Genomic DNA, 57,671 nt, shown 5'->3' on the forward strand with positions numbered 1-57,671 from the left:
GTACCTCCGCCAACCCAAATCGCTGCAATCTGCCCAAGCGCTGTCAAAGTGCTAATACCAGTGCCAATCGCGTGGGCAAATAAGCCGGCAATGGAACCTGCAAGGGAAATGCCTGAGAAGCCGGAGCCGTCCAGACCTGTGATGACACCTACTGCTGTTAAAGTAATGGCGCCTATTTCTTTTGTAAGTGGAACGGTTGAGGCTAATGCGACACCAAGGTCATTGACGAGTCCTAGTGAGGAATCGGGAAGATGGTCGCCGACGATTGAAGTGAACCCAGAGTCGCCGAGATAGAAAAATGCGGCGATTGGAATAACAGGACCAAACACTTTAAAGCCAAACTGGAACCCTTCAATTAAGTAGCTTGTTGTTTTTTCAAGTCCTTTGTTTTTATAGCTGACAAGGGTAATAAGAACAAGGATAAAAATAGACGTTCCACCTACCAAGGCTGTAGCATCACCGCCTTGGAGATTGAGTATATACATTGCAACAACATCAAGCACAAAGAGAATGGGAATTAGAATGGAGAAAAAACGTTTTTGTGTTTTGGACAGTAAATAGCTCTCTTTTTTTGGAAGGATTGTTGTCTCAGAGCTGGTAACGCCTGTTTTATGTGTAAGCTTGCCGCTTTTTATATCTCTTTTTATTAAGAAAAATGCAGTGAGTGTTGTCACAAGCCCCATGACTATGACAAGGGGAATGCTTGCTTGCATGACAGATTCGACAGAAATGCCTGCTGCGTCTGCTGTCAGCTTTGGTGCTGCTTGAATGACATAGTCACCGGATAAGGCAATGCCATGACCGAACAGGTTCATTGCCATTGCAACTGGTATAGCCATCAAAGAGTCCTTTTAGTTAAGCTTGAAGTGTTTAATAATGATAGAGGGAGTTTTGCCGGGAGCTCTGCGGTAGTTGGCAGGCACATCTATTGTTATCGTTTGGAACAGGTCATTTATAAAGCTTTTCTTTTCAAAATCACTTGCTGTCACCCACATTTGAGGGAGGTTACTAAATAGAGATAGAACAGAGTGATAATCTAATGGAGCATATTCCTCCACCATGCTGTTAAGTTCTTCAGAAAGTAATGCTTCTTTCTTCGTATCCTCTTGAGTCATTTCTAGATACTCTTCTTGCGAAATAACGTTATTGCCTAATGCCATCAACCAGTTTTTTTTGCGAGTCCTTATGGCAGCCAGGTCTTTTTTAAATGTATCTATCATTTGTGATTGGTCGTGTGGTTGTTCAATAGGGTAATTTTTTAAATCTTCTTGTGAAAATTGTAGATAACGTTCTGAATCATCTGCTGACAGGTTGTGGAATAACTCAGTTGTTAGTACTTTTTCTGTAATCATTGGGAGATTGCAATTGCCGCCGTTCTTTTTAGTAATACATATATAATGCTTGCTACCACGGGATTTTTTTGTGTATCCAGATAAGGAACTGCCACATCTTGCACATCGTAACACTCCAGAGAAATGAAAGGGAGAAGTAGCTTTTTTTCCTTCTTTTGCTCTTTGCTGCCTGTACCGTTGAGCAAGATTGAATGTAGTCTCATCAATAATGGCTGGATGCTTAACATCATCAGAAATAATCACATCTAAATCGGAATTATTTCCCCATCTAAGCTTACCCATGTACACAGGGTTATCTATCATTTTTCCTATTGTTCGTATGTCCTTTTTAATCCCTAAGTGCTGGAGATATAAGGAGATGTTACGCATGCCATTACCACTATTATAAAGTCTGAAAATATCCTTTACGAAGCAAGCTTCTTCCTCGTTAATAACAAGCTCTCCATTTTGATAGCTATATCCAAAAGGGGCTTTCCCGCCATTACGTTCGCCTAATAAAGCTTTTTTGGTCATATTAACAACTACACGTTCTGATATTGTTTCACGTTCCCACTGTGCGATGGCAGCCACTAATGTTATTAAGAAGCGGCCAATTGCTGTGGTTGTGTCGAACGGTTCTGTTACCGACCTAATCGCAATATTATTCTCATCAAAAAGTTGAAGAAGATCATCTAAATCTCTAACAGATCGGACAAGACGGTCAAGCTTGTAAAAGACGACCACATTAAATTTATGCTCCTTTGCATCTGAAATTAATCGCTGAATTTCCGGGCGGTTTAAGTTCTTTGCACTAACACCTTCTTCTACAAAAATATCGTATAATTCCCATCTTTGTGACTTGATAAAGTTAATACCATGATCCTTCTGTGATGCAATACTGTAGCCGTCTCGAAATTGCTCGTCTTTGGATACTCGAGTGTACAATGCTGCTTTCATTGGTGATTTCCTCCTTCTTTTCAGCGTATTTTTTCACTTGAAAAGATAAAAAACATGCTTATCATTAATTTAATATATGATGGCAGCTTATTTAGTATGGCTGGTGCTGTAAATGGTTTAGGGAATATCACCGTAAAATAAAAATAGCACCTGGAAGCTAAATCGTCCCAGGTGCGTTATTACTTTCTGCTTTACGCTCTTTCGCAAGTTTTACAATCATTTTAAAGTGTTCTTCCACTATTTTTACATCTTGCGGAGATAGAATTTTCCATTGTTCTATGTCAAAAAGTCTCATTTGCTCAAAGCCATATTGTTTTATTAATTTGTTTATTTCATTTATAGAATAATTATTTTCAGCTGTAAAACTTTTTGTATTATCGGATCTGCCATGAAGATAATCGGTAGATACTTCGTAAAAGTCAGCTAATTTAGTTAGTGTTTCTGAGTCAGGTTCCCGATTACCTGATTCATATCCGGACAGAGTATTATTTTTCACGCCAATTTTTTCAGCAACAAACTTTTGTGATAAACCACTCTTTTCTCTTAGCAAACGCAATCTTTTTCCCATTATCTCACCCATGGCCAACCCTCCTTTAGTATCAATATTAGACTAATTTTTTAAAAACGTAGTGAAAATTCACAAAAAGAGAAATATAATATTTATATTCGCAAAGTGAGAAAAATATAGGGTGTATTAAGTTTGCATAACGCGAAGAGGAGGTATGGAAGACTATCACAAAAGAGCTAGAATAGTAAGAATGAACAATATATAAGTTATGAAAGCAGAGAAGTTTCGAATGGAAGAACCCAATGAAATTTACCATTATGGAAAAGGGAACGAAAATTCTATAATAATTTTGTATTGTCCCTGAGTATTTCAGTGGTGAAGTTCGCGAAATGAGAAAAGTCAATAATTATTAAAGCTCTATTATTTTGTCCAATAATACGAACTTTATTACTAAGATTGCTTCCTAACATAATAGACAGCCTGTTGCTCATAAAATGTAAGCGGAGGCGATCTTATGATAAAAGTTCCGGCAGAAAAATTAGCAGCCGCAGTAAATAAACATCTGCTGCCAGGCGTCATTCGAAGTCTTTCGAAAAAACAAAGTATGAAGAAGGATGATGGCCAAAAAGGTTCGTAAAATGGAGGCACATGCATGAGTAAAGATAGATTATGTTTAAACGAAGGATGTAAAAAGAAACCTGACCTTTATGGATACTTTTGCAGCATCGAGTGTGAAATAGAGTATACAGACCAGCTCAATAAACGAAATAGTGAAGAGCCGCCAAAAAAAGAGGTTACATAACCTCTTTTTTACAGTGCTAAGATATATTAATTGTAAGCAAACATAAATATAAACGGTTAGGCATCCTTTTAAGGGTGCTTTTTGGTGTGAATTTTAATGTTTGATGGATTATTAGGTCTTTAGAAGGGTATGTGAATTATTAGTTTGTAATGGAGCAATAGGAAATAACGAGTTAATAAGTCTATCTAAAGAAAATCTGCAATTATATGTGAGAATAATTCTTTACTTTAAAAAACTTTACTCATCATGAAAGGATGATGTACTAGCCGTGAGTTATAATAAATGATTTAATATAAATCCCGTGGTAATTAAATAACTAATAATATTAGGGAGCAGTAAATGGATATTTTTGAATATAATAATGATTTGAAAATTTTTAAGAATTTTGATGAGGCAGCTTCTACTATTCTTAAAATGATGAGTAAATTTATAGATATTAATACACTATTTATCGCAAAAAATGATAATCAATCAAACGAAATTGTGAAAGTTTTAAACAAAGATAATATTTTATTGGAAGAAGGGGAAACCACCCCTTTTAATGAAACTTTTTGCAAGTTAAGTGTAGATTATGGTCGTAAAATTCTTGTGATTAGAGATATTACGAAAAGTGATGTAACTAAATCATTAGCGGTTACAAAAAAATTAGGAAGCGGCTGTTTTATTGGTATTCCAATTTATACAGGAGATGGAGAAAATTACGGAACAATATGTGGGTTAGATACTAAAAACTTTAAATTTGAAAATGAACATATCGAGCTGTTTGAGACAATGGCATCGTTGTTATCCTATGTGCTTGATTTGGATAATGCAAACAAGCAAATACAACAATTATCTGCACCATTTGTCCCTTTAACGAAAGGTGTAGCCATACTGCCGATTATTGGCTTAATACGGGAAGAAACAGCAGAAAATATCATTTTGTTAGCTTTAACGAAAAGTCAGCAGCTTTCGTTGGAATATTTAATAATAGATTTATCAGGTATTAGTCAAATTAATAATTTGGAAAGCAGCTATTTACTAAAAATTGTGGATCTTTTAGGGCTGATTGGTGTCAACCCAATACTAACTGGTTTGAGTCCTGATATAGCTTTAAAAGCAACGAAAACAAATATCAACTTCCAAAATATACCGATTGAAGCTAATCTTGAGCGAGCATTAAAGAAAATAGGCTTCACATTAAAAAAAATGGAAGGTTAGCTATATATATAAACTTAAACACTAGACAGCCTTTAAGTTGTTAGATGTCAAATCTAATGATTTAGGGGTGTTTTTTTATATAAAATCCGCTGCTTTAAGCACCTTTTGTTGGCCATCGCAACTGCAATCGCAGGAAGACCTACTCTGACAGCAACAGGAAGAAGAACAGCCCCAATCAGTGCGACTGCAGGTGACGGCCAGAAGAAAAAGGAAATAATCATCATAAGTAAGCCGATGACCCAGTAGGCTAAACTGGGGGTTCGTATCCATTTTGCAAACGGTGAAATCATCACATCATTTATTCCGGTTTTGGTGAGGATTTTACTCATAGCGACAATGATGGAGATGACGGCTATGGTTGGTAGCAATTCTGTTATGGCATAAATGAAACTATTAAATATCGTGCTGATAGAGCCGCTTAAAGAACCTGTAGCAGTAAGTGCCAATAAAAAAATTCCGACAATGCACACGATTGTAGTGTCTCTTCTCATTATCATGAAGCCTATAATGAATAGAATAAATAAAACGTAAATCCAATGAAGTGCCGTTAATTCTATACCCATTGACGAAGACTCCCTTCTAATCCGACATGAAGCTTAGGCAAATGACTAAGACCGGATTTAATTACAGATTATGAAGGAGGATAGGATTGGGTGATTAGAGAATCATTTTCTTTTATAGGAAGTAAATGGTATCTCTAAAATCTCCTTCTCTAGTTGGAGAAAAAAACGCCGCAGGATTGAACAATTAAAGAGAGATTAGTAGTACAATAATGCTATTGACTGGAAAAATTTCTTAAAAACTAGCAGTTATTTGCTAGTTTCAATATAGAAGGTAGGGTACATATGGGGAAATCTTTAGCACAAATCATGTTTTCATTCTGCTTGCTTGTTGTCGGCATAGTCCTTCTTCTTGTTAACCTTGGTGTCATTTCCTTGGAAATAAAACAGCTTTTTGTCGTATTATACCCATTTCTGCTGCTTGTTTACGGAGTTGTATTGTTAATCAGCGGTATAAGAAAAAGAGCGACTAATACTTTTCTGGCCATTTTCATCCTTGTTTTTGCCGGGTTATTATGCCTTGACCGGCTGCACTTATTTACATTTGCTTTTATGGACTTTTGGAAGCTGTGGCCGCTTATAATGATCATTGCTGCTTTAAGTATGATGTTTAAGAAGTCAAAATTTCTTGTTGTCACTAATGTAAATTGGGCGAAAGAGGATAAGGTTTTCGGAAAACCATCAATCCATATCAAGCAAAAGCCGGAAGGAAAGAAAAAAAGAGCTTTTTCTCTAGTAGGAGACGTCAAAATCAATACAGAAAATTGGCCTGCTGAGCCGATGACAATGCATAATACAATCGGTAATTACTTTATTGATTTCAGCAAGGCATATATACCAGATAAAGAAACACATATAGAAATCAGCGGATGGATAGGCGATGTTAAGATTATTATTCCTGATAATCTGCCAGTGCGGATTGAAGGGGAAGTGAAAATCGGTGACTTACAAATCTTGGAGCAAAGCAAGGATGGCTTAGGAAATAAACTAGTCTACAAGTCTCCTGATTATGATGAGGCTGTTAGAAAACTCAGCTTGCATATTTATTTAAATATCGGCGATGTAACAGTAAAGAAAGTGTAGAGGTGCTAATCTGATGTGGAGAGAAAGAAAAGGTTTTCTGTACGGGCAGTTTTACAGCTATTTTATGACTAGTGTTATTAGTTCTTTGCTGCTGTTTATTGGTATGCAGCTCTATTTATTTTTAAACCCGCAAGCTCCGTTTTCTACGACCGTTATACTGCTTATATTCGCGTGCAGTTTCACCTTTACTACTGCAGTCGGCATTTATTTCTCTATTAAAGCAAACAGCATCATTAATAAAGAGTGTGCAAATATCCTACTGTTTGTGTCAGCATTAAGCAGAGGAAAGTATACGGAAAGGATAGCGGCTGAAGAAAACGGTATGCCAGAAGATATAAGGGGTGAACTTAACCGATTGGCAGTTCATATGAGTGAACAAGCAAATTCTCTGCAACGCCTTGCTGATGAAAAAATAAACTTGGCACAGACTGCTCATACTGCTGCCGTCATGGAGGAAAGACAGCGGTTAGCAAGGGATCTTCATGATGTAGTCAGCCAGCAGTTGTTTGCACTAAACATGATGTCATCAGCTGCCTTCAAAGTTTTTGATTCTAATCCGGCGCTTGCTAAGAAACAGCTGGAGGAAATCATCGGAATTGCGGGCAAGGCACAAGGGGAGATGCGGGCATTATTGCTGCACTTACGGCCGATTGAACTTAGCAATGACAGCTTATGTGACGGTATTATAAAGCTGATACAAGAGCTGAAGGGAAAAACGAGCTTACAGTTTGCAGCAAGCATTGATGAAATAGATGATTTGTCGACTGCCGGGCAGGAGCATCTCTTTCGCATAGTGCAGGAGGCGCTGTCAAATGTGCTGCGCCATTCCCATGCAAGCAAGGTGCAAATTATCTTGGAAGACAAAAGCAACTACGCTTACTTACATATTAGTGATAATGGACATGGCTTTGATCTTTCTGTAGAAAAAATCACTTCCTATGGTTTGAAAACTATGCGTGAAAGATGTGAAGAAATCGGCGGTGTCATGGAAATACGATCTAAAGTTGGGAGCGGGACATATATTGACATTCGTGTTCCTTTAAAAGGGGGAAAAGCATGATTAAGGTAGCTGTAGTAGATGATCATGATATGGTAAGAAAAGGTTTGATTTCGTATTTGCAGACAGAAAAGGAAATAGAGCTTGTCTTTGAAGCGACTGGCGGACAGGAAGCAGTCAAGCTTGCAGTGATGAAAAAGCCGGATGTCGTTTTGATGGATTTATTAATGGAAAAAGGAAATGGAATTGAAGCGACAAAAGGGATACTGAAGGAATATCCTGGCTGCAAAATAATCATTATTACAAGCTATTATGATGAGGCACAAGTTATTCCAGCCATTGAAGCAGGGGCGTTCAGTTATCTTTTAAAAACAGCAAGTGCTCATGAGATTGTCCAGGCAATTCGTAAAGCAGTTGCCGGAGAAACAGTTATTGAACCGAAAGTAGCAAGTGTTATGCTGAAAAAGCTGCGGCCGAGTGAAAAGAAACGGCATGATGATTTAACAGAGCGGGAGCTTGAGGTGCTGATGTGTCTTGGAGAAGGAATGACAAACCAAGAAATCAGTGAGGAGCTTTACATTGGGGTTAAAACCGTGAAAACACATGTAAGCAATATTCTTGCAAAACTAAATGTATCCGACAGAACACAGGCAGCTGTTTATGCTAACAGGAATGGAGTTATCAAAAAAAGGAGCTAAACTGCTCCTTTTTCGGCAATCGTAAGCTCGAGCAAATAGGCCTTGCCGTTGAACATAGTATGCTGGAGGATTCCGCCGTTTGTCGGATCGCCTGTGATAGGTGAATCAGGATTCTGATGTTTCTGCTTCCAGACGATAAAGTCACGTCTTTCTGCCCAAAGTGACAGGATGATATAGGTATCTCCTTTTACAGGGCGCAGCAACCGGTATGCACTTATTTGCTGTCCCATTTGTTCTAATGACCGCTTCATATTCTGCTCAAATAATGGCTTATGCTCATCTGTGACAGGAATATGATTCATAACGGCAAATCTTTTCCCGGAAAAATCTCCGTTGCTTCCTGCTGTCTCATATTTTCTCGGGGCAGCAAAGATAGACGATGACAAAGTTTCATGCACTAATAAAGCGCTGTCACTGCCTAGTACCTGCATCGCAATCAGAGATTGCTGATCAATTTTGGCAGCGTATTTCTTTACTAAAAAATCATACGTCCCGCTTGCTAAATAAATATTCATAGCAGCCTCCTTCGTGAGTTTCCTTTTGAAAAGTGCGTTTTCATGCTTCAAGGATACTATAGTTCGCATGTTAAAGAAACAAAAAAGCAAGGGCTGTTTGCTTGTAGTTGCAAACAGCCTTGTCTTCGTATTATTGGTACAGTTGGTTGCTTTGGCCTGCAGTTGGATTTTGGTTCATCATATACCCGTTCATTTGCTGGTCTGTTTCTGGGACAAGCAAGTACATTGATCCCATTTTTTGAACAGCCATTTCATCTGCTGGTTCTAATACATAATAGCCTTTTTTAACCATATACTGCCACATGTCATAGGCATGGGAGCAGCTCATCATGAAAGCTGTCTGGCAAAAAGAGCGTATTTCTGGATTTGCCATTTCCATTGCATTCCAAGCATATTCTCTGCCGGCACGCTTTAAAGTAAGCAGGTAGGCAGTGGCCATTTCTCTGTCATTCATATTCTCTACAAGCGTTCTCGGCTGAACAGGAGGAGCTTGCGGGGCGATCATTTCTGTAAATTGATTCATCTTCGCTTCTTCCTTTAATAAAGGAAGCTCCTTCGTTGCACCTTCTCTTTTATTGAGGAATTCAACCTTCATATTATAATCGCGAATATGAAGCGGGAAATGCCTTTGCAGGATGGATTTAAACTCTGGATCTTGGACATGCTGCAGCATATAGCCCATATTTGTGATGCTGTTGACACAGCTCAATGTTAATTCATTCAATGCATTTGCTTCATGTGCGGCTATTCTCATTTGTAAGCTCCCTTGGAATTTAATTGTATTGGTGTAATACTTTTTTATAATGGCTGACTAAAAAAGAAATATACGCAAAATTTACTTGGTGGCGTTTGGGTCAAAAGCGAAATGGGAATAAGATAGAAGATGTAAATTAGTCTATTTTGTGACAATTTATCAAGTTTTGTATACAACGATAGTGAAAAAGTTATATATTTAATTTATACATCCAAAAGTACTGTAGATTAAAAGGAAATAGTGAGTGTCTGTAAAAAGACATTCTTTTTTATTGCTTTTTTATTTATAAATATTATAATCTAATAATGATTACAGTTAAATTATTTTTGAATTTATGATTTATATATTACAATGGAAAACATAAGCAACGGAAAGGTGGACATATTAAGAATGAGCAAGGAATTGAAAGATACATTCATTAAGGCGGCAAAAGGGGAAAAAACGGACTTCGTACCTGTCTGGTATATGCGTCAAGCTGGGCGTTCCCAACCAGAATACAGAGCGATTAAAGAAAAGTATTCTCTTTTTGAAATAACCCATCAGCCAGAACTTTGTGCATATGTTACAAAGCTGCCTGTCGATCAGTACAATGTCGATGCGGCGGTACTATACAAGGATATTATGACACCTCTTCCTGCAATCGGCGTTGATGTGGAGATTAAATCAGGTATTGGCCCTGTTATTGATAATCCTATTATATCAATGGAAGACGTAGCAAAGCTCGGTGTGTTAAATCCTGAGCAAGATATTAAATATGTGCTGGACACAATTAAATTATTGACAGAAGAGCAGCTGGATGTACCGTTAATCGGCTTTTCAGGAGCGCCATTTACACTAGCCAGCTATATGATTGAAGGCGGACCTTCAAAAAACTATCATAAGACAAAAGCTTTTATGTACTCACAGCCAGAGGCTTGGGCTTTATTGATGGAAAAGCTGGGAAGCATGGTCGTTACATATGCAAAATCCCAGATAAATGCAGGAGCAAGTGCTATTCAAATCTTTGATTCATGGGTAGGTGCACTGAATGTAGCGGATTACCGTACTTTCATTAAGCCAGTCATGGAAAAGATATTTACTGATTTAAGAAGCGAAAACACACCGCTTATTATGCACGGTGTTGGTGCTAGCCATCTTGCCCTTGAATGGAACAGCCTCCCGTTAGATGTTGTAGGGCTTGATTGGCGACTGCCTATTAAAGAAGCGCGGGACTTAGGAGTGACGAAAGCAGTTCAAGGCAATCTTGACCCAGCGGTACTACTGGCACCATGGAATGTCATTGAAGAGAGAGTGAAGGAAATACTGGATCAAGGCATGCAGCAGGACGGATTTATCTTTAATCTCGGTCATGGTGTATTCCCGGAAGTAGACCCGGCTGTCTTGAAAAAACTGACAAGCTTTGTGCATGAGTATTCAGCTGCAAAAAAAGCCTAATAGACAATCAAACTATAGAAATGAGTGATAATAAATGAGCAGAAAAAAAATGGGGCTGTTAGTAATGGCCTACGGAACTCCATATAAAGAAGAAGATATCGAAAGATACTATACACATATTAGACATGGCAGAAGACCAACTGATGAGATGTTGGAAGACTTGAGAAGCCGCTATGAAGCAATAGGTGGAATTTCTCCGCTGGCAAAAATTACGCAGGAGCAGGCTGAACGACTCGAAGCCCATCTTAATTCCATTCAAGAAGATATTGAATTTAAGATGTACATCGGTTTGAAGCATATTGAACCATTTGTCGAAGATGCTGTTAAAAGCATGCATGCTGACGGAATCACGGAAGCGGTAAGTATTGTATTAGCACCACATTTCTCCACATTCAGCATTAAGTCATATAACGGCAGAGCGAAACAAGCAGCCGAAGAGCTTGGCGGGTTAACTATTCACAGTGTTGAAAGCTGGTATGATGAGCCGAAGTTCATCGAGTATTGGTCTAAAAAGGTTCAGGAGACTTTCAGCAAAATGTCAGAAGAAGAAAGAAGCAATGCTGCTTTAATTGTTTCAGCGCACAGCTTGCCTGAAAAGATTCTTCAATACGGTGATCCTTATCCAGATCAATTGAAAGAAACAGCTGATTTGATTGCAAAATCTGCTGGTGTTTCTAATTATTATATCGGCTGGCAAAGTGCTGGTAACACACCAGACCCTTGGCTTGGCCCAGATGTTCAAGATTTAACAAGAGATCTTTATGAAAAACATGGATATAAAGCATTTGTTTATACGCCAGTCGGTTTTGTGGCAGACCACCTTGAAGTGCTATATGATAATGACTATGAATGCCTTGTTGTTACAAAAGATATCGGTGCGTCTTACTACAGACCAGAAATGCCGAATGCACAGCCTGAATTTATTGATGCGCTGGCAACGGTTGTTTTAAACAGCTTGTCTGTTCACTCTAAATAAGTAATTTTTTAGCGGCTGATATTTTTCTTAGAAAAATTCAGCCGCTCTTGTTGCACTAGTTTTTTTGATATGTTATATTCATAACTGTACTAAATGACCAAATTCCTCATTTGGTCATTTTTAGTTTTTAATAGAAATACAGACTTATTTTTCATGACTTGAGGTGAAGCATTTTGGCTATGGATCGGAAGAAGATGATACTGGAAGCTGCTGCGAAGTCCTTTTCTATGTTTGGCTATAAAGCAACAACGATGGACCAAGTGGCGAAAATAGCAAATGTCGGCAAAGGAACTATTTATACGTTTTTCAAAAATAAGGAACAGCTTTTTGATGAGATTATCACAGGGCTTATTTTGGAAATGAAGGCAGAGGCAGACGCCTCCTTTGATCCAGGTTCTAGCTTTATGGACAATGTTCATCGGACACTAATTCGGATGCTTGAATACAGAAAAGAGCATCAGCTTACGATAAAGTTGTTTGAAGAGCAAAAGGAAATGGGAACATTAGAAGTGAAGGAAGTACTTAACCGCCTGGAAAACGCTATTCTTAGCTATATGAAGGGACATGTACAAGAAGCTATCAGCAAAGGAGAAATACAGCCTTGTGACCCTGAGCTGACTTCATTTATTATCTTTAAAATGTATATCTCCTTAATTTTTGATTGGGAAAAGAACCATCCCCCCCTTCAGTCAGAGGAGATCGCCTTAACTGTTGAAAGGTCCTTATTAAAGGGATTGTCTACTAGATAGTCCTCTTTTTTTAGAAATAAAAATGACCAAATGAACAAAACGGTCAGTAAAATGGAGTGGTTTTCATGAAACAAAATTTATTAAAAGCAGAGCTGACCTCAATATTCAAAAATCGGATGAAGCTTATTTCCATCTTGGCCATTATATTTATTCCGATATTATATGCAGGAATATATCTATGGGCGTTTTGGGATCCATATGGACATTTAGAGAAGCTCCCAGTTGCTGTCGTTAATGAGGACAGCGGTGCAGAAATGAATGATGAAAAACTGGAGGTCGGCAAAGATTTAGTCGACAACCTGAAGGACAGCAAGGATTTCGACTTTCAGTTTGTAGATAAAGAGGAAGGTTACAAAGGGTTAGAAAATCAGAAATATTATATGCTGATTGAAATACCAAAGGATTTCTCTGAAAATGCAACGACATTGCTTGATGATAATCCGAAAAAATTGGATTTAAAATATGTCTCTAATCCAGGTTTTAATTTTATCTCCTCCCAAATCGGCAATTCAGCTGTTGAAAAGATAAAGGAGGGTGTCGGCAAGGAAGTAACAGAGACATATGCTGAATCTGTTTTTGAAAATATAAGCAAAATGGCATCAGGGCTTGAAGATGCGAGCACTGGAGCAAAGGACCTTAGTGACGGAACAGATAAGGTCAATAAAGGTACACAGGAAGTTTATAAGAATTTGCAAACACTTGCCGAGAAATCGGTTGAATTTACAGATGGAATCAATACAGCCAATTCTGGAGCAAAGGAGCTTCTGACTGGAGCAGAAAGCCTTTCAGATGGATTAGGTCAGCTGCAAGACGGCCATAAAGAGCTCGCTGATGCAGCAGCTAAGCTGCAAGGCGGAGACCAATCGATTTTAAATGGTATCACTTCAACAAAAGAAGGAGCGGAAAAGCTACAAAGCAGCATCCCTTCGTTAATAGCAGGAACAGATGAGTTGAAAACAGGCGCAAACTCTCTTACTTCAGGACTGCAGGAGTGGAGCAGCAGCTCTGAAAAGTTAGCTGACGGAGCCTTGCAAGTAAATGACGGAGCAAAACAAGTGCAGGAAACAGTAAATTCCATCCTGCCAATGCTTGACGGGTTGCCTGAGGATAAGAAGCAAGAAGTTCAGGTAGCACTTCAAAGTCTTGTAGACGGCAGTGGCCAAATTGCGACAAACACGCAAGCTCTTCAGCAAGGAGCAGATAAATTGGCTCAAGGAGGACAAAGCTTATCTGCCGGCTTGAATCAGTTAAGTGACGGAGAACAGCAGCTTCAAGCTGGAGCTCAGCAGCTTGCAGATGGAACTGCACAGCTGGAGGATGGCTCTAAACAGCAGGTTGCAGGCCAGGAGCAGTTTATTGCAGGCATGAACCAATACTCTACAGAGTTTTCTAAAGCTGCAAGTGGTTCTAATGAACTTGTGACAGGAGTTAATTCATTGCTGACAGGTATGAATCAATTGTCTTCAGGTTCTAGTGCTTTATCTGAAGGGACTAGTAAGCTAGAATCCGGATCGAAGGATCTTGCAGATGGAACTGCTTCCTTATCAACAGGCAGCAAGGAGCTGTCAGATAAGCTGGCAGATGGTGCTGATGATGCAAGCTCTATCCACTCTGATGATAAGACGTATGATATGATGGCAGAACCAGTTACTGTGTCAGATGAAAAAGTTTCAGATGTTCCTAACTACGGAACAGGATTGGCTCCTTATTTCATCTCATTAGGATTATTTGTTGGTGCATTAATGCTTTCTATCGTGTTCTCATTCAATGAGCCGGAAGGAGTTCCTAAAAACGGACTGCGCTGGTTCTTAAGTAAAGCGGTCATACTTGCTGGGGTGGGAATTCTGCAGGCACTTGTAGCTTCATTTGTGCTGCTTAAGGTGCTTGGAATGGAAGTGCAGAGCATCCCATTATTTATTCTGTTTACGGTTATTGCGAGTCTCGTATTCTTTTCTATCATTCAGTTCTTTGTGACAATTTTGGGGAATCCAGGACGTTTCATCGTTGTCCTTCTCTTGATTTTCCAATTGACAACAAGCGGCGGAACATTCCCGTTAGAGCTTATACCTGATTTTATGCAGCATATCCATGCATTGCTGCCAATGTCTTATTCAGTATCAGGCTTAAGGGCGGTCATTTCGACAGGAGACTTCGACTTTATGTGGCATAATGCGAGGATTTTGGCAATGTACCCAATCTTCTTTATTGCTGGTACGCTTCTATACTTCATAGTTGCTCATAAACGCCAGTTTGCAGAGACTGCAGCAGAATAAACCTGTGAGTTAAGGCCGGGCAAGGAGCCCGGCCTTTTCTTTGAGTTAAATAGTAGGTTTTAGATTCCTGACTTTACCACAAGAAAAAAGGATACAAATAAAGTGCTAATTCGACGAATTTTAGTTATAGTATAAAGGGGCTAGTTTATTCTTTTAATAGAAGATATGCTATATTTAATCAGAATAACGGAAAAGAGGGTGTACATATGCTGTTTATTGATAATAAGGGCATTACAGATCCGCGCATTAACTTGGCGATTGAAGAATATGCGCTGAAAAATCTCGATATTAATGAAACATACCTATTATTTTATATAAATGAACCATCTATCATCATCGGCAAAAACCAGAACACAATTGAAGAAATTAACACAGAATATGTCGAGTCAAACGGAATTCACGTAGTCAGAAGGCTTTCTGGCGGCGGGGCTGTTTACCATGATAAAGGTAATTTGAACTTCAGCTTTATCACAAAGGATGACGGTGACAGTTTTCATAATTTCCGCAAATTTACAGAGCCTGTTGTCAAGGCACTGCAAAGCATGGGTGTTGATGCTGAGTTAAGCGGCCGCAATGATTTGCTGGCAGAAGGCAGAAAGATTTCTGGGAATGCCCAATTCTCCACAAAAGGGAGAATGTTCAGTCATGGCACCCTGTTGTTCGATTCAGAAATGGATCATATTGTTTCTGCATTAAAAGTTAGAAAAGATAAAATCGAATCAAAAGGGATTAAATCTGTCAGAAGCCGTGTTGCTAATATTACAGAATTCCTGAGAGAGAAAATGGAAATTGAAGAATTTAAACGCCTTATCTTGGCTTACCTGTTTGAAGGGGAAGAAAATATCCAGGAATACGTTCTAACAGAAAAAGATTGGGAAAACATCCATGCTCTTTCAAAGGAACGTTACCAAAACTGGGATTGGAATTATGGAAAATCACCAAAGTTCAATTTGCAGCATTCCCATCGTTTCCCTGTTGGACAAGTTGATGTCCGCTTTGATGTCGCAAAAGGAATCATTAAAAACTGTAAAATATATGGTGATTTCTTTGGAGTCGGCGATGTTTCTGACATTGAGAACAAGCTGATTGGTTTGCGCTATGACCGCAGTGAACTAGAAAAGGCTCTTGAGGAAACATCAATCAAGCATTATTTCGGCAATATCACGAAGGAAGACTTCCTTCATTTAATATATTAATCCGCTGTACTGGGTTTATTAGCCCAGTGCTTTTTTTGTTTAGCGGTGTTGTTTAGTCCATTTAAAACTTCTTGTTCTAAATGTCGTCTTTTAGTCTTATTAATAGTAACAAGGGTTGTACAAGGCAAGGAGGGGAATAATGGCAAGAAAAATAGGTTTTTACTCAGTATTATTATTCATCATGTACGGCTTATTTTTTTATTGGTATTTGTTTTATTTCGCAGATTCAAAGCTCCCTTTTGAATACCAAGGATCCGCCGCAGATCCATCCGCCTTTCTGAATAGCAGAGAGCTGGGATTAAGTGAGGAATATTCTAAACTAAAGAACTTTTTATTCTTTATTTCCACTCCCTTTGAATGGCTGATCTATCTGTTTATTCTGCTGTTTGGCTTCTCAAAAGCCTTCCGCAAATGGGGAGAGGAGTCAGGAAAATATAAAATCATCCAAAAAGCGATTTATTTGTTTTGGCTCCATTTAATGGCTTATGCAGTTTCCTTTCCTTTAAGCTATTTGGGCTATAAGCTTTCACGAGATTATCATATTTCCACACAAAGCTTTCCTTCGTGGATGAAAGACGAGCTGATAGATTTTTGGGTCAATTATGCAACTGTTTTTGTTATTTTTACCGTCCTGTATTGGCTGATGAGCAAAAGCAAAAAGCGCTGGTGGCTTTATGCGTGGCTGCTGTCTGTCCCATTTACATTGTTTATGACATTTATCCAGCCAGTCATCATTGACCCGCTGTATAACAACTTTACTGCCTTAAGTGATGAGAAGCTGGAGGAGAAAATCCTCGCATTGGCTAAAGAGTCCAACATCCCTGCAGAGCATGTGTTTGAGGTGAATATGTCAGACAAAACCAATGCCTTAAATGCCTATGTAACGGGAATTGGCAGTAATTCGAGAATCGTACTTTGGGATACTACACTTCAGGAACTGAAAGACAATGAGATTCTGTTTGTCATGGCCCATGAAATGGCACATTATGTTGAAAAGCATATTTACTTTGGAATCGGTTTGTCTCTTGTGCTGTCATTTTTCGGCCTTTATCTCATTTACAGGCTGATGAACCTAATTATTAATAGGTGCGGTCCTGCTCTAAAAGTTTCTAAGGTTGAGGATATTCAATCCTTCCCTTTAGTCCTACTGCTTATTTCGATGCTGCTGTTTATTGCAAATCCGTTTGCTAATGTTGTTTCGAGATATGAGGAGAAGAGGGCAGACAATTATGCAGTTGCTTTAACGGAAGATCCTGAAGCAGGAATAACAACCTTTCAAAAGCTTGCAAAAACCGGCCTCAGCGAAGTTAATCCGCCATTGCTTGTTAAAGTATTTCGCTACAGCCATCCAACGATGCTTGAAAGAATATCTGCCTTGGAAGAGAAGAGTATTTTAATCAAGAACAATACTGACTAGGCAAAAAAAACGCTTATCTCTAATGAAGGGATAGCGTTTTTTTTATATGAGTAAAATCACAAAAAAAGGCATCTATCAGGAATGCTTAACAAGTCCTAAATAGATGCCCTACTGCGGAATTTAATTATCGAAGCGCTTACATAAATCCGTATATTGTTTGCTCAGCCGAATAAATTCAGCTTCATTTCGTTCGTCTATGGCGTGATCAATTTGAGTCATTAAACTGGCTTTCTCTAAATTCCATTGAATTTCAGTAAGAAGCATGTCGATGTAAAGTTCTTTCACATAAGTCTCTTTCGCTTTGTGTCTATTCATAGCACTTAACTTAGTTAACTCTGTGTACGACTTTTCATTCATTGGACTCACCCCTGATGCCTTTTTAATATTATATGGCAAAAATAAGAAAATATCAATAAAATAATTTAAAAATTTTGAAAACAAAGCGGATTTTTGAACTATTTAAGACGATTCGCTAACCGCTTACATTTCTAGGAATTGACATGCTATAATGCAACCGATGTAAGTTAATACAGCAGTGCTCTAATTACCAGAAAGGAGAAACAATAATGGCTGAAAAACGGAAAAATATCGACCTGTATGAAGTGAATTATCACACGCTTGCAATCCTGCCTGAATTACAGAAGAATGGCGAAGTTTATTCTAAAATATATGAAGGAGCCAATATTTATATGTGCAAACTAGCGCCAGGTAAAATAATTAAGCGAAGCTGTGAGTATTTCGGATGCACATATGAGGGGAAACGAAAGGGTACGAGGGCATTGATGAATTATCAGCATAAATTGCCGATATCCATTGATTCGAAAAGCACTATTTATGCATTTCCCACTCATTCTCCTTCAAACCATGCATGCATGTGGTTTTTTCTTCATCATATTTCAGACAGAGTAGTAGAGGGAGAAGGTAAAACGACTGTTATATTCCGCAATGACCGAAGACTGTCTATCGATGTATCTTTCCATACCTTCAATAACCAAATATTAAGAACAAATTTGCTGCAAACAAAAATCCGCCACAATCAGGAAGACAGTGAAAATCCGTTGTAAAGTATGTATACCCTGTAATAAGACAAGTTAAACTGCTCTCATCCGGTATGCCGCTTGTACAGATAATATTCCAATAGCTCTTGGACACGATTGCGAAGCCTTGGGTTGAAATAGTTATGATATTCTTCGTAACCATTGTATAGGAATAAATACATCGTGAAGGCTTCATCCCTTTTTACCTCTTCCACCTTCATCTTATGCTTTTGCATATATTCCTTTGTTTCCCGAAGTTCTGTATGAATTGTCTTCATCGTAATTTCCACAAGGTCAATATAAGGCTGCTTTAGTTTAAAACTGCTCTGCTTGATTGTCAGGAGGTCGCGGTTTAGAACGGTTAACAGCATGGGAAGATAAATGGCTTGCTCCATAATATATCTATCCTTCTCCGGTATGCGCGTCATAGTCAATCTTCTCCTTGAAATCTTTATAAGAACAAATGTTCTATTTAGATAGTACAATATTTGCCTGATCCTTTCAAGCTGTGTAAAATAAAAAATCCTGCAGCTCTTTTTTTGGCCTTCGCTTATTTTCTTTCAAAAAAGAAATTAAATGCAATGCTCCTGAAGGAAATTTATTTCTAATGTCGAAATAAGATATAGCTAATAAAGGGAGGAATTGTGACATGGGAGAATCGAGAAAAGTAACGTCTGAGGATTTATACAAATTAAAATCAATTGTTGATCCGCAAGCAAGCCCGGATGGGAAGGGATTTCTATATGTAGTGACAGGCATTTCGGAAGACAAGGATGCTTATTACTCCAATATCTATTATCAGAGCTTAGAGGACAGCAGCAAAAGCTATCAGTGGACGTTTGGAGAGCATCGCAACACATCGCCAAGATGGTCGCCAAACTGCGAGGAAATCGCATTTGTTTCGAATCGAAGCGGAAAAAACCAAATTTACGTGCTGAACAAAAACGGCGGAGAAGCAAAGCAGCTTACATTTGTGCGCAATGGTGCTTCTAACCCTGTTTGGTCTGCTGACGGCAGTGAGATTGCGTTCCAAACGAGCATTGGTAAAAAGGAAAGCCTTCAGGATAAGGAAATTACCGAAAAGACGGAAGAGAAACCACAAGCATTAGAAGTGGATATGATGAAATATAAATCAGACAGTGCAGGCTTTTGGAATGGCAGTTACAGCCATATCGCAATCGTAAATAAAGAAACAGCAGAACTGAAGGAAGTCACTTCAGGAGAAAATGACTATTACTTAGAAAGCTGGTCTCCAGATGGAAAGTATCTTGCTATTACAGCAGATGAAAGTGAGGATAAAGACTTCAGTTTCGAATCGGATGTATATCTGTACGCCTTAGAAACGAAAGAATGGAAGAAAATCACAGAAAGCAATGGCCAATTTGGAAGAGTAACTTGGTCGCCTAACAGCCAAAAAATCGGCATTATTGGCAGCGGTAGAGAATACGAAAATGCTACCTTGTATAAAATCTGGGTTTATGATTTGAACAGGGAAGAGCTCCGCTGCTTAACAGAAGATTGGGATGTGAATGTCGGCGATTTTGCGATTGGAGATTTTCAGCAAGGAGCAGTTACACCAGGAATTCTATGGGGCGAGGATAATAATAGCTTTGTTTTTCTTGCGACAGACCATGGTAATACTATTGTTTATTTTGGCAATGAGGAGGGAGCAATCTATCCAAGTCTGATTGACAATCAGCATGTGTACGGGCTGTCTACTGGCGGAAGCTTAAAGCAGGCGATTGTTGCAATCAGCAAACCGACAGAACCAGGTGATTTATACAGCCTGAACTTAGAAACAGGCGAAACAGTTAAACTGACAGATGTGAATAAGGAATTTACAGAAACACATAGCTTTGCACCAGCAGAACCAATCGAGCTGACATCAAGAGACGGCTGGCAATTACATGGCTGGGTGATGAAGCCTGCTGATTATAAGGAAGGAGAAAAATATCCTCTTGTTCTTGAAATTCATGGCGGTCCGCACGCAATGTATGCTAATTCCTATTTTCATGAGTTTCAAACACTTGCAGCAAATGGTTATGCCGTGCTGTTCATTAATCCGCGCGGAAGCCACGGATATGGTCAGCATTTTGTCGATGCGGTTAGAGGCGATTATGGCGGCAAGGACTATGAGGATGTAATGGATGCTGTTGACTACGCATGTGCAAACTTTGATTTCATAGATAAAACCCGCCTTGGAGTAACAGGAGGAAGCTATGGCGGATTTATGACAAACTGGATTGTCGGCCATACAAATCGCTTTAAGGCTGCAGTTACACAGCGTTCGATTTCCAACTGGATCAGCTTCTATGGTGTTAGTGATATCGGCTATTATTTCTCTGATTGGCAAATTAAAGCAGACTTGAATGATATCGAAACATTATGGAAGCATTCACCGTTAGCATACGCCAATAATATTGAAACTCCGCTGTTAATTTTGCACGGTGAAAAGGACTTCCGTTGTCCAATTGAGCAGGCAGAGCAGTTGTTTATTGCACTTAAAAAGCAGAAAAAGACAACGAAATTTGTCCGCTTCCCAGAATCTAATCATGAATTATCAAGAAGCGGCAAACCAACATTGCGCATTTCCCGTTTGAATTATATTAATAATTGGTTTATTGATTATTTGTAATATAAAGAATCGCTTGCCCTAATAGGCAGGCGATTTTTTTATGCGAAATAAGCTTTGATGAGAAAAGAGTCTTTTAATATTAAAATCATCTTAAGTTCCTTAAATGTAATTAAAAATATGGAAATTAAATGTTTGCATATCTATTTATCTGATATGATAATAGATAATACGTATCCTTTATACGTAAGAGTATTTTATTCTTTTAAGGGTAACAATGGAAAAGAAACTTATGTTTATCATAAAACGTTAGAATAGATAAAAGCTAAGAAAGGAAACAATGGAGGATGGAGCGATCAGAGTATAGACAAACCAGAAAGAAAAAAAGAAAGCTGAGAAAAGGCAGAGTCTTTTTCTTGTTTCTTGTTTTGTTGATAATATTTGCGGCTGTATACATATTTGTTCAATATAATGCCGGGAAAAAAAAGGCACTGGAAAATGGTGCAATAGAAAAGGTTGAATATGAATTTAATGGGGAAAAAGACCAGTATGGCGGGACTAATGTCCTTTTATTAGGTAGTGATGCTAGAGAAGGAGATACAAAATACCGCACAGACACGATTATGGTAGCCCAGTTTCATCCGGACAAGGGCACATATAAACTAATTTCCTTAATGCGTGATATGTATGTTGATATACCTGGAAACGGTCAGGGCAGAATTAACACAGCTTTCACAATTGGCGGACCAGAGCTGTTGCGGCAAACAATCAAGGAGAACTTTGATATAGACCTTCAATATTACGCAATTGTCAATTTCCAAGGATTTGAGGCGCTTATTGATGAGACATTCCCAGATGGGGTGGAGATAGACGTCGAAAAGAGGATGTCAGAGAATATTGGGGTAACATTGGAGCCTGGCCTGCAAAAGCTGAACGGAAAGCAGCTGCTTGGTTATGTGCGCTTTAGACATGATGCTATCTCTGATTTCGGTAGGGTAGAAAGACAGCAAAAAACCCTTGAAGCACTTGCTTCACAAATTTCAGGGGTGCAGACAGTTGCTAAACTCCCTAAATTGGCTGGTGTTATGATGCCGTATATTAATACGAGCATGAGTACAAAAGACATCTTGTATATTGGGTCTGATTTAATTCGCAATAAAGACCAAGAAGTAGAGACATTGAGAGTTCCTGTTGATGGGACTTATCAAGATCTTCGAGTCAATGGTTCTGCTGTGCTTGATGTAGATATAGACACAAATAAAGAAGAAATACATGAGTTTTTATCTAAATAAAGGGAGACTAAAGCAAATATACTGTATTTAGGGACGATAAGCGGATTTTTGTTAAGTAACCTTAGCGCTAACTAGCGTTTCGTATTGGTCTGCTGAGAAACATAAACCTGCTTGAAATGATATGCCAAGGAGTTTTCGTTTATGGATATAGCTACAATAAAAGAATGGTTTACACTAGATAATATCATGCAATTAATAGAGAGCTACCGGGCGTTCGGTCCGTTGCCAGGCATTTTGCTGCCTTTACTAGAATCGTTTGTCCCTTTTCTGCCGCTATTTTTGTTCATTTTGGCAAATGTGAATGCCTTTGGGTTTTGGCTCGGCTTCCTGTTTTCATGGATAGGAACTTGCGGAGGGGCGCTGCTCGTATTTTTGCTTGTTAGAAAATATGGACAAAAGAGGCTTTTGCGCTTTATTCGTAACCATAAAAAAGTGCAAAAGCTCATGGTTTGGATAGAGAGACATGGGTTTGGACCGCTGTTTATCTTGCTGTGTTTTCCTTTCACCCCGTCGGCTTTAGTAAATATTGTGGCAGGTCTCTCCCGTATCCGTGTAAAACAATATTTTCTTGCTGTTGTGGCAGGCAAGCTAGTCATGATCAGCACCATAAGCTTTATTGGTTATGACTTGAAGTCGATGATTACACATCCGATACGGACAATTCCAGTTGCAATCGCGATTTTTATCCTATGGTATGTAGGAAAAAGAGTCGAGGCAAGAATGAATGTTACGGCAGAAAAAGAAAGAGAAAGAGAACATGGAAATTAATGTTCCAAACAATGCATGGAGGAGATAGCATTTGAAAGAAGCAATAAAAAGAGAAAGCATAGAATGGATTAAAGCATTTGCTATCGGAATCATCATCTTTGTTATCATTCGCGCATTCTTTTTCTCCAATTATGTGGTTGAGGGCGAATCGATGATGCCTACATTGCAGGATGGAGATAAATTAGTCGTTAATAAGATTGGCTATAAAGTCAGTGATTTTCATCATTTTGATGTGATTGTTTTCCACGCGAATGATAAAGAAGACTATGTAAAAAGGGTGATAGGTGTTCCAGGGGATAAGATTGAGTATAAGGATGATCACCTGTATATTAACGGAAAAAAATATGAAGAGAATTTTTTGGATGCTTACCGTAGTCAAGTAAGTGCTGGAAAGCTGACAGGGGATTTTACCCTTGAGGAAATTACTGGAGAACAAGCAGTGCCGAAAGGAAAGCTGTTTGTGCTCGGTGATAATCGGCTGGGCAGCTGGGACAGCAGACATTTTGGTTTTATAAATATCGATCAGGTAGTCGGCAAAGTTTCTTTACGTTACTGGCCGCTCCGTGATACTCAATTTTCCTTTTAAGAATGGGCTCTTTTAGAGCCTTTTTTTTATGGAATAACCGTGAAAATATTGGCAAGTGGAATCCAAGTACTCTTTCATACGGAAACGTTTGTTTCTATGATATTATAAAGAGAGAAATTAAGTTCGAGGAGGCAATTATGTCTGTTAGATTATTATCCGGACGATCAGGCAGCGGAAAGACTGCCTTTTGTATAGATTCGATTCGGGAGAAGCTGTTCGCAGATCCTGAAGGCAATCCAATTATTTACTTAGTGCCAGATCAAATGACATTTCTGTCAGACCAAAGCTTGGCTGCGAGCGAAGGGCTTGGCGGCATGTTCCGTGCCCAAGTTTACAGCTTTACAAGACTTGCGTGGAGGGTTTTGCAGGAGACTGGAGGCATCTCGAGACAGCATATTAACAGCGTCGGAATCAGCATGCTCATCCGCAGCATTATCGAAGAAAAGAAAGAAGAGTTGTTCCTGTTTAAGAAGGTGGCAGACAAGAACGGCTTTATTGGACAAGTCGAACAGCTTGTAACAGAATTCAGAAGATATTGCGTTACACCAGAGGAGCTTGACAGCAGGCAGCAAGACATAGAGGGAGCTGGAGATGGCGACAAGGCTCTTTTGGACAAACTGCATGATTTGGAAATTATTTATCAAAGCTTCGAGGAAAATATGCTGGGCAAGTATATTGATGGAGAAGATTATTTCCGCCTCCTTGCAGAGAAAATCAACAGCTCTGAATATTTAAAGAAAGCAGAAGTTTTCATTGACGGTTTCTACAGCTTTACACCGCAGGAATATTTAATTATTCAGGAGCTTATCCAGGTTTGTGAGAATGTAACGATTACTTTTACTATGGACAAGCCTGACCGAAACAGTTTTGCAGATGAATTAGACCTTTTCCGGATGTCAAAGGAAACTTACGCAACTGTTTATGAAATGGCAAGACAAATCGGTGTGGAAGTAGAGGAGGATAATTTTGCTGAAGTGCATAAAAATATGCACCACTCCCTTCAACATATCGAGGCACATTTTGACAGCAGGCCAGCTCTCCCGTTTTTTGGAGAAAGTGCTGTGTTGTTTGCAGAAAGCGTTAATCCGAGGGCAGAAATAGAGGGCATTGCTCGGGAAATTAAAAAGCTTATTAGAAAAAACGGCTACCGCTATCGTGATATTAGTCTCTTATCCCGGAATACGGTAGAATACCAAAATATAATAGAAACTATCTTTGCCGATTATGAAATTCCTTTTTTTATTGACCAGAAAAGAACGATGCATTTCCATCCGCTTGTCGAGCTGATTCGCTCTACCTTGGAAATAATAGAAACAAACTGGCGGTACGAGCCTGTTTTCAGGGCAATTAAGACAGAGCTGCTGTTTCCAATGCATATGCAAAAGCGCAACATCAGAGAAAATGTGGACAAGCTAGAAAACTACTGCTTAGCATATGGAATAAAGGGAGAAAAATGGACGAGCAAGGAACGCTGGAAATATAGAAGATTTCAAGGGCTAGAATGGGATCCAGGGGTACAGACAGACAGTGAAAGACAAATGGAGCAGGAGCTGAATGAGCTTCGCCTTTCATTGGCTGCACCGATTACACGGCTGGCCACCAGGCTGAAGAGAGCAAAATCAGGAAGAGCAAAATGTGAGGCTCTATATCTCTACTTGGAAGAACTAGAGGTTCCAGAAAAAATGGAATTATGGAAAGTGGAGCTTGAAGAGCAGGGGGAGCTTGTTAAAGCAGGTGAACACGACCAAGCGTGGAACAGCATCATAGACCTTCTCGATCAATTTGTTGAGATTTTAGGAGACGAGGAGATAGCAAGAAAACAATTTGCGACCATATTGGATGCTGGGCTTGATACCCTTAAGTTTTCTTTAGTTCCGCCAGCAATAGATCAGGTGCTTATTGCTGATCTTGAGAACTCCAGGCTTGGCACCATAAAGGCTGCCTTTGTTATCGGGATGAATGAAGGGGTTTTTCCTGCCAAGTTTACAGATGAAGGGATTTTTGCAGACAGTGACAGGGAAAGTCTTGTAGAAGCTGGAATGAAGCTAGCACCTACAAGCAAAACTAGATTGCTTGATGAAGAGTTTCTTGCATACAAAGCATTTACAACACCGTCTGACAGATTGTATTTAACATACCCGCTGGCAAATGATGAAGGCAAATCTCTGCTGCCATCTGTGTATGTAAAACGGATGCGCGATTTTGTGCCAGAAGCAAAAACGCTCTACTTTATGGCTGATCCTAAGGATCTTTCCAGTCTCGGACAGCTCGATTATGCAGTTGACATGAAAACAAGCTTGTCTTACTTAAATGGCCAGCTGCAGCTGAAGAAAAGAAATTACCAAATTTATGATTTTTGGTGGGATGTTTATAACACCTATATAGAAGACCCTAAATTCCAGCCAATCGCGAAAAAAGTGTTCTCAAGCTTAACCTATCAAAACAGGACGAGTGAGCTCACAGAAGAAACGAGCAGCGATTTATATGGGGAAAGCATAACAGCGAGTGTTTCACGGATGGAATTGTTCCAGTCATGTCCGTTTTCTCATTTTGCCACACATGGCTTAAAGCTTAGAGAGAGACAAGTGTACAGACTTGAGGCGCCTGCTATTGGAGACTTATTTCATGCTGCCTTGAAATATATTGCTGAAACAGTGCTTCATGAAAATATGATGTGGTCGGATTTGACGAGACAGCAATGTGAGGTTCTAGCAAAAGATGCTGTCGAAATGCTTGCTCCTAAATTGCAAAATGAGATATTGCTGAGCACAAACAGACATCACTATATTAAGAGAAAGCTGGAGCAGATTATTAGCAGAGCTTCTTTCATCCTGAGCGAGCATGCCAAATACAGCGGCTTTGCACCGATTGATTTGGAGCTGGAATTTGGGCCGAAAGGTAAGCTTCCGCCAATGGCCTTTTCGTTAAAGAATGGCACGAAAATGGAGCTTGTCGGCAGGATTGACCGTGTTGACAAAGCTGAGCTTGATAATGAAGTATATTTGCGTGTAATCGATTATAAATCAAGTGCACATGAACTCAATATGAATGAAGTATATTACGGCCTGTCTTTGCAAATGCTGACATATTTAGATTTGATTATTTCCAACAGCAGCATTCTTGTTGATAAAGAAGCAAATCCTGCAGGAGTGCTATACTTCCATGTCCATAATCCAATCTTGAGCAGCAAGAAAATCTTGACGCTTGATGAAATCGAAGAGGAATTGTTTAAAAAGTTTAAGATGAATGGATTAATGCTTGGAAAAGAGGAAGTTATTAAGCTGATGGACGGCAGTCTTGAAAAAGGCGATTCACCTATTGTTCCAGCAGGTGTGAAAACAGACGGAACATTAACGAAACGTTCTAAAGTTGCAAGCAGGGAGGACTTTTATTCCCTTCAGAAATTTGTTCGCCATAAATATGTGGAAACAGGCAATAAAATAATTGGCGGCAATGTTGATATTTCTCCGTATCAATTAAAAGAAAAATCACCATGTACATTTTGTTCATTCAAGTCTGTCTGTCAGTTCGATGAAGGTCTTGAATCAAACCAATATCGAAAGCTGCAAACCTTCTCGAAGGAAGAAGCACTTGATTTGATCAGAAAGGAGGCAAACACACATGAAGAATATTGATATACCGCCGAAACCGCTTGATGCGACCTGGACAGATGATCAATGGAAAGCAATCAGCTTGAGCGGAAATGATATTTTAGTGGCAGCTGCGGCAGGATCAGGAAAAACAGCCGTTCTTGTAGAAAGAATGATACGCAAGATTGTTTCTGATAATCCAATAAATGTTGATGAGCTGCTTGTTGTTACATTTACTAATGCATCAGCGGCAGAAATGAAGCATCGTATTGGAGATGTGCTTGAAAAGGAGATAAATGCTAATCCAAAATCACAGCACTTGAAAAAACAATTAGTTCTATTGAATAAGGCCCATATATCAACTATTCATTCTTTTTGCTTAGAAGTAATCCGCAAATATTATTATATGATTGACCTGGACCCTGGCTTTCGCATTGCTGATGAGACAGAAGCACAATTGATGCGGGATGAATGTGTGGAAGATTTATTTGAGGAAGAATATGGACAAAGTGAAAATTCGGCATTTTTTGATTTAGTTGATGCCTTCACAAATGATAGAAGTGATGATGCACTTCAGAAAATCATACAGGAAGTGTATGATTTTTCACGGGCAAATCCTTCTCCGTCGGCGTATTTGGAGTCTTTAGCAAATATGTATGACATCGAGGAAACGGCGGCAATTGAAGACCTTCCATTTGCAAAAGAGCTGCTTGCAGATATAGGGCTTCAATTGGACGGAGTTCGGCAGCTTTTGGAATATGGATTAGAATTGACGAAGCGTCCTTTCGGTCCTGCGCCAAGAGCGGGCAATTTTGTTGATGATTTACATCTTTTGGACATTATTCAAAAGGCGAAAGACGACTCATGGAAAACGATGTATGACGCGATGCAAACATTGAAATTCTCAAGAGCTAAGGCATGCAAAGGGGATGAGTATGATCCTGCTTTAATTGAAGAAGCCCAAAAGGTCAGAGATAGAGCGAAAAAAATATTGCAGGAGCTGCAGAGTGAATTATTCGGCAGGCTGCCTGAAGGTTTTATAAAAGACATGCGAGAAATGAAAGTCCATGTGGAAACATTGACGAGACTTGTAGCTTCCTTCTCCGATCGTTTCCAAAGAATGAAATCGGAAAAAGGCTTAGTCGATTTTGCTGACTTAGAGCATTACTGTTTGGAGATTTTACGTGAGCCTGAAGCAAAAGAGCTTGTGCCGTCTGTGGCAGCAGTGCAATACCGCAAGCAGTTTAAGGAAGTGCTGATAGATGAGTATCAGGATGTCAACATGGTGCAGGAGTCCATATTGCAGCTTGTTACGGCAGACAGTGAAACAGCGGGAAATCTGTTTATGGTTGGCGATGTAAAACAATCTATCTATCGATTCCGGCTTGCAGAACCAAACCTGTTTTTATCTAAATATAATCGTTATCAAGCAGATGAGAATACAGGCTATAAGATTGACCTTGCCAGAAATTTCCGAAGCAGAAAAGAGGTTTTGGACGGTACAAACTATCTGTTCAAGCAGATAATGGGGGTCAAAGTCGGCGAAATTGAATATGACAAAGATGCTGAGTTGGCAAAGGGAGCTGCTTATCCAGAGGATGCTGCTTTTCCAATTGAATTGGCTCTTGTTAACCAAAATTCTGCAGCCACGACTGAAGAAGGTGACGGAGAGACTGGTGAATTCGATGCACAGGAAATGGAGCAGTCTCAGCTTGAAGCACGGGTGATTGCCCAAAAAATAAGAGAGCTGTTCGATCACAAGCAGGAAGTATATGATGCAAAAACGAAATCGTACCGTCCAGCTAAGTATAAGGATATGGTGATTCTGCTTCGTTCGATGACATGGGCGCCAGCCATCATGGAAGAATTAAAGCAATTTAATATTCCGACATATGCTAATTTGACGACAGGCTATTTCGAATCAACGGAAGTCAACATCATGATGTCATTGCTTAAAGTAATAGACAATCCATATCAAGATATTCCGTTGGCTGCTGTGCTCCGTTCCCCTATAGTCGGGTTAACAGAAGAAGACTTGAGCAGAATTAGAATTGAAAAGAAGCAAGGAGCATTCTATGATGCTGTTAAAGCATATATGAGTGTTAACAAAAATGACGCCTTGCAGGAGATGCTTGCACCATTCTTTGAATTATTGAATGAATGGAGAACAGAGGCAAGGCGTGGAGCTTTGTCAGATTTGATTTGGAGGCTCTATAGAGATACGCATTTTTATGATTTTGTCGGCGGATTGCCTGGAGGCAATCAGCGCCAGGCTAACTTGCGGGCATTGTTTGACCGGGCCCGTCAATACGAGGCAACCTCTTTCCGCGGGCTTTTCCGCTTTTTACGGTTTATTGAACGGATGAGAGACAGAGGGAATGACCTGGGGGCAGCCAGGGCCTTAACAGAGCAGGAAGATGTTGTCCGAATCATGACAATCCACAGCAGCAAGGGACTGGAATTTCCGTTTGTTTTCCTTGCTGGCATTGGCAGAGAATTCAACACAATGGATTTGCGCAAGCCGTTCCTGCTTGATAAAGATCTCGGGTTTGCGACAAAGTATATTCATGCTCAAAAACGAATCTCTTACCCGTCTCTTGCACAAATAGCATTTACGAAGAAGAAGCGAATGGAGCTTTTAGCAGAGGAAATGCGGGTGCTATACGTAGCGCTGACAAGAGCGAAGGAAAAATTAGTGCTGATCGGCTCTGTTAAGGATATCGAGAAGTCTAAACAAAAATGGGCACAAGCTGCTGGACATTCCAATTGGCTGTTAAATGAGTTCGACAGAGCATCTGCCCGCTCTTATTTAGATTGGATTGGGCCAGCCCTTGTAAGACATAAGGATGCATCTGGCATACATCTGGAAACATGGATGGAAAAAGGAGAAGTGTCTGTCCATCCTTCAGCATGGGAAATCCGAATTCTTCAAAAAGAAGATATTCTTAAACTTACTGTAGACGATTTGGAAGAACAAGAGAGCTGGCTGGAAAAGGTGACAAGCGGAAAAGTGATGGACATTTCCTCTGAATATAAAGAGCAAATCCAAAAAACTCTCGCCTGGAAGTATTTGTACCCGCATGGCACAATATATCGTTCCAAACAGTCCGTGTCCGAGTTGAAAAGGCAAAGTGAACGGTTGGATGAACAAAGCGGCACAGAAATTCAGCCACGTCGCAAAACGATTTGGAACAGACCGAAGTTTATGCAGGAGAAAAAGCTGAGTCCTGCAGAAAAAGGAACAGCCATGCATATGGTGATGCAGCATATCCGATTGGATGAAGCTATAACAGAAGACAGTATCAGGCAGCTTGTTGATGAAATGCAGACAAAGGAGCTTCTGACACCAGAACAAGCAGAGGCAATTGAAGCAGGGCAGATTGTCTCCTTCTTCCAGTCAGAACTTGGAGAGCGCATGCGTAATGCAAAAAAGCTTGTTCGTGAGATTCCATTCAACATTGCCTATCCGTCAAGCTCTGTGTATAAGGATTGGCAAGGAGAGAACGAGCCAATTTTAGTCCAAGGTATCATCGACGTCTATTTTGAGGATGAAAAAGGCACAGTGCTGCTTGATTATAAGACAGATTCTATTCTAGACCGGTTTAAAGGCGGATATATGGAGGCCAAGCCAGTATTAGAAGCGCGCTATCGTGTTCAAATTGACTTGTATGCTGATTCACTGGAGAAAATTCTTAAGAAAAAAATCGATGAAAAATATTTATTCTTCTTTGATGGAGCGAATATCTTACCGATGTAAGACAAAAAGGCTGTCCGAATTATATCGGGCAGCCTTTATTATTAGTTTTTTTATGAATTGCTAATTTATTGGGGTAAGAAATCACATGCTAATAGGCAGGAGGGAAGAAAAATGGCAAAAGCGAATAAAAAAATTGGAACATGTGAGTTATGTTTAAGAGAAGATGTAGAGACGACAGCCCATCATTTAACACCTCGGGAAATGGGCGGGGCATTCTTAGGCACAGCTGATTTATGCATTCCTTGCCATAAACAAATCCATGCACTGTATACAAATGAAGAGCTGGCAGTAAGATTGAACAAGGTTGAATTGCTGCAAGATGATCCTAAGATAGCGAAGTATTTGGCTTGGATAAAAAAACAGCCTTCTACAAAATTGCAGAAGGTGAAAAAATCAAAGGACAGAAGAGGGAGAAAATGAGGCTTCTTCCCTTTGTCTGTCAGTTATTGGCTGTTGTCGGCTGGTCAAGCAGACTTGTGTCTACATAATTCGTTGCGCTTAATCCATTGTTGGTAATAATAAATGCTCCAGTGTTTGATGCCCCGGAACCTAAAGAGACTTTCGAATTTCCCTTTGGGGAAATAAACAAGGAATCACCGAATTGAACAATCCCTTCTCCGACGTTAACAATTTGAACAGGTCCTACAATAGCAGGCAAAAGAACCTCCTCCTTTATTTATATAGTAGCCTGGCACCAAAAAAATCATCTGCCGTTAACAATAGCGGTTCCAGGTGATGAATGTATTTCCTCAAGGGGGATGATAGTTTGATTATTTAATTCCTCAGAGTGATTCTCTAGCTGTCTTATATGCTTTATCCTCGTTTCTGCATAAATATGACGGGTGCTTCCGACTTGAAGCAGGGATGAGGCTGAGACGGCAGTAATATCAAGGTTTTTCACTTTAATAACCGGCTTTATTTGATGGTACATTATATTGATGCTCTCAGTGATAGGAGGAATGGGAATTGGTTCGGAAAAAATCGGATATTGGTCAAAGGAACCTTCTCCGCCGAAGAAAATCTTCTTCTCTCGTTGTACAGCAAGTGCCCTCGAAAACGCTTGATAAAAAGAGATATCACCAAATTCTAGTGTAGATGAAAATGATGCTATATTTAGACGTATATGATTAACAACAGAAGTCCTTGTAAGCATATTTATCCTTTAGGGAACAAAGGGACAAATGGTCCGATAATCAGTGATTCTGCAGGTGTGTCAAAAGTGGACGCAAGCTGAATTGTCTGAACGTCGCCGACAATGCAGACAGATGAACTTGATACACCGATGATTTTAATATCACCAACTGCCAGCTCTCTATTATAAACCTGAAAGTTCATTCCTTGTTCCTTCCCTTCATATTGTCTGGAATATTGCTTAAGAATATTTTGACACCATTTTCAATTTCCTGCTTTAATGCTTCTATAATCGTTTCATTTTGCTGTTGTGTATCCTCTGCTTTTTCACCGCCGGTTCTTTGCTGTAAATAATATTGGATTCTTGTAGGCAGCTGCTTTGTAACATCTTCCTGAATGAAGGAAATATAAGCTTCATCCTCCTCCAAGCCTAGTTCGGCTTGTTTTTGGACAATTATCTCAGGAAGCTCAAGCTGGATATAGGAGAGGAGTGTTTCTTCCAGTTCCATCGATCTTGTCATCATTTGTTTAGGGTCTATTGGATATAAAGGACCGCCAGGCTGAACAGAATTACCTGGATTAATTGCCAGTTCTTCGATTTTTTGCAAATCTGCTGGATTTAAACCGATGTTAAGCGTCCCATCCAATGTTTCCACTTTTAGCTGATCAAAGCTGTATTCAATGCGATCGACTCGAACGGAAGGCCTGTTTTTCAGTTCGGTTATTTCTTTGGTCATTTCGGTGACAGCTTGCTCCAATGATACGATTCTTTTTTCCAGGTATTGCAGATAGGATTGCATCTGATCGCCATAATGGTAGAATTGTTGGGACATCCTTCGTACCTCCTTCATCTGTCTTTAAGGTGCTGTCAATGGAACAGAAGGTGACATGACGACACTGTCGTCTGCCACATTAACACCAGTAAACGGCTCTGATTCTTCAACGGGACTTGGAGCAGCCTCGGTGAAGCCTCCGGTATTATATAGATAAGAATTAGGCTTTATGATACCAGAGCTGCCAATCTGAAAAACGGAAGAGTTTGTAATACCGCCGATTTTTATGGTGTTTATTGTTATAGATTGTTGAATGAAAAAATTCATCATTATCACCTTTTTCAAAGTCAGAAAATCAATTTAAGCATTCAGGAAATTTCCTTGATCAATGCCATCATTGTCTGTTGTGTTCGTGGCACTTCGGTAATTAGTTATATTCAACCCATCACCAGTGTTGAAGGAACCGGAACCAGAGAATGTTTTGGCATTAGAAATCGGCATGATTTTATAGACATCGCCAATATTAAAGATGGAGCTGCTTCCTATGGAAATAACCTGTGCGACTCCTACAATAGCTGGCATAATCAACATCCTTTACATAAGATTCTTAACATTCTATGTGGGGGTTCTGTGGAGTGTGATACATTAGCCCAGCAGTTGTTAGCCTTCTCTCTTTTTAGCCTATTCAACAGCAAGGTTGGCCTATGCCTGTTGCTCCACTTTAATGTGATAGATTTGAATAGTATTATCTGAAAGTTTATAATTAACATAAATATTAAACTATAAATCTTTTGCAAAGGGATGGAGATAGTATGAAGTTTGCGACAGTATTACTGCAAGGCAGACAAGTTGTTGCGGTTTTAAATGAGAAGAATAAAACGATAATTCCGCTTAATGATGCAGAAGAACAGAGAACAGGCAGCCGTCCTTTTCCAGATGACTTGATTCAATGTATAGAGATGGGAAATGACTTTATTGATAAAGCAAGAGAGGCGACTAATTGGGCCAATGAGAACAGCAGTAATTTAGTTGAATTGGATGAAGTGAGGCTCCTTGCACCAATACCAACACCAAGGAAAAATATATTTTGTGTAGGAAAGAATTATGAGGAGCATGCAATTGAGATGGGGAGTAAGGATGATATACCTGAGCATGTGATGGTGTTTACGAAAGCCCCGACTACTGTAATCGGACCAGATGAAACAGTTCCTGACCATTCAGATGTATCAGAGCAACTGGACTATGAAGGAGAGCTTTGCGTAGTCATCGGTAAAAAGGGTAAGGCTATTCCACAGGATGAGGCGTTGGAGTACGTGTTTGGCTATACGATTCTTAATGATATTACCGCAAGGGATTTGCAGGCAAGGCATAAGCAGTTTTTCATCGGAAAAAGCTTGGATGGCAGTGGACCGCTTGGACCAGTAATTGTGGAGAAATCAGCTATTTCAAATCCAAACAAATTGAATATCTCGACTAAAATCAATGGAGAAGTCAGACAAAATTCCAATACAGCTCACTTTATCTTTCCTATAGAAGAAGTGATTAGTGTTTTATCAAAAGGCATGACGCTTGAGCCAGGAGATTTGATTGCAACTGGAACACCAGCTGGAGTCGGCAAAGGCTTCAAACCGCCGCGATTTTTGAAAGCTGGCGATACGATAGAAATAGAAGTAGAAGGAATCGGTGTGCTGCGCAACACGGTTGGATAAGATAAGACGGAAACCATTTTATAAACAGCAAGAAACGTGCATCCTATGAAAGAAGGAGGTGGGCATATGTTTGGCCAAATCCACTTTATTTCATGGATGCTCACATTAGTTCTTTTTGTTGCAGTCTTGTTTTTAAGAAAAACAGACCAAAAAAGAACGAGAAAAATCGTACATATGATTGCAAGGCTTTTGTATATCTTTATCATTGTTTCCGGTGCTATTATGCTGTTTCGTGTAGAAACTTTTACTGCCCTGTACATGCTGAAGGCACTTGTCGGGTTTTGGGTCATCAGCATGATGGAGATGATATTGGTCCGGCTTGAACAGGAGAGAAAGGTCAGAATCCTGTGGGGGCAGTTTGCAGTCGCTCTTGTGCTTGTATTGTATATTGGGTATGCTGCGTTATAATGTTTAAGGAAGGCTCTGCTTAACAAAAAAAGCAGAGCCTTCTTTTTGTTCCAGTATTGACCATGAAAAGAATTATCTGGTAAGTTATCAGTAGATTACGTGAATGGGAGAGAGTTTATTGCAATCATTTTATGTAAAGCTTGCGCTATTAATTTCTATGTGGGCAGGGGCGCTATTTGCATCGTATGAAAACAAAAATGTATTTTACATCTATTTATTTTCCTGCAGCATCCTGCTTGCTCTTTATTTTCTTCTACCCCTTCTTCGCAGAAAGGTTTTTATCTATTTGGCTCTTCTCGTTTGGATACAAGGGTTAATCTTTTTTGGAGAGGGCCAAAATCCTCTTTACCTTTATGCACTATCTTTCTTTTACATACTGGAAATGAATCAGGAGATGGCGGGAAGAATTAGCGGTGTGGCGCTCCTTGTGATTTCCTGCTTGAACTGCTTGTCAGGATATGCTTTGTATAATTATCCACTCTTGCTTGTGCTTGCTGTAAATGGATTTGCAGGGCTCGTGCTTTACTATTTTGGCGAAACGAACAGAGAGTATAGGCATATTAGAGAAGCATATGCCTCCTTATTAAATGACTTCAGGGTGCATAAGCGGAGAGCTTTTCAGAATGAAAGGACTGCGAGAGCGGAAGAGAGAACAATGATAGCAAGGGAAATGCACGATGCTGTTGGCCATAAGCTGACAGCGCTTGTTATGCAGGTTGAAGTAATGCGCCGAGAACTTCCTGGCAGTTCTTATTCCATCATTAAGGAAATAGCCTCTGAATGTCTGGAGGAAACGAGAAGAGCTGTCCGCCTCATGCAGGCAGAGGAACTTCAGGGGATTTCCGCACTTGTTCATTTAATCAAAAAGCTGGAAAGTGAGAATGCTGTCCATGTTCATTTTACAGCTAAACAAGGAGCGCTTCACGCACAGCTTAGCAATATGAAAAATGCAGTTCTTTATCGGACGATCCAGGAAGGGCTGACAAATGCAATGAAGTATGGAAGCACGAGAGATGTTTTTATTTCAATTGGAGTGTCGCCAATCGGCCACCTTACATTTGAAATAAAAAATGCTTTTAACCATAAGCATCCCATACACAAAGGGTTCGGTCTTGACAACATGTCAAGAAGGCTGGAGGAAGCGGGAGGAAAGCTTGCCATCCAGCAGCTGAATCAACAGTTTATCTTGGCAGGAAGTCTGCCGACAGAGGAGATAAAAAAATGATTAACGTAATGATTGCAGAAGACCAGGCAATTGTCAGGAATGGACTGAAAATGATAATTGAACAGGATGCTGATATTTTGGTGGCAGCTGAAGCGGAGAATGGCAAGGAGGCGCTCTGCTTGCTTGAAACTGTTCCTGCCATAGATCTTATCTTAATGGATGTCCGCATGCCTGTTATGGATGGACTTGAAGCAACAAAGCAAATAAGGGGGCGCTATCCGCATATTAAGATACTAATCTTAACTACTTTCAATGATGAGGAGTATGCAATTAAGGCTTTCCGAGAAGGAGCAAATGGGTTTTTGCTGAAAAACGCTGATAGTGCTGCCCTTATTAACAGCATTAAAAGCTGTCTTGCTGGGGGCATGAGCATACATGCGGACGTTGCAGCAAAGGTCATGCCTAAGCTGCTGAAGGAAACGAGACCCTATATGCAGACAGACCTAATTGATACCCTTACAGAAAGAGAAATAGAAGTCGTTAAGCATGTCGGACTTGGGAAAACCAATAAAGAAATAGCAGGAAATATGTTTTTGTCTGTCGGTACGGTAAAGAATCATCTTACACAAATCCTGCAGAAGCTTGAACTAAGGGATAGAACACAATTGGCTATCTTTGCTGTGAAAAATGACCTTATATAGCCATAGTTTTGGTTTAACAGAACTAAAAATGTTATGATGATTTAGTGTGTTACATAAATGTTGAAGAGGTGTTTATATGTACAGAAAAACAGAAGATTTTATTGCAGACTGGACTGCTTCTGCTCACGGAACAGTACAAGTATTAGAGTCACTTACAGATGAGAAGCTAGGTCAGGCAATTGTTGAGGGTCACAGCACACTTGGCTGGCTTGGCTGGCATTTAGCTACAAGTCCTGCTTTTTTTGCAGGAGTTGCCGGTATTAAGGTAAGACCTGCTACAGATAAAAAAGCAGAAAATATCACTGCAGCTGAAATAGTACAAGCTTACAAAACGATTGCAGCTGATATCGCTGAAGCTGCAAAGTCTTTAACAGATGAAACACTTAGCGAAACAGTCGACCAGTTTGGAAAACCGATGACAAAAGGTTCTGTTCTTGGATTGCTGATTCAACATCAAGTTCATCACAGAGGACAAATGACGGTTCTGCTTCGTCAAGCTGGCCTGCCTGTTCCAGGTGTACTTGGACCAACAAAGGAAATGCAGGCAAAAGGCTAAATCAGCCTAAAAAACGTCTCTATATAATAGGGACGTTTTTTTATGGAGAAAAAAATGACTTAAGTCACTTAGTAAGCAGCACATAAAATGACCTTTAGGTATAGGAAAAAACTTGTAAAAACATTATGCTGTCATTAGAAAGGATGATGACAATGCTTGAAGTGATTGATTTATCCAAACAGTTTAAACATAACAAAGTGGTCAATTCTGTTAATTTGTATTTGGAAAAGGGAGAGACAGTCGGTCTTCTTGGTCCGAATGGTGCTGGGAAATCAACGACAATTTCGATGATTTCTTCCCTCCTTGCGCCAAGCGGCGGTGATGTTCGGCTGCATAATGTAAGCATATTAAAGACACCGGAAAAGCTGCGCAAAATACTTGGCGTTGTCCCGCAAGAAATCGCCTTGTATATGGAGCTGACGGCAAGAGAAAACCTGATCTTTTTTGGCAAGATGCACAAAATTCCTAAAAGTGTGCTGCAGTCAAGGGTGGACGAAGTGCTGGATATTATTGGATTGAAGGACAGACAGAAGGACCTTGTGAAGACATTTTCCGGAGGAATGAAAAGACGGCTAAATATCGGGGTAGCCCTTATTCATGAGCCGGAAATTATCATAATGGATGAACCGACAGTCGGCATTGACCCTCAATCGAGAAATCACATATTAGAGACAGTAAAGCGATTGAACAATGAAAAGAATATTACGGTCCTTTATACGAGCCATTACATGGAGGAAGTAGAATACCTATGCAATCGGTTGTACATTATGGATCATGGCAAGATTATCGCTTCAGGCTTAAAGGAGGAAATCAAAAATATCCTGTCTGCAGAAACAGCGATTAATATTCATGTCGAAATGATTAAGCATCCCTTTGTGGAGGTGTTAAGGAATCTGCCTAATGTTCAGCAGCTCTCTATTAATCAATCAACTATTACTATAATTGTGCCGAAGGAAATCCAGCTATTGAAAGATATCTTCCGTCTGGCAGAGGAGCACGAGGTGAATGTGCTTGCAGTCAATATTGAAACACCAAGCCTGGAGGATGTGTTTTTGCATTTGACAGGGAGAAAGCTTCGGGATTAGGAGGAGAGTACATGTTCTGGCATATGGTAAAAAAGGAAATTCTGATGATATGGAGAAGACCTAGGGAACTGGTGGTTCTCCTCTTAATGCCTTTTATATTAATTACAATATTAGGAAGTGCACTGGGCACAATCATGGATGGAGGAGAAGAGTCTGGCAGCTTACATGCAAAGCTGTTGGTCGTCCTAAAAGACGATACTGTAAACGCTCAAAAGGAGACAGTATCTGAAATAGAGGCTTCCACTGTAAGTCCGGAAGAGAAAAAGATGCAAATGGATACTGTTTATGCAGTAGATCCTGTTTCAACTTTTATGCATGAGATAAAAGAAAATAAAGAACTAAAGAAACTGGTAACCATGACCGTAGTTGAGGAAGAAAACAGTACTTCAGCAGAGGAAAGTGAGTATACAGGGATTTTGACAATTCCATCGGGCTTTACAGAACAGTTTTATCAGAAATTACTTTATGGCAAAGAAATTTCTGCAGAGTGGAGCTTTAAAGAGACAGACAGCACATCTCTGGCAGCGACTGTGTTAAAAGATATACTGGTGAGCTATCAGAAAGAGCTCTCTTATATGAATATATCTGCCGAATTGAACAGTGAGTATACACCGACAAATAGCTCTGCTGTCGGAAAGCTAGAAAATGTCACGAAGAAAAAAGTAGTGGATTCTTTTTCTTATTATGCGATAGGAATGTGTGTCATGTTTGTCTTTTTTGTAGCTTCTACTGTAGCAGGCTTTGCTTACCAGCAGAAAGAGTCGTATATGTACCAGCGCATCCTTCTGGCAAATGTGTCGCCATATACCTTTTTCTTTGGCATATTTGTATCAACATTTTCCCTTTCCTTTATACAGCTGCATTTATTATTTGGATTATCTGCATTAGTATATGATGTTGTGTTTGCCAGCTTTATTCATTATTTTGTTGTGACATTCTTGTTGAACATACTGGCAGCAAGCTTCGCTGTGTTTACGGCAGCTTTATCATTCCGAGCAAATTCCAACAATGTGCCTACATTGTTTACTAATATGCTGATTCCTATCCTTGCCTTTGCTGGCGGAAGTTATTTTGATTTGAGTGCTAGTGGGGGATTCATGGAGACACTTGGTGAGTTTTCTCCATTAGGGGCTGCAATTACAGCCTATTTAAAAGTATATCAAGGCTACAGCCTGATGGATATAGCTGGGCAAATGGAAGCGATTCTCCTCTTTAGCGGTATCTTACTGCTTGTTTCAGTTGTGTTATTGATGAGGAAAAGAGGTGCTTTAGCATGAAGGGGATACTTTGGGGGAAATTCAGAAAATTTCTGCGCAGACCTGGGTCGTTTCTCATTACCGCAATTATTTGTGCTGTCTTTGCTTATTTACTCGGCTCCAGCTCATTCACAAAGGTAGAGATACCTGTGTTTGCTAAGGATACTGTAAAAGCAGAGGAAATAGTAGAAGAATTAAATGAAAGTGACAGCTTTCAGTTTAAATTATTATCTGAAAAAGCAACATTGGAACAAATTGAAGAGGGAAAGGCAGATCTTGGGGCAGCGCTGGAGGACGATTCATATACCATTTATCAGGCTGCAGAAACGGAAACTTCAATGGCAGTGCACCGCTATTTAGAAGAATATTATCAAAATCATTCTAAACAAGCACAAATCTTCAGCAGCGCCCAGGATAAAAAGGAAGCGGAGAGAAAAATAGCAGAAATATCGGAAAATCCGCTGCTGCCAATAAAATTTGCCAAATCACAGGAAGAGAGCAGCTATGATCAATCTCTTCAAGCATTATTTGGATTTACCTTATTCTTTAGTATATACACCGTAGCAAATACGGTTGTAGAAATATTGCGTGATAAACAGAACGGCATATGGGACCGATTTATCTTGTCCTCCACAAGCAAAACACAGCTTTATCTCGGCCATCTTCTTTTCAGCTTTCTGTTAGGATATTTACAAATAATGCTTATTTTTCATATATTTAAATTCGGTACAGGTGTTGACTTCAATGGTAATTTTGCCGTAGTGTTCGGTGCTGTTATTCCGTATTTATATGCGATTGTTGCATTAGCCATTCTGCTGACAGGGCTAGTCAAAACAGTAAGTCAGTTTAATGCCTTTATTCCCTTGATTGCAGTGAGCTTTGCGATGCTGGGCGGAGCATACTGGCCACTGGAAATCGTTACATCTGACTTTTTGCTGTTGCTGTCCAAATTTGTGCCTGTCACATATGGGATGGAGCTGTTGAAGAAAGGTGTAATTGACGGTGCAGGACCAATGGAGTTGCTGTATCCTGTCGGCATTCTTTTACTGATGGGAACATTAATGCTGGGAATAGGTATACGGCTTATTGAACGAAGACATATTTAAGCACAATCCCCTCCTTAAAGGAAGGGTTTTTTTAAGGAGAAAAATAGCTCTAAAAAAGAAGGAAATAGTTGTCAAATGTTGAAGTATTAAAGACTTAGGAAGGGAGAAATCTTTCCCATGAAGAAGCGAACTGTAGGTATTCTTTTATTTAATGAAGTGGAAGTCCTTGATTTTGCCGGACCATATGAAGTCTTTTCCTTATATGCCCCACCAGAAGAGCATGATAATCATTACTTTCATGTAGTGACCATTTCAGAGACAGGAGAGCTTATTAACGCTCGAAATGGTTTGAAAGTAAAGCCTGATTACAGCTTTTCAAACCATCCCCAGGTTGATATTGTCATTGTGCCAGGTGGAAAAGGTGCTGAAGTACATGAAATACATAATCAAAATGTCATTGCATGGATAAAGCAGCAATCCATTCAGGCAGAAGTGATGGCCTCTGTATGCACAGGTGCACTGCTGCTGGCTAAAGCAGGCTTACTGGATGGCAGAAGCGCAACAACTCATTGGATGGACATAGACAGGCTGGAGGGAGAGTTTCCACTTGTAAAGGTTAAGCGCGGTGTCAAGTTTGTCGATGAAGGCGACGTCATTACATCAGGAGGGATAGCAGCCGGTATTAATATGTCCTTTCATCTTATTAGCCGGCTTTATGGAAAGGAAGCAGCGATAAATACAGCCAAAAATATGGAGTATGAGTTGTAGCAGAGGTGCAAAGGCATGAATAAATATTGTGGAGCAGCCTTAAATCAAATCCGGATTGCGGTCGATTCAATAAAGGAACTGATGATGTCTTTACGTGAGGAAGACCTTACTTTTAGGCCTACGTTAACGAAGTTCTCCATTGGCGAATTATTAGAGCATCTTTCATTGATATGTGAGGCAGATTTATTGATTGCCTCTGGCATGTCAAAAGAGGAGATGGAGAGTTTTTATGTTGAACATAAACTTAGCAGTCTCTCAAAAATGGAGGCAGCTATTGATCATTCATTCTTATTGCTCAAGAGCACATATGAAGGCTTTTCTGATGAGCAATTATTCGAGCAAATCAAGTCGTATTGGGGCACGGTTTATACGCGGTATGAGTGGCTGTTGGAAATACTGGCTCATATTTATCATCATCGTGGCCAATTACATGCCATGCTTGTTCATATGTATAGAAAGGAACCACCAATAGCACTTTTTGAATAAAAGTGCATTAGGGCTAATAGAAAGTAGATTATTAGGAAGTGGAAAAATGAAAAGTGGGATTCAGGAAAAAATAGATTACTATAGTTCATATAAGCCAGATTGTGAAAACTGTTTTGGTTTATGCTGTGTAGCTTTGCCGTTTGGTAAATCGGCGGAGTTTGCAGAAGACAAGGAAGGAGGGAAGCCTTGCAAAAATCTCGGGGAAGATTACCTGTGCGGCATTCACCAGCATCTCCGCCCGAAAGGTTATAAAGGCTGTACAGTATTCGAGTGCTTTGGTGCCGGTCAGAAGGTTTCGCAGTTCACCTTCAAGGGAGTGACTTGGCGGGATTCCCCCGCTGTTGCAAAGGATATGTTCAAGGTTTTCCCAATCATGCAGCAGCTGCATGAAATGCTTTGCTATTTAGATGAAGCACTTCAGCTAAAATCTGCAATAGGATTAAAAGCAGAGCTTACAAATGCCTTTAAGGAGACGAAAAGGCTGTCGGAATTAGAGCCAGCAGAGATTATGGAGCTATATATTCCTGCACATCGGGCTGTGGTTAATGAGCTTCTAAAACAAGTGAGTGAGCTTATGAGACAAAAGGTGACTGAAAAAACCAAGCTTCAAAAAGGACGGAAAAAGAAAAAAGGGAGCGACCTGATCGGAGCGAATCTGCGCAATCAAAATTTGCGGGGAGAGAGCTTCAGAGGTGCATGGTTAATCGCAGCAGACTTACGAAATGCTGATTTAAGAAATGTTGATTTTATTGGTGCTGACTTACGCGATGCTGATATTAGGGGAGCTGATTTAACTGGCAGTATTTTTCTGACTCAAATTCAGCTCAATGCCGCAAAAGGAGATAGTCATACTAAGATTCCTCGCACACTATCTAAACCGGCTCATTGGTCTTGCTAAATTTCTAGTAGATAGTAATATATTCCAATAAAATAATAATAGTTTTAACAGGCTTACATTGGGAATATAGAAACTAACACTAGAAAAGGAGTGAGTCATAATGGAAAACAAAGTAGAAACAAAAGTAAATGATAAGCTTCAGAATATGAGTAGTGAAAAAAAGGATGAAATTTTATCAAGCTTTGAAGGATTTAAGGAATACCTTTCCGACAAGGTGGAAAAAGCAGATAAGCTAGGCTTAAATGAAGAACAGATTGCAAAAGCTGCCCAGAAGGTAGGAGACTTTTTAGCTGCAAAAGAGGAGCCGCGCAACAGAGAGGAAAAACTTCTTCAAGAGCTTTGGAAAGCAGGAAATGAAGAGGAACAGCATAAACTGGCTCATATGCTTGTAAAGCTTGTGAGCTGATGAAAAAAAAAACCGCCAAAAAAGGCGGTTTTTTTCATAGATAATACAATTTAAAGTTAATATCTTGGTCATGGTTGCCGAATTTTTTCCCGAATACAGTCGCGCCCCCGACATGCTCGGCATCTTCCTTCACTTCTATGCGGAAGGTCCATCTGTCTGTGCTTGTATCTAAATCATCGACTGTGATGCCTGACATAGGGTCTCCATCGATATATGTGCCATGGTTGGTGATGCGGATAGTTTTGAGCAGCCCGTACTGGTTGATATTATGAGGCCACCAATCAGGAGTGAACTTTCCTCTTGTATCAGCAAAATCTCCAGGACTTCTCCATGTTCCTAATTCAATTCCATTCAATGAAAAGGTAATATCTGACGGCCATACATCATTGGCGAATGGGAATTCAGAACAAATTTCCAAGCTAATTTCAAATTGCTGCAGCTTTTCATCTTTTTTCAAGAAATTGGCAATATTATATTGCACAAACCCTTGAGTGAACCAAATAATTTCTGCATCCATTCTCTTTGGATCCATAAAGTAGCGGGGCTCATCGACACGGCCGATAAATTCTTTATCTGTTGCTAGTCCACATGTCGGCTTTAAATCATAATCGGTATAATGTCCAATTGGCACAGCAGTTTCATAGGATGCAAACGAGTGAAATATCTTTTTGGGAAAATTTATTTCAATATGATCGACCTTTAAAATCGAAATCTTTTGCAGTCCAGATTTTCCTGGCACTCTTTCTGTCTTAATTAAACCAGCATCTTCTAATTTTTTTATATGCTTTGTCACAATAGCACTGCTGATTTCTAATTCCTCGGCAATTTCTTTAATGTTCATTTTATTTTTGCTGAGGAGTTGAATAATCTTGATGCGAACTTCGCTGGCTAGTGCTTCATAAACAACTAATGAGGAATTGTCGATCCCTAGTTGCATGGAAATCCCTTCTTTCGAAACGAATGGTTAATTAAATCTATATTATCTTTATAAAAATAACATAAAGATTAATTACTGTAAATATATTAAGATTTATAATTTAATAATAAACTGTTTTGTTAATTTAATAATATTTGAACAATGTTAAATTTACTATTTCATTTATTTTAGTTAATAGAAGAAAGGGAATGTCAAAAAAGAGGGGAAAAAAGGGGAAACCCAGAATGAAAATAGAATTGGGGGGAGTATGATGGAAGAAAACGCCAAGTTTCATAGAGCTTTTGGTGTATATGGTATATTCCTTGATAGTGAATACTTGCTTGTTATCCACAAGAGTCAAGGACCGTATCGCAACCGCTTCGATTTGCCTGGGGGAAGTTTGGAGGAAGGGGAAAGTTTAGCAGAGGCAATAGACAGAGAGTTTCTAGTGGAAACAGGTCTTGAGATTTGTCACAAAGAAAATATTGGAATCACGGATTTCATGTTTCCCTGGGAGATGGAGAGAATTCACACATGTTCATCATATAGCTGTATTTTATGAAGTGAGGAACTTTAGTGGGGTTATCACTGCCCCAGAGCAGTTTGTTGGACAAGATTCCCTTGAAGCTGTATGGATGGACCTGAACGAGTTAACGATGGATAATTCCTCTCCGCTGGTTATGCAGGCAGTAAACTGGACGAAAACGCGGAGTTTCCCTTTAAAGGTGAACAAGCTACAGGTTTGGGAGGTAAAGAAATGAAGTTGCGTAAAGCAGTTACAGCTGATGCGAAAGGCATTGCGAAGGTTCATGTTGACAGCTGGAGAACAACTTATAAGAACATGATTCCTGACGCCTTTTTAGAGCAATTATCTTATAAAGAGCGGGAGCAAATGTGGATATCAGCTATTCCAGGCGGCCATGTTTATGTTGCGGAAACCGGGGCAGGCAAGATTGTCGGTTTTGCGTGCGGCGGCAAGGAAAGGAGCGGCAAGTTTGAAGGGTATGATGGCGAATTATATGCTGTTTATTTGCTTGCAGAATACCAAGGGAAAGGAATTGGCAAAAAGCTCGCAGATGCTGTAAAACAGCATCTACAGGGTATGGGCTTAACTAGCATGATTGTGCTTGTACTAGAAGGCAATGGAGCATGCCGGTTTTATGAAGCCATAGGAGGAAAGCAAATCGGCAGGATGGAGGACAAAATTGGCGGCAAAACAGTTTATGAGCTCGTTTATGGCTGGGAAAAAATATGACGCAAAAAAACTTCAGCAGATATTCTGCTGAAGTTTTTTTTCTTAAGAGGACAGCTTTTCGATAATCATCCGTTTGCCAGTATTCAAGGTAAACTCAAATCTGTCGGTAATTTTCTCATTATAATAGAAATGATGATTGACACTGCACAGGCCTTCCTGATTATCAAAAATCATCATATTCACACCATTTTTTCGTTTGTCATCTCTTAAGAAGGTTAATTGGTTATAACAGTATATACAGTCATAAATAGAGAACTTCATGGAATTCAGGGTGGTGATGAACTGATAAAAGCTGTCATCACTGATCTCGTCAAGAAGACGTTCTAACGAGAATACAAGATGTTTGCGAATCCTGATTTTATCTTCAGTGCACATCCCATAAATCGAGCCAGAGCTGTTGATTCTTCCTTCATCCAAAAGGATTCCTTTTCTCCATTTGTTAAAGCAGAATAATTCCACTTCTTGATGAATATATTCATCTAGCATGGTTGCTTCTTCTGTTTCATCGTCGAAAAATATCCATTGGTCATTGATGTATTCGACTGTTCCTTGTGTAAAAGCACGGGTTTGGTACTCTATAAGCTTTAGTCTCTGCTGATTGTTCATTTCTTTGTAAACCTCCCAATTACTTCCCATAAATTCTTTTTAGACATTAAAGTTCAAATTTATAACTGAATGCCATTATTATTTTTGTTTTAGTTTTTAGGTGAAACTGCCATGCAAAGATCTAAAATGATACAGCAGGAATGATTTATTAGATTCATTTATCAGGACAAATAACCATTTTTCTAATCATGCATACAATACTCCATACTGATTGGTATCTAATCACAATTCCACGAAGAAAGGATGATCATCATGTGTGGAATCACAGGTTGGGTTGATTACAGAAAAGATCTGAGAAAAGAAGAGGATACTTTGTCTGTTATGGCAGAAACGCTGGAAAAAAGAGGTCCAGATGATACAAATGTATGGAGTGCCCTTCATGCAGGCTTTGGCCACAAACGTTTGATTGTGGTAGATCCCCTTTGTGGAATCCAGCCGATGACAAAAGTAAAACAAGATTTTGATTATACGATTTGTTATAACGGTGAATTGTACAATACGGAAGACATACGCAAAGAATTACTAATAAAAGGATATTCATTTAATGGCCATTCTGATACAGAAGTTTTATTGGCTTCTTACATGGAATGGGGCGAGGATTGCTTACAATACTTAAATGGAATTTTTGCTTTTGCGGTTTGGGATGAAAAAAGAAATTCACTGTTTATCGCCAGAGACCGCCTTGGTGTTAAGCCGCTGTTCTATGCAGAGGTTGGATCAAGCTTACTATTTGCTTCGGAAATCAAGGCTATACTTGCCAATCCTCAAGTGAAGGCAGAATTAGACAGAGAAGGGTTGGCGGAAGTATTTGCACTTGGACCGTCCCATACACCTGGATCAGGGGTTTTCAGAGGCATTAAGGAATTAAGACCTGGGCATGCCTTGAAATTTTCGCAGGATGGCTTGAAGATATGGCGTTATTGGAATGTGAAAAGCGAGCAGCATGAGGATACGTTTGAAGAAACAGTTGAAAAGGTGCGCTTTCTGTTCAAAGATGCTGTAACGAGACAGCTAGTATCAGATGTGCCGTTAAGCACTTTCCTTTCTGGCGGGGTCGATTCCAGTGCGATTACAGCTATTGCTGCAATGGAATATGAAAAATCAGGCAAAGGACCGCTGCACACATACTCCATTGATTATGAAGGCAATGACCAGTTCTTTAAAGCAAATGAATTTCAGCCTAATTCTGATGGTGTTTATATTAAGAAAATGACGGACACTTTCGGTACGATTCATCATAACTGCATTATCACACAGGAAACGCTTGCCCAATTTCTCCATGAGGCTGTTACTGTCCGTGATCTGCCGGGAATGGCTGATGTTGATTCTTCCTTGCTGTGGTTTTGCCGTGAAATTAAAAAAGACTTTGTCGTGAGCTTGTCAGGTGAATGTGCGGATGAAATTTTCGGCGGGTATCCATGGTTCCGGAGAGAAGCAGATCTTGCAAGAGGAGGATTTCCATGGATGCGTTCAATCAAGGAGCGACAAGGGTTGCTAAAACAAGAGTGGAGCAGCAAGCTGCAGCTTGAGGATTATATGTATGATAAATACAATCAAACTATTGCTGAAACACCAAAATTGGAAGGCGAAAGTGCAGAGGATGCAAAAAGAAGAGAGCTGTTCTATTTGAATCAACTGTGGTTCATGACAACTCTATTAGAAAGAAAAGACCGAATGAGCATGGGTGCGAGTCTTGAAGTCAGGGTGCCATTCGCAGACCATCGATTAGTAGAATATGTATGGAATGTACCTTGGGAAATGAAAAACTACAAAAACAGAGAGAAGGGGCTTCTCCGCAAAGCACTTGAGGGGATTCTTCCAGATGAAGTACTCTATCGCAAGAAAAGTCCTTATCCAAAGACACATAACCCTGTTTACACGAAAACGGTCACAGATATGCTGACAGGAATTTTGGCAGAAAAGGATTCGGCTTTATACGAATTCTTTGATTATAACCAGCTCAAGGAGATTATCAATACTGGTGGCTCAGCCTTCAAAGAGCCTTGGTTCGGTCAGCTTATGACAGGTCCGCAGCTTCTTGCGCACTTGGCACAACTTCATTATTGGTTTAAAGACTATAATATTAATATTGTAGATTAATATTAAGCGGGAGCAGATGCTCCCGCTTTATTTTATGATTATTGCTGTTCTCAAGTGTGGCGGCATAGGAATGTCAGGATCGACAGACACTGTGTTCGTATACGTCTTAGTGTAGGCATCACGAAATTTACTTGGGGTAATTCCTTCATAGCTTTTAAATAATTTCATGAAGTATTTCTCATCATCGAAACGCAGCTCAAAGGCAATTTCTTTGATTGTTTTATTCGTTGTACAAAGGAGTTCTTTTGCTTTATTAAGCTTTAATGTATGGATATAACGAATTGTGCTCATACCGATATTCTTTTTAAACAGCCTTGTCAGATGATCAGGGTTCATGGAAAAAGTGTTAGCAACTTCTCTTACATTAAGGGGTTCGTGAATATTGACTCTAATCCATTCAAGTATTTGGGTGAACTTTTGCGTCTTTTCACTTATCGTATTTTGATGGAGCAGCTGTTTGCTGTATTGTTCAGTAAGCTCAATTAACAACTCTGTCAGCAAGTAGTCGACAGAGAAGGTGCTGTAGTAGGAAGCATTTGCTATATCTAAAATTTGCTTCATTAAGATAAACGGTTTATCACTGTATGAAAGACTAAAATAATCAGGCAAAAAAACGGCATTATTAATTGCATGCCTATGTGCTTCTATATCACTTGCCAACAAATGGCTAATAAATTTCTCAACTGGATACATATCTGTCTCACAGAAAGGAATAAAGTGCATCCAAAAAAAGCTTGCTCCTTTTTGAGAAGGAGCATATCCATAGTAGTCAATTTCTGGTGGTATAAGCAGAACATTCCCCTGCTTGACTTCATACTGATGGTGGCCCACTTGGATGTAAACAGATTTGTTTAAACCAATAATAACCTCAAAATCCTTCTTCAGCCGCATTTGTTTATGCTGCCAGTCGTCACTGCTGACAAAACGGCCGCATTTGTAATAAGCAAGCGGTCTTTCAATGTTGAATTTCCAAAGCTGGTCCATCTACATCTCGCTCCTTGCATATTGTTTTTTCTACCAAATGTCGTTTTTGTTCACCTTATTGTATTTTTACATAAAGAGTAAGCGTTAACAATAATGTTAGCATAAATGCCAGTAGATAACGACAGGCAAGCTACGAAAATATCTTGTGAAAGTTATTTCTTAGAAGTCGGATTTCACCACTAAATCTACTGTTTTAGCAGTTTTTACTCACCCTTAAAGCGATTACAATAGGGGGGGATGTACGTAAAAAAGCTGTAAAAAGCAGGAGGAATAAGAATGTCAAACAATGTGCAAGCAGACAAGTCGATACATGTGAATAAGGTAATAATTAACGACCAATTTTGGAAGCGATATGCCGACATTGTGAAAACAGAAATGATTCCATATCAATGGGAAGTGCTCAATGACAGGGCTGATATAACAATCGAAAAGGAGCGGAATGACCAAAACATTCCTTCTGAAAAAAGTCATGCCATCGAGAACTTCAAGATTGCTGCAGGGCTGAAGGAGGGCAGGCATTACGGCTGGGTATTTCAGGACAGTGATGTATATAAATGGCTTGAAGCAGTGGCTTATTCTATTGAGAAGGAGCATGATCCACAGCTGATTGAATTGGCTGATGGTGTTATTGATTTATTGGCACTTGCCCAAGAGAAGGATGGCTATTTAAACACATATTTTACAATTGAGGCTCCCGAACGGCGGTTTAAAAGGCTCGCCGAAAGCCATGAGCTGTATTGTGCCGGTCACTATATGGAAGCAGCTGTAGCTTATTATAATGCAACAAAAAATGAAAAAGCCCTCACTATTGCCTGCAAATTGGCGGACTGTATTGATGCAAGCTTTGGTAATGAGGCAGGAAAAATAAAAGGCTATGACGGACACGAGGAAATCGAACTTGCCCTTGCAAAGCTGTATGAACTTACAAAGGAAAAGCGGTACTTAAATCTTTGCCAATTCTTTTTATACGAGCGAGGACAGGATACTAGTTTTTTTGAAAGACAATGGCAAGAGGAAGCTGGCGAGAATGCGGTGATTGGGGGAATGAAACATTTGCCGCTAAGCTATTATCAGGCACATAAGCCAATCCTTGAGCAAGAAAGTGCGGAGGGGCATGCAGTTAGGCTTGTGTATTTATGTGCAGGCATGGCGGATGCTACTTTTTTAAGCAAAGATGAAGAAATGCTGCAAGCCTGCAAAAAATTGTGGAAGAGCATTACAGCTAAAAGAATGTACATTACAGGCGGAATTGGCTCAACCGTTCATGGAGAAGCATTTACTAGTGACTATGATTTACCGAATGATACGATGTATTGCGAAACTTGTGCTTCCATCGGTCTGATTTTCTTTGCGCAAAACATGCTGAAAAACGAAGCTGACAGTACGTACAGTGATACATTAGAAAGAGCACTCTATAATGGTGTGATCAGCGGAATGGCTTTAGATGGGAAGCATTTCTTCTATGTTAATCCCCTTGAGTCTAATCCTGAGAACAGCTTGAAGGACCCGGGAAAAAGCCATGTGAAGCCGACAAGGCCAGCTTGGTTCGGATGTGCTTGCTGTCCGCCTAATCTGGCCCGCCTGCTTGCATCCATTCATAAGTATTTGTACTCACAAAAAGGCGATTGTCTTTATGCAAATTTATATATTGCCAATAAGGCAGAAATCGATTGGAATGGTAAGCAGATAGAGATTACGCAAGAATCAAACTATCCATGGGAGGGAGAGGCTAAGTTTCAGTTTCAGCTGGAAGAGCCAGCTGAATTCGGCTTTTGCCTGCGCATACCAGCATGGTCGAAAACGTATAAAGTTACTGTTAATGGCATCGAAATAAGTGACAGCTTGATGAATGGTTATATGGTGATACGAAGGACTTGGGAAACTGGAGATGAAATCTGTGTCACCTTGGATATGAGCATCCAGGAATGGTCAGCAAATCCTCATGTTAAAGCAGATTTAAATAAGATTGCCATCCAGCGCGGCCCAATCGTCTATTGTATGGAGGAAGCAGACAATGGGAAGTGCCTTCATCTTTTCCGCCTGCCAAAGAACAAACAATATCATTATCGGTACGATTCAGAACTGTTTGGTGGAGCGGGACTCATTGATGTTACAGCAGAAAAAAGAGTTGTGGAGCAGGAATGGGAAAGTCAGTTGTACAGCCAAGGGATGGCGGAGCTTTATGAAGCAGCATCTCTTACACTGATTCCTTATTATGCTTGGGCAAACCGCTCGGTTGGGGAAATGCAGGTTTGGCTTGCTAAAGAATGAAGGAAGCTTGAGAATTTGATATTTAGGCCGCTTACTTATATGATTAGAAAAAAGAGTTTAAGAGGTCTTTATGGAGCCATTAAAAAATATTTATAATTTGCAGTTTATCACTAAACTAGAGGATGTTATTACATTAAATTACCCTGCATTCGAAAGGGAAGCGTTCCGCACCAAGTTGTTTGAGGCTGATTGGGAGGAGCTAGCACTTAAGGAAAGGATGCGCCAGATTACCTTGTCGCTTGCTCCGTTTTTGCCCCAGGATTACAAGCAAGCAATCGAAATCTTGCGCAAATGCGCTCCGTCCTTTACTGGATTAGGCGGGATTATTTTCCCCGATTTTGTGGAGCAATACGGGCTGGAGGAATGGGAGCTTTCTGTTGAAACCCTTGCCTTCTTTACAGAATTCTCTACGTCAGAGTTTGCAGTAAGGCCTTTTCTTATCAAGAACCAGACGAGAATGCTTGCACAGATGGAAGAATGGGCTGAAAGCGAGAATGAGCATATTCGCAGGCTTGCAAGTGAGGGCTGCCGTCCGAGACTGCCATGGGGACTGTCAGTGCCTGCTCTAAAAAAAGATCCTACTCCTGTTTTGGTTATTTTGGAGAAGTTAAAAGAAGATGAAGCATTATATGTCAGAAAGAGCGTAGCCAATAATTTAAATGATATTTCGCGAATTAATCCTGATTTGGCAGTAACTATTGCACAGAGCTGGTATGGCAACAGTCAAAAAACGGATTGGATTGTGAAACATGCAAGCAGGTCGCTGCTCAAGAAGGGTGATCCTCGTGTATTGCAAATCTTTGGATATGAGAGCAGTGACAGCTTAAGCTTGGCGGACTTTACGATAACACCTGAAAAGCTTGCATGGGGTGAGAATATTGCTTTTTCATTCACTTTAATATCGAGGATCGAAACACCACATAAAGTAAGAGTAGAATATGCCATAGATTATGTGAAAGCAAACGGCACTCGCAGCAGGAAGGTTTTTCATCTTTCTGAGCTGGAGTGGAGGGGCAGCATGAAGAAAACCTTCGCAAAGAACCATTCCTTTAAAGACTTGACGACAAGAAGACATTATCCTGGTGTTCACCGTATTGCCATTATTGTCAATGGAACAGAGAAGGCTGCCCTTGAGTTTGAACTTATACAAACGTAAAAAAACTGGAGAGCCTCCAGTTTTTTTAATTTCAATCTGCTATATTGTTTTTTCATGCTGAACTGGCTTCGGTTTCTGCTGTTGCAGAAGGAAGTAAAAAACACCTGCCAGCACTAATAGTCCGCCGGCAATTTGTGAACCGGAAAGTCTTTCATTTAAAAGAATTACAGCAAGAATGGTTGCTCCGACAGGTTCTCCTAAAATACTCATCGAAATAGTTGTCGCATTTACATAGTTTAACAGCCAATTGTTAATTACATGACTAAGTGATGGGACGATTGCAAGCAGCAAGAAGATGCCCCATTCCTTTGGCGGATAGCCTGTAAATGCTTCCCCAGAAGATAGATTAAAAATAGTCAGCAGCATGGCAGCAAATAAAAATACAGTGGAAGTGTAAACCCAATGGGACACCTTTTTCACAATAGACTGGCCAATTAACAAATAGCCGACAACTGCTATCACGCTTAAGAAGGAAAGTAAATCGCCAAGCAAGCTTGCCTTGCTTAAGCCAATATCGCCCCAGCCAATCATCATGGCGCCGATTATAGCAATCCCCATTGTCATAATGGCGCTTGACGTTGTCCTTTCACGGTAAAGGAGAAATCCTCCCGCCAATGACACGAGCGGTTGAAGAGCAAGAATGATAGTAGAGCTAGCTACTGTTGTCAGCTTCAAAGAACCGAACCACAGTGCAAAATGGAGAGCAAGGAAAGCTCCTGAGAACAGGAGGAACCACCAGTCTTTTTTTGATAGTTTCTTAAATTCTTTTCTGTTTATATAGACCATTGGAAGCATCAAAATTCCTGCGAGCCACATGCGGTACATGCTCAGTATTGTTGCTGGAGCATCCGACCATTTGACAAAAATAGCAGAGAAGGAGATAGCTATAATGGAAATTGCCAATGGGATGGCAATTGATTTTGTGCCTGTTGTCTGTTCCACAATTTACCCCCTTCATTACATAATAAGTAAATGATAGTACTATCTATTCGGTTAAACAAGAGGTTTTTTCCAAGTTTAAGAAGCTGGATGAAAGGGCGATGAGTTCAGCCAGCTAAATATAAAAATGGAGAAGAATATTTTCATAAGCACCGAGATTCACGTTTAAATGTTCTGATTCGGCAGCATATTCCTGACATGTTAGTGGCATTGTTAACTTTTTTCCCTTTAGTGAGAAGGGCAATGGATAACTTACTTGGTCTGGACTGTTATTCATCACAGTCATAAATATTTCATTTTCGTTCCTATGGCAATAAGCAATGCAATTATTTAGGACAGGAAGGAAGGCAAAGCTTGCGTTTCCCGAGAGGATAGCAGCAGACTTTCGAATCGAAATCAGTTTTTTTAAATATTCCTTTATTTCCACGTTCTGTTTTTCTTTATCCCATTCCATGCATTTTCTGCAGCCAGGATCGCTTCCGCCATCAAGACCAATTTCATCGCCGTAATAAATACATGGTGTGCCAGGAAAAGTGAATAGAAAAGTAAACAGCTGCTTAACTCGTTCAGGTCTATAATGGGACTCCTGCATAACCCGAGGTGTGTCATGGCTGCCGATAATGTTAAAGAGGACTTTATTAACATTGTCTGGATATGCATGGACAATGGAGGTCATATCCTCGACGAATCCTTTAGCAGAAATCATGTCATAAGCAAAAAACTGCAAAGACTTGGAAAGCAAGGGATAGTTCATAACAGAATCAAATTGTTCGCCTCTCAACCAAGGCATGGAATCATGCCAAATTTCTCCTAAGATGAAACAATCTGGTTTTACCGCCTTAACACGCTTCCTGAATTCCCGCCAAAAGGCATGATCGACTTCATTGGCAACATCTAGCCGCCAGCCGTCAATATCACATTCCTTGATCCAATATTCAGCAACATGCAGCAAGTAATCTCTTACCGCTTTATTAGCTGTATTGAACTTTGGCATATCCTCATAGAAGCCGAAGGTCTCGTAATGAAAGCCAGAGCTGTCCTTTAATGGATATTGATGGACATGAAACCAATCCTTATAAGGAGATCTCTCTCCATTATTCAGCACATCCTGAAATGGCGGGAACATATAACCACAATGATTAAATACAGCATCAAGCATGACGCGAATTCCCCGCATATGGCACTCGCTCACAAGTTGTTTTAAAATGCTGACATCTCCGAAATGGGGATCAATCTGCAAGTAGTCAATTGTATTATATTTATGATTGGAATTGGCATAGAAGATCGGTGTTAAGTATATGCCTGTAATTCCTAAATCCTGCAGATAATCTAATGAGTCGATGATGCCTTGCAAATCTCCGCCGAAATAATTCGTCAAGCCAGGTGCCTCTTGCCCCCAAACAGCGGTTTCGATTGGATTTCTGTCAGGATCGCCATTGCGGAATCGTTCTGGAAATATTTGATACCAGATTGTTTCTCTCACCCAATCTGGCGGTGTGAATAGTTCTGTTTCATGTATATAAGGCAAGCAGAAGTAATAGCCTGGATCTTCGGGCAAAAAAGGAAAGAAGCCCTTTTCTGTAAAGGTAATCTGTTCATCGCCTTGTTTGATAATGAAACCGTAGCGAAGCCGTTTAAGACTATCTGTAACAGAGGCTTGCCAGTAATCATGAAGCTGATCAGAGCCTGTCTTTTGCATCTCAAGCAATGAATTTTGCCATCTGTAGTTGCTGGTTTTATATTGGTCGCCATAAATCAAGGTGACAGCATGGACGTTGTCTTTTTTTGTCCGGAGGCGGATATGGAGTATATCTTCCTTGTAAAGATAGCAGAAATTATCTCCAGTCCGATGATAGATGGAAGCCAAATCAATCATTTCCCCACACTCCCTTTCCTACAAGTCATTTTCAACAGTGTAGCCAATTTGCAGAAAACCTATAAGGGAAAAGAAGGCGAAAAAAAAACCAGACATTGAACATTCAATGTCTGGTTAATTTACTCTTTAAACAGCTGTGCTGCTTGTAGGAGTATTAACATCAATATCTTTATTATAAGTATCAGTGTCCAATTCACCTAGTGCTTTACTTGCAACAACTCCAGAAACCATTGAGCCGCTCACATTTAAAGCAGTACGTCCCATATCGATTAGCGGTTCAACAGAAATCAATAATCCAGCCAATGCAACAGGCATATTTAATGTAGACAGAACGATTAATGTAGCGAATGTCGCTCCGCCGCCGACACCGGCAACACCAAAGGAGCTAAGCATAACAACAAGGATTAAAGATGTGATGAAACCAGGTGATAACGGGTCAATCCCTACAGTCGGTGCAATCATAACAGCCACCATAGCAGGGTAAATTCCTGCACAGCCATTTTGTCCGATAGAAACACCAAATGAAGCAGAGAAGTTAGCGATTGCTTCAGAAACACCAAGTTTAGATTTTTGAGCATCAATATTCAAAGGCAGTGTTCCTGCACTTGTGCGTGAAGTAAAGGCGAATGAAAGCACAGGAAGCACCTTTTTCACATATTTTGCTGGACTTAATTTTAAAGCAGCAAGGATAATCAAATGAACGATAAACATTGCTATTAAAGCAACATATGATGCAATTACAAATTTACCAAGTTTAACGATAGCATCAAGATTGCTGCCTGCCATTGTTTTTGCCATTAAGGCAAGAATTCCGTACGGAGTTAAACGCAATACTAGTGTAACGATACGCATGATAATTGTGTAGACAGCTTCGATCATTTTCTCGAAGAATGCTGCCTGTTCTGGATTTTTACGTTTAATGCCAAGCAATGCCACACCTATAAAGGCTGCAAAGATTACAACAGCAATCGTTGAAGTAGGACGAGCACCAGTTAAATCTGAGAATGGATTAGCTGGCAAGAATTCAAGAACTTTTTGTGGAATAGTTGTGCTTTCCACTTGTGTCAAACTTTCCTCAAGCTGCTGCCCACGAAGAGTTTCAGCATCACCTGAAGTAATGTCAATTGCTTTTAAGTCAAATCCGACTGCAGAAGCAATCCCAATTCCTGCAGAAATTGCAGTAGTCAATAATAATGTTCCGATAACAAGACCGCTGATTTTCCCAATATTGCTTGCTTTTTTCAAACGAGTAAAAGCAGAAATAATGGAGATGAACACTAGCGGCATAACAATCATTTGCAGAAGCTTCACATATCCGCTTCCAATAAGACTGAACCAGTCATTTGATTGAATTACTACTTCTGAAGTAGGTTCATATATTAATTGAAGAATGATACCAAATAAAACACCAAGACCTAAGCCGGTAAATACACGCTTTGAAAAGGATACGTGTTTCTTTTGCATGTAGTATAAAACGCCAAGCAAAACTAGTAAAACGACAATATTAACAACGGTTAAAAATATGTCCATTGTAGTTTCCCCCTATAATTATGTATAAGTTCATTTAAATCCTATCGGTTAAATAGGAATTACTAAAAGTACAATAACATGATTATATGTAAAAGTAAATAAATAAAATTAAATAATTTAGTTAAAATGTCTAAACAGTGAAAACTTTTATTTTGAAAGAAGAGGTTTTCCAAAGTACCTTGCCATAAATAAATTTTTTACAACCATATAAAAAAGGAACACAGATGTGTTCCTTGCATTTACCCGTTTACAACATATCCGCCATTGACGTGCATGATTTGGCCGCTGACGTAAGAGGAGTCTTCACTTGCTAAATAAACATAAGCTGGAGCGAGTTCATTTGGCTGGCCAGCTCGTCCAAATGGTGTATCTGCGCCGAATTGGGAAACCTTTTCGCTGTCAAATGTTGATGGAATCAACGGAGTCCAGATTGGACCTGGCGCGACACCATTCACCCGAATGCCATCTTTTGCAAGTGATTGGGATAAGGAGCGGGTGAAGGAAGTGATTGCACCTTTAGTTGATGAGTAATCAAGCAGTGTTTCATTTCCTTTATAGGCTGTGATGGAAGTTGTATTGATGATGCTGTCGCCAGCGT

The 57,671-nt window shown here is 39.8% G+C and carries 55 protein-coding genes and 3 pseudogenes (1 of these 58 running past the window's edge); 37 read left to right on the forward strand and 21 right to left on the reverse strand.

Features of this window, described 5'->3' with window-relative positions; all coding sequences use genetic code 11:
- The 3 genes and pseudogenes from LXM54_RS17985 to LXM54_RS17995 form a co-directional block, all read right to left on the reverse strand.
- Positions 1–842 (reverse strand): annotated as a pseudogene (locus LXM54_RS17985) (hypothetical protein); the annotation flags it as partial.
- A gap of 9 nt (positions 843–851) precedes the next feature.
- A complete protein-coding gene (locus LXM54_RS17990; RefSeq protein ID WP_233316632.1) occupies positions 852–2,288 on the reverse strand; it encodes a recombinase family protein in 1,437 nt (478 codons plus the stop codon).
- A gap of 157 nt (positions 2,289–2,445) precedes the next feature.
- Positions 2,446–2,868 (reverse strand): helix-turn-helix domain-containing protein, encoded by a 423-nt coding sequence (locus LXM54_RS17995; RefSeq protein WP_233316633.1) that lies wholly within the window; start codon positions 2,866–2,868, stop codon positions 2,446–2,448.
- A gap of 442 nt (positions 2,869–3,310) precedes the next feature.
- On the opposite strand from LXM54_RS17995, the gene LXM54_RS28050 reads away from it, so the two are divergent.
- The 3 genes from LXM54_RS28050 to LXM54_RS18005 all read left to right on the forward strand — a co-directional run bounded on the left by LXM54_RS28050 (position 3,311) and on the right by LXM54_RS18005 (position 4,798).
- A complete protein-coding gene (locus LXM54_RS28050) occupies positions 3,311–3,433 on the forward strand; it encodes a hypothetical protein (RefSeq protein WP_267913438.1) in 123 nt (40 codons plus the stop codon).
- Positions 3,434–3,448: 15 nt separating this feature from the next.
- Positions 3,449–3,598 (forward strand): hypothetical protein, encoded by a 150-nt coding sequence (locus LXM54_RS18000; protein ID WP_233316634.1) that lies wholly within the window; start codon positions 3,449–3,451, stop codon positions 3,596–3,598.
- A gap of 339 nt (positions 3,599–3,937) precedes the next feature.
- Positions 3,938–4,798 (forward strand): STAS domain-containing protein, encoded by an 861-nt coding sequence (locus tag LXM54_RS18005; RefSeq protein ID WP_233316635.1) that lies wholly within the window; start codon positions 3,938–3,940, stop codon positions 4,796–4,798.
- Between the two features lie 110 nt (positions 4,799–4,908).
- Here the strand turns inward: LXM54_RS18005 and LXM54_RS18010 are convergent.
- A pseudogene (locus LXM54_RS18010) lies at positions 4,909–5,361 on the reverse strand (hypothetical protein); the annotation flags it as partial.
- A gap of 282 nt (positions 5,362–5,643) precedes the next feature.
- Between LXM54_RS18010 and liaF the strand changes: the two are divergent.
- The 3 genes from liaF to LXM54_RS18025 are packed head-to-tail and all read left to right on the forward strand — an operon-like array spanning position 5,644 to position 8,136.
- A complete protein-coding gene (gene liaF, locus LXM54_RS18015) occupies positions 5,644–6,441 on the forward strand; it encodes a cell wall-active antibiotics response protein LiaF (protein WP_233316636.1) in 798 nt (265 codons plus the stop codon).
- A 13-nt stretch (positions 6,442–6,454) separates the two neighbouring features.
- Entirely contained in the window at positions 6,455–7,501 is a 1,047-nt protein-coding gene (locus LXM54_RS18020) for a sensor histidine kinase (protein ID WP_233316637.1), read from the forward strand.
- Positions 7,498–8,136: a response regulator gene (locus LXM54_RS18025; RefSeq protein WP_233316638.1), complete on the forward strand. Its 639-nt coding sequence runs from the start codon at positions 7,498–7,500 to the stop codon at positions 8,134–8,136. The genes LXM54_RS18020 and LXM54_RS18025 overlap by 4 nt, the downstream gene beginning before the upstream one ends.
- On the opposite strand, the gene LXM54_RS18030 is transcribed toward LXM54_RS18025, so the two are convergent.
- Complete coding sequence (locus LXM54_RS18030) at positions 8,133–8,651, reverse strand: antibiotic biosynthesis monooxygenase family protein (protein ID WP_233316639.1); 519 nt, start codon at positions 8,649–8,651, stop codon at positions 8,133–8,135. The genes LXM54_RS18025 and LXM54_RS18030 overlap by 4 nt on opposite strands.
- A 130-nt stretch (positions 8,652–8,781) precedes the next feature.
- Entirely contained in the window at positions 8,782–9,405 is a 624-nt protein-coding gene (locus LXM54_RS18035; RefSeq protein ID WP_233316640.1) for a spore coat protein, read from the reverse strand.
- A gap of 390 nt (positions 9,406–9,795) precedes the next feature.
- On the opposite strand from LXM54_RS18035, the gene hemE reads away from it, so the two are divergent.
- The 6 genes from hemE (at position 9,796) to LXM54_RS18065 (ending at position 17,450) form a co-directional block, all read left to right on the forward strand.
- A complete protein-coding gene (gene hemE / locus LXM54_RS18040; protein WP_233316641.1) occupies positions 9,796–10,839 on the forward strand; it encodes a uroporphyrinogen decarboxylase in 1,044 nt (347 codons plus the stop codon).
- A gap of 34 nt (positions 10,840–10,873) precedes the next feature.
- Positions 10,874–11,815 (forward strand): ferrochelatase, encoded by a 942-nt coding sequence (gene hemH, locus LXM54_RS18045; RefSeq protein WP_233316642.1) that lies wholly within the window; start codon positions 10,874–10,876, stop codon positions 11,813–11,815.
- A gap of 173 nt (positions 11,816–11,988) precedes the next feature.
- Positions 11,989–12,564, forward strand: a complete 576-nt coding sequence (locus LXM54_RS18050; protein WP_233316643.1) for a TetR/AcrR family transcriptional regulator — start codon at positions 11,989–11,991, stop codon at positions 12,562–12,564.
- A 65-nt stretch (positions 12,565–12,629) separates the two neighbouring features.
- Entirely contained in the window at positions 12,630–14,837 is a 2,208-nt protein-coding gene (locus LXM54_RS18055; RefSeq protein WP_233316644.1) for a YhgE/Pip domain-containing protein, read from the forward strand.
- Between the two features lie 206 nt (positions 14,838–15,043).
- On the forward strand, positions 15,044–16,033 hold the full coding sequence (locus tag LXM54_RS18060) for a lipoate--protein ligase (RefSeq protein WP_233316645.1): 990 nt from the start codon (positions 15,044–15,046) through the stop codon (positions 16,031–16,033).
- A 139-nt stretch (positions 16,034–16,172) separates the two neighbouring features.
- On the forward strand, positions 16,173–17,450 hold the full coding sequence (locus LXM54_RS18065) for a M48 family metallopeptidase (RefSeq protein ID WP_233316646.1): 1,278 nt from the start codon (positions 16,173–16,175) through the stop codon (positions 17,448–17,450).
- Between the two features lie 120 nt (positions 17,451–17,570).
- Here the strand turns inward: LXM54_RS18065 and LXM54_RS18070 are convergent, their stop codons facing one another.
- Complete coding sequence (locus LXM54_RS18070) at positions 17,571–17,807, reverse strand: IDEAL domain-containing protein (RefSeq protein ID WP_233316647.1); 237 nt, start codon at positions 17,805–17,807, stop codon at positions 17,571–17,573.
- Between the two features lie 209 nt (positions 17,808–18,016).
- Between LXM54_RS18070 and LXM54_RS18075 the strand changes: the two genes are divergently transcribed.
- Positions 18,017–18,514 carry a competence protein ComK gene (locus LXM54_RS18075; RefSeq protein ID WP_233316648.1) on the forward strand — a complete coding sequence of 166 codons (498 nt, stop codon included), beginning with the start codon at positions 18,017–18,019 and terminating at the stop codon, positions 18,512–18,514.
- Between the two features lie 38 nt (positions 18,515–18,552).
- Here the strand turns inward: LXM54_RS18075 and LXM54_RS18080 are convergent, their stop codons facing one another.
- Positions 18,553–18,915 (reverse strand): hypothetical protein, encoded by a 363-nt coding sequence (locus LXM54_RS18080; RefSeq protein WP_233316649.1) that lies wholly within the window; start codon positions 18,913–18,915, stop codon positions 18,553–18,555.
- Positions 18,916–19,136: 221 nt separating this feature from the next.
- On the opposite strand from LXM54_RS18080, the gene LXM54_RS18085 reads away from it, so the two are divergent.
- From LXM54_RS18085 to LXM54_RS18115, 7 genes are all read left to right on the forward strand, one after another.
- Positions 19,137–21,122: an alpha/beta hydrolase family protein gene (locus tag LXM54_RS18085; RefSeq protein ID WP_233316650.1), complete on the forward strand. Its 1,986-nt coding sequence runs from the start codon at positions 19,137–19,139 to the stop codon at positions 21,120–21,122.
- 284 nt (positions 21,123–21,406) lie between these two features.
- Positions 21,407–22,351 carry an LCP family protein gene (locus LXM54_RS18090; RefSeq protein ID WP_233316651.1) on the forward strand — a complete coding sequence of 315 codons (945 nt, stop codon included), beginning with the start codon at positions 21,407–21,409 and terminating at the stop codon, positions 22,349–22,351.
- Between the two features lie 141 nt (positions 22,352–22,492).
- Positions 22,493–23,119: a TVP38/TMEM64 family protein gene (locus LXM54_RS18095; RefSeq protein ID WP_233316652.1), complete on the forward strand. Its 627-nt coding sequence runs from the start codon at positions 22,493–22,495 to the stop codon at positions 23,117–23,119.
- A gap of 31 nt (positions 23,120–23,150) precedes the next feature.
- A complete protein-coding gene (lepB, locus tag LXM54_RS18100) occupies positions 23,151–23,705 on the forward strand; it encodes a signal peptidase I (RefSeq protein WP_233316653.1) in 555 nt (184 codons plus the stop codon).
- A gap of 137 nt (positions 23,706–23,842) precedes the next feature.
- Positions 23,843–27,340 (forward strand): helicase-exonuclease AddAB subunit AddB, encoded by a 3,498-nt coding sequence (gene addB, locus LXM54_RS18105; protein ID WP_233316654.1) that lies wholly within the window; start codon positions 23,843–23,845, stop codon positions 27,338–27,340.
- Positions 27,327–31,052, forward strand: coding sequence for a helicase-exonuclease AddAB subunit AddA (gene addA, locus LXM54_RS18110; protein WP_233316655.1), 3,726 nt, complete (start codon positions 27,327–27,329; stop codon positions 31,050–31,052). The genes addB and addA overlap by 14 nt, the downstream gene beginning before the upstream one ends.
- A gap of 111 nt (positions 31,053–31,163) precedes the next feature.
- On the forward strand, positions 31,164–31,472 hold the full coding sequence (locus LXM54_RS18115; protein WP_233316656.1) for an HNH endonuclease: 309 nt from the start codon (positions 31,164–31,166) through the stop codon (positions 31,470–31,472).
- 19 nt (positions 31,473–31,491) lie between these two features.
- Here the strand turns inward: LXM54_RS18115 and LXM54_RS18120 are convergent, their stop codons facing one another.
- The 6 genes from LXM54_RS18120 to LXM54_RS18145 are packed head-to-tail and all read right to left on the reverse strand — an operon-like array spanning position 31,492 to position 33,538.
- A complete protein-coding gene (locus LXM54_RS18120) occupies positions 31,492–31,710 on the reverse strand; it encodes a spore germination protein (RefSeq protein WP_233316657.1) in 219 nt (72 codons plus the stop codon).
- A 45-nt stretch (positions 31,711–31,755) separates the two neighbouring features.
- Positions 31,756–32,205, reverse strand: a complete 450-nt coding sequence (locus LXM54_RS18125) for a spore germination protein GerPE (RefSeq protein WP_233316658.1) — start codon at positions 32,203–32,205, stop codon at positions 31,756–31,758.
- A 2-nt stretch (positions 32,206–32,207) separates the two neighbouring features.
- Positions 32,208–32,387 carry a spore gernimation protein GerPD gene (locus LXM54_RS18130; protein WP_233316659.1) on the reverse strand — a complete coding sequence of 60 codons (180 nt, stop codon included), beginning with the start codon at positions 32,385–32,387 and terminating at the stop codon, positions 32,208–32,210.
- On the reverse strand, positions 32,384–33,034 hold the full coding sequence (gene gerPC / locus LXM54_RS18135) for a spore germination protein GerPC (RefSeq protein WP_442780506.1): 651 nt from the start codon (positions 33,032–33,034) through the stop codon (positions 32,384–32,386). Before gerPC ends, LXM54_RS18130 begins: the two co-directional genes overlap by 4 nt.
- A gap of 6 nt (positions 33,035–33,040) precedes the next feature.
- Positions 33,041–33,283 (reverse strand): spore germination protein GerPB, encoded by a 243-nt coding sequence (locus LXM54_RS18140; RefSeq protein ID WP_233316803.1) that lies wholly within the window; start codon positions 33,281–33,283, stop codon positions 33,041–33,043.
- Positions 33,284–33,316: 33 nt separating this feature from the next.
- Positions 33,317–33,538: a spore germination protein gene (locus LXM54_RS18145; protein ID WP_144451981.1), complete on the reverse strand. Its 222-nt coding sequence runs from the start codon at positions 33,536–33,538 to the stop codon at positions 33,317–33,319.
- A gap of 230 nt (positions 33,539–33,768) precedes the next feature.
- On the opposite strand from LXM54_RS18145, the gene LXM54_RS18150 reads away from it, so the two are divergent.
- The 12 genes from LXM54_RS18150 to LXM54_RS18205 all read left to right on the forward strand — a co-directional run bounded on the left by LXM54_RS18150 (position 33,769) and on the right by LXM54_RS18205 (position 43,440).
- Complete coding sequence (locus tag LXM54_RS18150; protein ID WP_233316661.1) at positions 33,769–34,665, forward strand: fumarylacetoacetate hydrolase family protein; 897 nt, start codon at positions 33,769–33,771, stop codon at positions 34,663–34,665.
- A 66-nt stretch (positions 34,666–34,731) separates the two neighbouring features.
- Positions 34,732–35,073 carry a YisL family protein gene (locus LXM54_RS18155; RefSeq protein ID WP_233316662.1) on the forward strand — a complete coding sequence of 114 codons (342 nt, stop codon included), beginning with the start codon at positions 34,732–34,734 and terminating at the stop codon, positions 35,071–35,073.
- Positions 35,074–35,191: 118 nt separating this feature from the next.
- Complete coding sequence (locus LXM54_RS18160; protein ID WP_233316663.1) at positions 35,192–36,298, forward strand: sensor histidine kinase; 1,107 nt, start codon at positions 35,192–35,194, stop codon at positions 36,296–36,298.
- A complete protein-coding gene (locus LXM54_RS18165) occupies positions 36,295–36,939 on the forward strand; it encodes a response regulator transcription factor (RefSeq protein WP_233316664.1) in 645 nt (214 codons plus the stop codon). The genes LXM54_RS18160 and LXM54_RS18165 overlap by 4 nt, the downstream gene beginning before the upstream one ends.
- Positions 36,940–37,015: 76 nt before the next feature.
- Positions 37,016–37,495: a DinB family protein gene (locus LXM54_RS18170; RefSeq protein ID WP_233316665.1), complete on the forward strand. Its 480-nt coding sequence runs from the start codon at positions 37,016–37,018 to the stop codon at positions 37,493–37,495.
- A 152-nt stretch (positions 37,496–37,647) separates the two neighbouring features.
- The gene (locus LXM54_RS18175) at positions 37,648–38,580 is read left to right on the forward strand and encodes an ABC transporter ATP-binding protein (protein ID WP_233316666.1); all 933 of its coding nucleotides are present in this window, start codon (positions 37,648–37,650) and stop codon (positions 38,578–38,580) included.
- A gap of 11 nt (positions 38,581–38,591) precedes the next feature.
- The gene (locus tag LXM54_RS18180) at positions 38,592–39,857 is read left to right on the forward strand and encodes an ABC transporter permease (RefSeq protein WP_233316667.1); all 1,266 of its coding nucleotides are present in this window, start codon (positions 38,592–38,594) and stop codon (positions 39,855–39,857) included.
- A complete protein-coding gene (locus LXM54_RS18185; RefSeq protein WP_233316668.1) occupies positions 39,854–40,942 on the forward strand; it encodes an ABC transporter permease in 1,089 nt (362 codons plus the stop codon). The genes LXM54_RS18180 and LXM54_RS18185 overlap by 4 nt, the downstream gene beginning before the upstream one ends.
- 117 nt (positions 40,943–41,059) lie before the next feature.
- A complete protein-coding gene (locus LXM54_RS18190; protein WP_233316669.1) occupies positions 41,060–41,650 on the forward strand; it encodes a DJ-1/PfpI family protein in 591 nt (196 codons plus the stop codon).
- 15 nt (positions 41,651–41,665) lie between these two features.
- A complete protein-coding gene (locus tag LXM54_RS18195) occupies positions 41,666–42,136 on the forward strand; it encodes a DinB family protein (RefSeq protein ID WP_233316670.1) in 471 nt (156 codons plus the stop codon).
- A gap of 46 nt (positions 42,137–42,182) precedes the next feature.
- On the forward strand, positions 42,183–43,034 hold the full coding sequence (locus tag LXM54_RS18200) for a pentapeptide repeat-containing protein (protein ID WP_233316671.1): 852 nt from the start codon (positions 42,183–42,185) through the stop codon (positions 43,032–43,034).
- A gap of 100 nt (positions 43,035–43,134) precedes the next feature.
- Positions 43,135–43,440, forward strand: coding sequence for a DUF3243 domain-containing protein (locus LXM54_RS18205; RefSeq protein ID WP_233316672.1), 306 nt, complete (start codon positions 43,135–43,137; stop codon positions 43,438–43,440).
- 34 nt (positions 43,441–43,474) lie between these two features.
- Here LXM54_RS18205 and LXM54_RS18210 read toward each other — a convergent pair whose 3' ends face one another.
- Positions 43,475–44,377: an ArsR/SmtB family transcription factor gene (locus LXM54_RS18210; RefSeq protein ID WP_233316673.1), complete on the reverse strand. Its 903-nt coding sequence runs from the start codon at positions 44,375–44,377 to the stop codon at positions 43,475–43,477.
- A 250-nt stretch (positions 44,378–44,627) separates the two neighbouring features.
- On the opposite strand from LXM54_RS18210, the pseudogene LXM54_RS18215 reads away from it, so the two are divergent.
- Both LXM54_RS18215 and LXM54_RS18220 read left to right on the forward strand, forming a co-directional pair.
- Positions 44,628–45,117: pseudogene (locus LXM54_RS18215) on the forward strand (NUDIX hydrolase).
- The gene (locus tag LXM54_RS18220) at positions 45,114–45,611 is read left to right on the forward strand and encodes a GNAT family N-acetyltransferase (RefSeq protein WP_233316674.1); all 498 of its coding nucleotides are present in this window, start codon (positions 45,114–45,116) and stop codon (positions 45,609–45,611) included. Before LXM54_RS18215 ends, LXM54_RS18220 begins: the two are co-directional and overlap by 4 nt.
- A gap of 42 nt (positions 45,612–45,653) precedes the next feature.
- On the opposite strand, the gene LXM54_RS18225 is transcribed toward LXM54_RS18220, so the two are convergent.
- Complete coding sequence (locus tag LXM54_RS18225) at positions 45,654–46,217, reverse strand: DUF2777 domain-containing protein (protein WP_233316675.1); 564 nt, start codon at positions 46,215–46,217, stop codon at positions 45,654–45,656.
- A gap of 252 nt (positions 46,218–46,469) precedes the next feature.
- Here LXM54_RS18225 and asnB point away from each other — a divergent pair, with 252 nt between their 5' ends.
- Positions 46,470–48,317, forward strand: coding sequence for an asparagine synthase (glutamine-hydrolyzing) (gene asnB, locus LXM54_RS18230; RefSeq protein WP_233316676.1), 1,848 nt, complete (start codon positions 46,470–46,472; stop codon positions 48,315–48,317).
- 27 nt (positions 48,318–48,344) lie between these two features.
- Here the strand turns inward: asnB and LXM54_RS18235 are convergent, their stop codons facing one another.
- Positions 48,345–49,301 (reverse strand): AraC family transcriptional regulator, encoded by a 957-nt coding sequence (locus tag LXM54_RS18235; RefSeq protein WP_233316677.1) that lies wholly within the window; start codon positions 49,299–49,301, stop codon positions 48,345–48,347.
- Between the two features lie 276 nt (positions 49,302–49,577).
- Between LXM54_RS18235 and LXM54_RS18240 the strand changes: the two genes are divergently transcribed.
- A complete protein-coding gene (locus tag LXM54_RS18240; protein ID WP_233316678.1) occupies positions 49,578–51,572 on the forward strand; it encodes a glycoside hydrolase family 127 protein in 1,995 nt (664 codons plus the stop codon).
- A 70-nt stretch (positions 51,573–51,642) separates the two neighbouring features.
- On the forward strand, positions 51,643–52,728 hold the full coding sequence (locus LXM54_RS18245; RefSeq protein WP_233316679.1) for a DNA alkylation repair protein: 1,086 nt from the start codon (positions 51,643–51,645) through the stop codon (positions 52,726–52,728).
- A gap of 39 nt (positions 52,729–52,767) precedes the next feature.
- Here the strand turns inward: LXM54_RS18245 and LXM54_RS18250 are convergent, their stop codons facing one another.
- From LXM54_RS18250 to LXM54_RS18265, 4 genes are all read right to left on the reverse strand, one after another.
- On the reverse strand, positions 52,768–53,670 hold the full coding sequence (locus tag LXM54_RS18250) for a DMT family transporter (protein WP_233316680.1): 903 nt from the start codon (positions 53,668–53,670) through the stop codon (positions 52,768–52,770).
- Between the two features lie 112 nt (positions 53,671–53,782).
- Positions 53,783–55,543 (reverse strand): glycoside hydrolase family 13 protein, encoded by a 1,761-nt coding sequence (locus tag LXM54_RS18255; RefSeq protein WP_233316681.1) that lies wholly within the window; start codon positions 55,541–55,543, stop codon positions 53,783–53,785.
- A 126-nt stretch (positions 55,544–55,669) separates the two neighbouring features.
- Entirely contained in the window at positions 55,670–57,073 is a 1,404-nt protein-coding gene (locus tag LXM54_RS18260; protein ID WP_233316682.1) for an L-cystine transporter, read from the reverse strand.
- A gap of 239 nt (positions 57,074–57,312) precedes the next feature.
- Positions 57,313–57,671 carry the end of an SDR family oxidoreductase gene (locus LXM54_RS18265; RefSeq protein ID WP_233316804.1) on the reverse strand. The gene runs 511 nt beyond the window's last position, so the window shows 359 of its 870 coding nt (coding positions 512–870); the start codon falls outside the window, past its right edge; it ends in the stop codon at positions 57,313–57,315.

This window comes from Bacillus sp. Au-Bac7 (assembly GCF_021341655.1).
Lineage (GTDB): Bacteria > Bacillota > Bacilli > Bacillales > Cytobacillaceae > Niallia.

What these genes read in the sequence shown, in the direction of transcription:
- LXM54_RS17990 (WP_233316632.1), bottom strand. Translation starts at nt 2,288, where the DNA reads ATGAAAGCAGCATTGTACACTCGAGTATCCAAAGACGAGCAATTTCGA.
- LXM54_RS17995 (WP_233316633.1), bottom strand. Translation starts at nt 2,868, where the DNA reads ATGGGTGAGATAATGGGAAAAAGATTGCGTTTGCTAAGAGAAAAGAGT.
- LXM54_RS28050 (WP_267913438.1), top strand. Translation starts at nt 3,311, where the DNA reads ATGATAAAAGTTCCGGCAGAAAAATTAGCAGCCGCAGTAAATAAACAT.
- LXM54_RS18000 (WP_233316634.1), top strand. Translation starts at nt 3,449, where the DNA reads ATGAGTAAAGATAGATTATGTTTAAACGAAGGATGTAAAAAGAAACCT.
- LXM54_RS18005 (WP_233316635.1), top strand. Translation starts at nt 3,938, where the DNA reads ATGGATATTTTTGAATATAATAATGATTTGAAAATTTTTAAGAATTTT.
- liaF (WP_233316636.1), top strand. Translation starts at nt 5,644, where the DNA reads ATGGGGAAATCTTTAGCACAAATCATGTTTTCATTCTGCTTGCTTGTT.
- LXM54_RS18020 (WP_233316637.1), top strand. Translation starts at nt 6,455, where the DNA reads ATGTGGAGAGAAAGAAAAGGTTTTCTGTACGGGCAGTTTTACAGCTAT.
- LXM54_RS18025 (WP_233316638.1), top strand. Translation starts at nt 7,498, where the DNA reads ATGATTAAGGTAGCTGTAGTAGATGATCATGATATGGTAAGAAAAGGT.
- LXM54_RS18030 (WP_233316639.1), bottom strand. Translation starts at nt 8,651, where the DNA reads ATGAATATTTATTTAGCAAGCGGGACGTATGATTTTTTAGTAAAGAAA.
- LXM54_RS18035 (WP_233316640.1), bottom strand. Translation starts at nt 9,405, where the DNA reads ATGAGAATAGCCGCACATGAAGCAAATGCATTGAATGAATTAACATTG.
- hemE (WP_233316641.1), top strand. Translation starts at nt 9,796, where the DNA reads ATGAGCAAGGAATTGAAAGATACATTCATTAAGGCGGCAAAAGGGGAA.
- hemH (WP_233316642.1), top strand. Translation starts at nt 10,874, where the DNA reads ATGAGCAGAAAAAAAATGGGGCTGTTAGTAATGGCCTACGGAACTCCA.
- LXM54_RS18055 (WP_233316644.1), top strand. Translation starts at nt 12,630, where the DNA reads ATGAAACAAAATTTATTAAAAGCAGAGCTGACCTCAATATTCAAAAAT.
- LXM54_RS18060 (WP_233316645.1), top strand. Translation starts at nt 15,044, where the DNA reads ATGCTGTTTATTGATAATAAGGGCATTACAGATCCGCGCATTAACTTG.
- LXM54_RS18065 (WP_233316646.1), top strand. Translation starts at nt 16,173, where the DNA reads ATGGCAAGAAAAATAGGTTTTTACTCAGTATTATTATTCATCATGTAC.
- LXM54_RS18070 (WP_233316647.1), bottom strand. Translation starts at nt 17,807, where the DNA reads ATGAATGAAAAGTCGTACACAGAGTTAACTAAGTTAAGTGCTATGAAT.
- LXM54_RS18075 (WP_233316648.1), top strand. Translation starts at nt 18,017, where the DNA reads ATGGCTGAAAAACGGAAAAATATCGACCTGTATGAAGTGAATTATCAC.
- LXM54_RS18080 (WP_233316649.1), bottom strand. Translation starts at nt 18,915, where the DNA reads ATGACGCGCATACCGGAGAAGGATAGATATATTATGGAGCAAGCCATT.
- LXM54_RS18085 (WP_233316650.1), top strand. Translation starts at nt 19,137, where the DNA reads ATGGGAGAATCGAGAAAAGTAACGTCTGAGGATTTATACAAATTAAAA.
- LXM54_RS18090 (WP_233316651.1), top strand. Translation starts at nt 21,407, where the DNA reads ATGGAGCGATCAGAGTATAGACAAACCAGAAAGAAAAAAAGAAAGCTG.
- LXM54_RS18095 (WP_233316652.1), top strand. Translation starts at nt 22,493, where the DNA reads ATGGATATAGCTACAATAAAAGAATGGTTTACACTAGATAATATCATG.
- addB (WP_233316654.1), top strand. Translation starts at nt 23,843, where the DNA reads ATGTCTGTTAGATTATTATCCGGACGATCAGGCAGCGGAAAGACTGCC.
- addA (WP_233316655.1), top strand. Translation starts at nt 27,327, where the DNA reads ATGAAGAATATTGATATACCGCCGAAACCGCTTGATGCGACCTGGACA.
- LXM54_RS18115 (WP_233316656.1), top strand. Translation starts at nt 31,164, where the DNA reads ATGGCAAAAGCGAATAAAAAAATTGGAACATGTGAGTTATGTTTAAGA.
- LXM54_RS18125 (WP_233316658.1), bottom strand. Translation starts at nt 32,205, where the DNA reads ATGCTTACAAGGACTTCTGTTGTTAATCATATACGTCTAAATATAGCA.
- LXM54_RS18130 (WP_233316659.1), bottom strand. Translation starts at nt 32,387, where the DNA reads ATGAACTTTCAGGTTTATAATAGAGAGCTGGCAGTTGGTGATATTAAA.
- gerPC (WP_442780506.1), bottom strand. Translation starts at nt 33,034, where the DNA reads ATGAAGGAGGTACGAAGGATGTCCCAACAATTCTACCATTATGGCGAT.
- LXM54_RS18140 (WP_233316803.1), bottom strand. Translation starts at nt 33,283, where the DNA reads ATGAATTTTTTCATTCAACAATCTATAACAATAAACACCATAAAAATC.
- LXM54_RS18145 (WP_144451981.1), bottom strand. Translation starts at nt 33,538, where the DNA reads ATGCCAGCTATTGTAGGAGTCGCACAGGTTATTTCCATAGGAAGCAGC.
- LXM54_RS18150 (WP_233316661.1), top strand. Translation starts at nt 33,769, where the DNA reads ATGAAGTTTGCGACAGTATTACTGCAAGGCAGACAAGTTGTTGCGGTT.
- LXM54_RS18155 (WP_233316662.1), top strand. Translation starts at nt 34,732, where the DNA reads ATGTTTGGCCAAATCCACTTTATTTCATGGATGCTCACATTAGTTCTT.
- LXM54_RS18165 (WP_233316664.1), top strand. Translation starts at nt 36,295, where the DNA reads ATGATTAACGTAATGATTGCAGAAGACCAGGCAATTGTCAGGAATGGA.
- LXM54_RS18170 (WP_233316665.1), top strand. Translation starts at nt 37,016, where the DNA reads ATGTACAGAAAAACAGAAGATTTTATTGCAGACTGGACTGCTTCTGCT.
- LXM54_RS18175 (WP_233316666.1), top strand. Translation starts at nt 37,648, where the DNA reads ATGCTTGAAGTGATTGATTTATCCAAACAGTTTAAACATAACAAAGTG.
- LXM54_RS18180 (WP_233316667.1), top strand. Translation starts at nt 38,592, where the DNA reads ATGTTCTGGCATATGGTAAAAAAGGAAATTCTGATGATATGGAGAAGA.
- LXM54_RS18185 (WP_233316668.1), top strand. Translation starts at nt 39,854, where the DNA reads ATGAAGGGGATACTTTGGGGGAAATTCAGAAAATTTCTGCGCAGACCT.
- LXM54_RS18190 (WP_233316669.1), top strand. Translation starts at nt 41,060, where the DNA reads ATGAAGAAGCGAACTGTAGGTATTCTTTTATTTAATGAAGTGGAAGTC.
- LXM54_RS18195 (WP_233316670.1), top strand. Translation starts at nt 41,666, where the DNA reads ATGAATAAATATTGTGGAGCAGCCTTAAATCAAATCCGGATTGCGGTC.
- LXM54_RS18200 (WP_233316671.1), top strand. Translation starts at nt 42,183, where the DNA reads ATGAAAAGTGGGATTCAGGAAAAAATAGATTACTATAGTTCATATAAG.
- LXM54_RS18205 (WP_233316672.1), top strand. Translation starts at nt 43,135, where the DNA reads ATGGAAAACAAAGTAGAAACAAAAGTAAATGATAAGCTTCAGAATATG.
- LXM54_RS18210 (WP_233316673.1), bottom strand. Translation starts at nt 44,377, where the DNA reads ATGCAACTAGGGATCGACAATTCCTCATTAGTTGTTTATGAAGCACTA.
- LXM54_RS18220 (WP_233316674.1), top strand. Translation starts at nt 45,114, where the DNA reads ATGAAGTTGCGTAAAGCAGTTACAGCTGATGCGAAAGGCATTGCGAAG.
- LXM54_RS18225 (WP_233316675.1), bottom strand. Translation starts at nt 46,217, where the DNA reads ATGAACAATCAGCAGAGACTAAAGCTTATAGAGTACCAAACCCGTGCT.
- asnB (WP_233316676.1), top strand. Translation starts at nt 46,470, where the DNA reads ATGTGTGGAATCACAGGTTGGGTTGATTACAGAAAAGATCTGAGAAAA.
- LXM54_RS18235 (WP_233316677.1), bottom strand. Translation starts at nt 49,301, where the DNA reads ATGGACCAGCTTTGGAAATTCAACATTGAAAGACCGCTTGCTTATTAC.
- LXM54_RS18240 (WP_233316678.1), top strand. Translation starts at nt 49,578, where the DNA reads ATGTCAAACAATGTGCAAGCAGACAAGTCGATACATGTGAATAAGGTA.
- LXM54_RS18245 (WP_233316679.1), top strand. Translation starts at nt 51,643, where the DNA reads ATGGAGCCATTAAAAAATATTTATAATTTGCAGTTTATCACTAAACTA.
- LXM54_RS18255 (WP_233316681.1), bottom strand. Translation starts at nt 55,543, where the DNA reads ATGATTGATTTGGCTTCCATCTATCATCGGACTGGAGATAATTTCTGC.
- LXM54_RS18260 (WP_233316682.1), bottom strand. Translation starts at nt 57,073, where the DNA reads ATGGACATATTTTTAACCGTTGTTAATATTGTCGTTTTACTAGTTTTG.